Source organism: uncultured Kocuria sp. (assembly GCF_947500125.1).
In the GTDB taxonomy this organism is placed as follows: Bacteria; Actinomycetota; Actinomycetes; order Actinomycetales; family Micrococcaceae; genus Kocuria.
Genome location: NZ_CANMRA010000002.1, coordinates 1 through 55689 on the forward strand (window position 1 = coordinate 1; position 55689 = coordinate 55689).

The window sequence follows — 55689 nt, forward strand, 5'->3', positions numbered from 1 at the left end:
TTCGCTACGTTCGGAAGAGATAACCGCTGAAAGCATCTAAGCGGGAAGCTCGCTTCGAGATGAGATTTCCATGCACCTATTGGTGTGAGAGGCCCCCAGCTAGACCACTGGGTTGATAGGCCGGAGGTGGAAGCACGAACCAACGACGTGTGCAGCCGACCGGTACTAATACGCCGACAACTTACACCACACCCCACCCCCCCCCAACACGTGTTGGGACCACGGGTGGGAACACCACAGAACACCGCGTCCACTATACGGCTCCCAACCAACAACCCGTTGGCCGGAACCACAACTGAATCACCGCAGCATGAGACTGTGACCAGATTTCCCCCCACCACCACCGGTGCACGATCCGGGCGGGGTGCGGGGAGGCAGAGTTACGGCGGTCATAGCGTGGGGGAAACGCCCGGTCCCATCCCGAACCCGGAAGCTAAGACCCGCAGCGCCGATGGTACTGCACCCGGAAGGGTGTGGGAGAGTAGGACACCGCCGGACCACACCAGAAAGGGTCGAGCCCCCGCACACCGTGCGGGGGCTCCCCGCATTTAACACGCCCCTCGATGCCGGCCCGCTCCGGGCCCGACGACCACGCCGACGTCCCGGAGTGCTGTGCCCCGGGCTGCCCCGACGAGGGCACCCTCGGCACCGGCGACGCCGGGTCGCGACCGGCCTGCGGCGTCGGCAGATGATTTCGGCACGGCACCGCGGCGGATGAGGACACGTCTCCGCGAGGGCAGCGTTCGCTACCCTGGGAGCGTTCCTGCCGAACGCCCGAGAGAGGGGTCTCCCACCATGCCCGACGTCAGTCCCGCCACCGCCCGGATCAACGGGGTCACCATGACCTACACGGACCGGGGGGAGGGGCCCGTGCTGCTCCTGCTGCACGGTCATGCCTACGACCGGAGCATGTGGTCCCGCCAGATCGAGGTGTTCGCCGGCCGGGGATGGCGCGTGCTCGCCCCCGACCTGCGCGGCTTCGGCGAAACGGGGATCACCGAGGGGATCGTCTACACGGAGGAGTTCGCCGACGACGTCGCCGGTCTGCTCGACCACCTGGGGATCGACCGGGCGGTGGTGGTCGGGTTCTCCATGTCCGGCCAGATCGCCATGGAGCTCCTGCACCGGCACCCCGGCCGGGTCCGGGCGCTGGTCGTCAACGACACCGTTCCCGAGGCCGAGGACGCCGAGGGCCGGAGGCGCCGTCACGTCACCGCGGACGCCATCCTGACCGGGGGGATGGAGGCCTACGGTCGCAACGTCCTGGCCAAGATGGTCGCCGAGTCCACGGTGGAGTCGCGCCCCGAGGTGGCGGCGGAGGTCCTCGCGATGCTCCAGGGGGCCCCCGCGAAGGGTGCCGCCGCGGCGATGCGCGGGCGCGCCGAGCGCCGGGACTTCACCGAGCTGCTCCGCGGCGCCCGGATCCCCGTGCTGGTCGTGGTGGGCGCGGACGACGCCTTCGACGGCGGCGCCGGCCGGCGGATGGTCGAGCTGGCGCCCGGGGCGGAGCTCGTCGTCGTCGACGGGGCCGGCCACACCCCCAACATCGAGCAGCCGGCCGCGTTCGACGAGGCCCTGGACGCCTTCCTGCGTCGTCTCGACGCCTGAGGCCGGCTGCTCCGCGGCATCACCTTCCCGCACCCCGTGCTTCCTCGGCCGTTCCTCCGCCGCGGGAGCACGGGGTCCTCTGTTCTCCGAGAGAGAACCGGTGTCGTCCCACCGTAGTCATCAGTATGCTGTCAAGATCAGCGCACGACGAAAGGATGTGGACATGACCGAGACGAGCAACGGGAACCCGGAGGACGCCGACCGCGAGTCGGTGGACCAGCTCGCGTTCCAGAACCCCGTGACGCGCTACCCCGTCCTGGCGCCCCCGGAGCAGGACCAGCCCGAGCCGGGCCTGGATGTCGAGCTCGAGCCGAAGACCGACCGCGGGGAGTTCTCCTACCGGGGCACCGGCCGCCTGACGGGGCGCAAGGCCCTGATCACCGGGGCGGACTCGGGCATCGGCGCGGCCGTCGCCATCGCGTTCGCCAAGGAGGGCGCTGACGTCGCCCTGAACTACCTCCCGGACGAGGAGCCCGACGCGCAGGTGGTCAAGGGGATCATCGAGAAGGCCGGCCGCACGGCCGTCCTCCTGCCCGGGGACCTGACCGACAGGACGTTCTGCGAGACCCTCGTCGAGAACGCCGTGGAGGGACTGGGCGGCCTCGACATCCTCGTCAACAACGCCGGCAAGCAGGTGGCGGTCGAGCGCCTCGAGGACCTGAGCGACGAGCAGCTGACCGACACCTTCACGGTCAACATCGTGGCGATGTTCCGGATCACCAAGGCGGCGCTGCGGCACCTGCCGGAGGGATCGTCCATCATCAACACGACGTCGATCCAGGCCTACCAGCCGTCACCGGACCTCCTCGACTACGCGTCCACCAAGGCGGCGATCAACAACTTCACCAAGGGCCTCGGCCAGCAGCTGGCCCCGAAGGGCATCCGCGTCAACGCCGTGGCGCCGGGGCCGTTCTGGACTCCCCTCCAGGTCTCGGACGGGCAGCCGAAGGAGGCGCTGCCCGAGTTCGGGCAGTCGACGCCCCTCGGCAGGGCCGGCCAGCCCACCGAGCTGGCCCCTGCCTACGTGTTCCTGGCCTCGTCCGAGTCCAGCTACGTCATCGGCGAGACCCTCAACGTCAACGGCGGCAGCCCGTCGCCGTGAGACTCCGCCGCCGGACCAGCGCCCGGAACGGGCGCCGATCCGGCGGAGGGTCTTGGCCCCGCGCGGCCTTCCCCCTAGGCTGGGACCAGCCCGCACCATCAGTGGACTTATGAAATGTGCCAGAAAGGCGGAATCATGACCACCAACCCCTATGACCCCACCCCCTACGAGGCAGGCTCGAGCCACCCGGCCGAGACCGGCACCTCCTCCAAGAAGGACGTCGCCGCGGAGCACGGCAAGGCCGAGGCGAACCAGCTCAAGCGCGAGGCCGCGGACTCCGGCCAGCGCGTCAAGGAGACGGCCAAGGATCAGGCCGTGGCGGTCAAGGAGGAGGCCGCGCACCAGGCGCAGGACCTCTTCGGCCAGCTCCGGAGCGACCTCCGGCAGCAGGTCGGTCCGCAGCAGGAGCGCCTCGCCTCGACCGTCCGCTCCGTGAGCGACGAGATCAACGCCCTGTCCCGCGGCGAGAAGCCGGAGTCCGACTACGTGACCGGCATGCTGGGCAGCGTCTCGGGCCGCGTGGAGTCCGTTGCGTCGTCGCTGGAGAACAAGGACGCCAAGGACCTGCTGGAGGACGTCCGCCGGTTCGCGGCCCGCCGTCCCGGCACGTTCCTGGCCGTGGCCGCCGGCATCGGTCTTCTCGCCGGCCGCGCCACCCGCGGCGTCAAGGACAGCGACGAGATCGCGACCGACCGCCAGGGCGCCAAGGAGTACTTCGGGGCATCCGGCCGGCAGGACCAGGGCGCGTCGGCCGGCACGGGTGTTCCCACGGGCTCCGTCTACGACCAGGGCTACGACCGCAACCTCACGGCGACCGAGACCTCGGGCTACACCCCGGCCGACCCCTACGCCTACCGCTCCGACGAGCAGGGCGAGGCGGCCCGCACCTACACCGACCGCGTGCCCGGCACCGTCTACCCGGAACAGGAGGGCGACCGTCGATGAGCCACCCCATTCCTCCCTCGGACGCCGAGGACAGGGCGGAGCACGAGTCGCTCGGTGCGATGTTCAAGTCGCTGAGCACCAACCTCTCCACCCTCATCCAGCAGGAGATCGCGCTGGCCAAGGCCGAGGCGACGCAGACCGTGCAGGAGGCCAAGCAGTCCGCCACGGACGCGGGCAAGGGTGCCGGCATGCTCGCGGGGGCTGGCGTGGCCGGTCACTTCGTCCTGCTCTTCCTGTCCCTCGCCCTGATGTGGGCGCTGAGCAGCCTGGTGGGGCTCGTCTGGTCCTCGGTGATCGTGGCGGTCGTCTGGGCCGTCGTCGCCGGCGTTCTGGCCGCCCTCGGCAAGAAGAACCTCAACAAGGGCAAGCGGGAGATGACGGACGCGACCCAGGATCCGCTGCCCCTGACCCGTGAGACCGTCACGGAGATCCCGGACACCGTGAAGCCCTCCAAGAAGGAGAACCGATGAGCCAGCAGAACCCCGAACAGATCCGGGCCGACATCGAGGCCACCCGCGCTCGACTCGGCTCCGACGTCGACGCCGTCGCCGAGAAGGTGACGCCCGAGCGCGTCGTCGAGCGGCAGAAGGACAAGGTCCGCAGCTCGGTCCAGGGCACGGTGCAAGGAGTGAAGGAGCGCGTCATGGGTTCTTCCGACGACCAGTACACCGGGGGCGGCTACTCCACCGGTGACGTGAAGGACCAGGCGGCCCTCCGTGCCGAGCAGGCCCGCGGCGCCGTGCAGAACGCCCCGGCCAACGCCAGGGCGAAGACCCGCGGCAACCCCCTGGCCGCCGGTCTGATCGCCCTCGGCGCCGGATGGCTCGTCGGCTCGCTGCTGCCCTCCACGCAGAAGGAGCAGGAGCTCGTCTCCGACGCGGCGGACCGGGTCCAGCCCCACGCCCAGCACGCGGTCGAGTCCGCGAAGGGCATGGCGCAGGAGGTCGCCCAGGACCTGAAGGAGCCGGCGCAGGAGGCTGCGCAGTCCGTCAAGGACACCGCGCAGTCCGGCGCCCAGGAGGTCAAGGCGCAGGGCCAGGGGGAGGCCCAGCAGCTGAAGTCCTCCGCCCAGGGTTCGGCGCAGTCCGTGAAGGACGAGACGAAGAACGCCTGACGCCGGCCCGGCCGCACCCCGGCCGGGACCCGGTGACGCACCGGACAGGACGAAGGCCCCGGATCACCGATCCGGGGCCTTCGTCCTGTCCGGGAACCGGTCAGCGTGCCCGGGCGACCTCGCTCAGGAGCCCCGGGAAGTAGCCGGAGAGGTAGCCGCGCTCGGTCGGGTGCAGATTGTGCTCGCTCTCGAGATCGAAGAGGATCCACGGATCCGGCGAGCCGACGCCGTGGCCGCGGAAACGATCGGTGACGTCCACGAACACGGCACCCTCCTCCTCCACGGCCGCCGCGAGAGCGGCGTTGAGCTCGTCGGTCCAGTCGTTGAGCTGGGCGGCCCGCTCCGCGGAGAGCAGCGGGGTGTCCTGCCGCTCGTCGAAGAGGGGCGGATAGCCCAGGACCACGATGCGCGCGTCCGACGCCGCGTCGATGGCGGCGACGGTCCCGGCCGCGGAGCCGGCGGCGCCGGCGATGAGCGCGGGCGCCCCGGCGAGCATGGCGTCGCACGTCCCCGGCCCGCCGGCGGCCTCGAACGGGGCGCTGCACGCCTGGATGAACTGTGCCCACCCGATGTCGTTGCCCCCCATGGTCAGGGTCACCACATCGGCGTCCGAGAGGGCCTCGGCCACGGGCTGCTCGTCGACGAGACCCCGCACCTCGTGCGTCTCGTAGCCGGCGCAGGCCGCGTCCAGGGTCACCTCGACGCGGGGGTGCGCCGCCAGCTTGTCGACGTGGTCCCGTCCCGTGCCCTGGAGGCAGCCGGGAAGGCCGTCGACCTGTTGGAGACCACCCGTGCCGAAGGCCGCGGAGTAGGAGTCGCCGAGGTTGACGAGCTCGATGGTGCGCGGTGCCGCGGCGGCGGGGGACGCGGCCGCGCCGGCGAGGGCGAGCGCCGAGGCCAGGGCGGTGACGGTGCGTCGGACGGTGACGGAGCTCATGGGGGAGGACCTTTCGGCAGGGGGTGGCGCCTCCCGGAGGTCGGCGCCGTGGCGGCGGACGCCGGTGACTCCCTGAATTTACAGTCGGGACGCCCGGGACGGAAGATCCGCCGGGGTGCCCGCTCCCCAGGCCCCGGCCAGGATGTCGAGGGAGCGCAGCACCTGCTCCTGGGTGGGGGACGCGGGGGCGATCATGAGCTCGTCGGCGTCCGCCGTGGCCGCGAAGTGCTCGAGATAGGACCGGACCTCGGCGCCCGTGCCCGCCGTCGACCAGTGCAGCATGTGCAGGATCTGCTGCCCGGCGGGGCTGTGCATCACCATGTCCAGCTCGGCCTCGCTCAGGTCGCGGCCGCGGCCCACCATGGCGCGCACCCGTTCGCGCCGGGCGGTCCCCAGCTGCTCCGCGGCGTCCTCGGTGGTGTCCGCGGCGATGACGTTGACGGCCGCGACGACGTAGGGCTCCGCGAGCTGCTCGGAGGGCCGGAACCCGGCGCGGTAGGCGGCCACGGCGTCCACGAGGGCGTCGGGGGCGAAGTGCGAGGCGAAGGCGTAGGGCAGCCCGTAGGCCGCGGCGAGCTGGGCGCCGAACAGCGAGGAGCCCAGGACCGTGAGGGGCACGTCCGTTCCGGCGCCCGGCACGGCGCTGACCGCCGGGACGATCGAGCGGTCGCTGAGATAGCCCTGCAGCTCACGGACGTCCTGCGGGAACTGCTCGGCGGCCGAGGGGTCGCGGCGCAGGGCGCGCACCGTCCGCTGGTCCGTGCCGGGGGCGCGGCCCAGGCCCAGGTCGATGCGTCCGGGGTGCAGCTCGGCGAGCGTGCCGAACTGCTCCGCGATCACGAGGGGGGAGTGGTTGGGCAGCATGACCCCGCCCGCGCCCAGCCGGATGGTGGAGGTGTGCGCCGCGACGTGGGCGATCAGCACGGCGGGGGCCGAGGAGGCGATCGTGGGCATGTTGTGGTGCTCCGAGTACCAGACCCGCAGATAGCCCAGCCGCTCGGCGTGCTGGGCGAGCCGCACGGAGTCGGCGAAGCTCTCGCCCACGGACGCGCCCCGGCGGACGGTGGCGAAGTCGATGACGGACAGGGGCAGCGGCACGGCGGACCTTTCCTGGGGATCGGGAGACCCTCCACGCTACTCCTCTCGTCCGGGGTCCGCCGTGGCGGGCCCCACACCGGCGCCGGGCCGGGCGCGCGGCCCTCCGCGCCGGGCGCCCGGTGCGCGGTGTCGGCGCTCGCGGCTACGCTCGGCAGCATGATCGACCCCTCGACCCCGCCGCCCGAGCTGTTCGAGCTGCCGCGGGAGCGCGCCGAGATCGCTCCCGGTGCCGTCCACGTCCCCGGGTGGCTCGGGCCCGAGGAGCAGCGGGAGCTCGTGCTCCGCTGCCGGGAGTGGGCCGTGGGACCGGCGCCCATGCGTCACGCGGTGCTCCCGGGCGGCGGCCGGATGTCGGTGCGCTCCACGACGCTGGGCTGGGACTGGGCGCCCTACCGCTACCTGCGCACCGGGGAGCACAAACGCGCACCGGACATGCCCCCGTGGCTGACCGAGCTGGGCCGCCGGGCCGTGCTGGAGGCCTACGGACCCGGCAGCCCGGACACGCAGGACTACCGGCCGGACACCGCCCTGGTGAACTTCTACGACGCCGACGCCCGGATGGGCATGCACCAGGACAAGGACGAGGCCTCCGCCGCGCCGATCGTCTCCCTCTCCCTGGGGGACGCCTGCGTCTTCCGCTTCGGGAACACGCAGACCCGCTCGGCGCCGTACCGGGACGTGGAGCTGCGCAGCGGAGACCTGTTCGTCTTCGGCGGTCCCTCCCGCTACGCGTTCCACGGGGTGCCGCGCGTCCGTCCCGGCACCGGGGCCGCCGAGCTGGGCATGAAGGGCGGGCGGCTGAACCTCACCCTCCGCATGACGGGACGGTCCGGGGCGCTCCGCTGAGCCCCGTGCCAGACTGGCGGCATGGAGCTCCCCGATCCCGCACCGGCCCAGCTGATCGACCCGGCGGCGCCGGACGCCGAGGTCGTCGGCGCCTACCGTCTGCTCGCCGCCGACATCGCCTCCGGCGTGGCGGTCGTGGCCGCCCGGCACCGGCGGCGTGACGTCGCCGCGACCGTGACCGGATTCCTCGACGTCTCCTACGACCCGCCGACCATGCTCGTGAGCCTCTTCGAGGAGGGGCGGATCTGCGACGCCGTGGAGTCCTCCGGCGCGTGGACGCTCTCCGTGCTGCGCCGCGACCAGGAGGGGATCGCCAACTGGCTCGCGAGCCCCGGCAATCCGGTCGAGGGGCTGCTCGACGGCGTGGCCTTCCGGCGCGCGCCGCGCTCGGGGGCGCCGGTGTTGGACGGGGCGCTCGCGTGGTTCGAGCTCTCCACGGTGGCCGTGCACACTGCCGCGACGCACCGGATCGTCGTCGGCCAGGTGACCGCGATGGGCCGCGGGGTCGCCGAGGCGCGGGCGGACGACCCGCTGGTGCACTACGCGCGCGGCTACCGGGGCCTGGCCCGGTGATCCCGTGATCCCGTGATCCCGTGATCCCGTGATCCCGTGGCACAGCGGCACCGGACACGAGAACCGCGCCCGTGCAAGACTGTGACGTCGGGTGTCCCCTGCCCCGTCAGCGGCGGAATCGATTGTCTCCCGCGCCGGTTCCGGTCGTAGCGTGGGCGGGTGGGGCCGCCCCGGCGGCATCCACCCACGGCACTTCACGGAAGGACTCTCATGGCGGCCCAGCACCACGAACGCCGACCTCGCCGAGGGCACGACGACGGCGCGCCCACCGGCGGCGCGCCGGAGCGGTCACCGGAGCAGGCGGTGGAGGAGTCCCGGCTGAGCGCGGTCCCGCGGCCCGGCGGGCCGGCCGAGCGCGCGGCCGCGGAGGTCGCCGACCTCGAGATCCCGGCCGACCACCTCGAGGACCTCGAGCAGGTGGGGGAGGCGTTCAAGGCGGCGTTCGCCCACCACCCGGCGGGGGTCGCGATCATCACCGCACGCGGTCCCGAGGGGCCGGTCGGCCTGACGGCGTCCTCGGTGTCATCCGTGTCGGTCGTCCCGCCGATCCTCGGCTTCTCGTTGCAGGCCCGCCAGGGCTCGGCCGCGCTGCTGGCCGAGGCCGACTCCTTCCTGGTGCACCTGCTCGACGCCGAGAACCTGGACCTCGCCCGGTCCTTCGCCGTCTCCGGGGCCCCTCGCTTCGGGGCGGACATGCCGTGGGAGTACCTGGAGACGGGAGAGCCCCGGCTGCTGAGCGTCGCCCGGGTCCTGCGCGCCGTCCCGCTGGCCCGGATCAAGGCCGGCCCCGCGCTCGTGTTCAACGCCGCCGTGGTCGACGTCCTCGGCCACGAGGGCACGGGCGTCCCGCTCGTCTACCACCGCCGCCGCTTCCACGAGCTCAACGACCGCTCCGCCCTGGACCCCGAGGCCTGAGCGCCCGGGGCCGCGCGCCGCCGGACATTCCTCCGACATTCTTGTTGACACATCACCAAGGTGCTCGTAGAGTAGTTGACGAAGCAACCAATTGCTCGTCGCTCACCAAGGAGAACACCATGTCCCAGCTCAACGGTCTCGTTCCCGGTTCCTGGACCTTCGACCCCGCCCACTCCGAGGTCGGCTTCGCCGTCCGTCACGCCGGCATCTCCAAGGTGCGCGGCACCTTCGGCGAGGTCGACGCGCAGCTCGAGATCACCGACCCGGTCGAGAACTCGACCCTGAGCGCCACCGTCCGGATGGCCTCCATCGACACCAAGAACGCGGACCGCGACGCCCACGTGCGCAGCGCCGACTTCTTCGCGGTCGAGGAGCACCCCACGATGACCTTCACCTCGACCGCTGTGGCGTTCGACGGCGAGGAGGGCACCATCACGGGTGAGCTGACCATCAAGGGCGTGACCCGCACCGTCGAGCTCGCCACCGAGTTCAGCGGCGTGGTCGTCGACGCCTTCGGCGTGACCCGTGCCGGGTTCTCCGCCGAGACCGCCATCTCCCGCAAGGACTTCGGCATCACCTGGAACGCCGCGATGGAGGCCGGCGGGGTGCTCGTCTCCGACAAGGTCGTCATCAGCCTCGACGTCGCGTTCACCGCGCCCCAGAACGACCCCGAGGAGACCGTCGAGGGCCAGGAGGCCGTCTCGGCCGAGGCCTGATCCCGCAGGACCGCCCCGCGCGCACGGCTGTGGCCCGCTCCCCGGAAGGGGCGCGGGCCACAGCTGTGCAGGTCGTGACCGGTGCTAGCGGAGCTGCTGTACCAGGAACCAGACCACTGGTCCCGCGATCAGCAGCAGCAGCGCCCACCGGCGCAGCCGCACCTCGAACGTCGCGGGGTTCAGCCGCCGTCCGTCCTTCGGCCGGGACTCGGCGATCTCGTCCTTCAGGGGCTTGGGGGAGGGCTCGCGCGGGTCCTCCGGGCCGGGGCCGGCCGGGGGCACCGAGGTCACCGCCACTTCGTCGTCATGATCAGGCCCGCCATCATGAGGGCCAGGCCGACCGCGATGTTCCACGTGCCGATCCCGGGCACGGGGTAGGCGCCCTGGAAGAGGTAGTAGAGGATGAGCCACAGCAGCCCGACCACCAGCAGGCCCAGCATGATGGCCTTGTACCAGGTGGGCGTCGGTGCGTGGGTCTCCGGGGAGCCGTGCCGGGAGCGCTCGGTGAGCTCCTGCGCCACCGCGTTGGCCGCGGCCTCCGGATCGAAGGCGGTGGAGCCGCCGGGCAGCCCCTCCGCGGCCAGCCGCGCCAGCTCCGCGTCGACGGTCGGGGCGGTGGCCGGAGCGGTCCGTCCGGAGCCGCTCGGGCGGCGGGCGGGCTTCTTGCGGCGGTTCTTGGACTCGGGCACTGATCCTCCTGGTCACCAAGCGGGCCGTCTGCACGGCGGGGGGTCCGGTGCACCAGTCTAGCCGCCCGGTGCGTGCCTTTCCGCGGACGCGTAAGCTGGACGGGCGCACCCGCCGAGAGGCACCCCACTCCCAGGAGATCCTGTGACCGTCAAGATCCTCGTCGTGGACAACTACGACAGCTTCGTCTACACCCTCGTCGGCTACCTCGAGCAGCTCGGCGCCAAGACCACGGTCATCCGCAACGACGACCTCGACGAGGCCGCGGCGTGCGCGCTCGCCGACGAGCACCAGGGCGTCCTCCTCTCTCCCGGGCCGGGCGCTCCGGCCGACGCCGGCGTGTGCACCGCCCTGATCCGCCACGCCGAGCAGACGCAGCAGCCGCTGCTCGGCGTCTGCCTCGGCCACCAGGCCCTCGCGGAGGCGTACGGGGGGACCGTCACCCACGCCGAGGAGCTCATGCACGGGAAGACCTCCCGGGTGGAGCACAACGGCACGAGCGTCTTCGGCACGGTGCCCAGCCCGTTCACGGCGACCCGCTACCACTCGCTCGCCGTGGTGGACCAGTCCGTGCCCGACGTCCTCGAGGTCACCGCGCGCACCCCGAACGGGGTGATCATGGGGCTGCGGCACAAGAGCGCCCCGCTGCACGGACTGCAGTTCCACCCCGAGTCCGTCCTCACGGAGGGCGGCTACCTCATGCTCGGCAACTGGCTCGAGCTCGTGGGGCTCAAGGGCGCGGCCCGCGCCGCCGCGTCGCTGTCCCCGCTGATCACCGTCTGACCGCACCCCGCGCTCCCGAGACCCCGCACGCCTTCGCGCGCCGCCGTCCTGGCCGCTCCTGCGCGGGGCCGCTGCGCGGGCTGAGCCGCTGCGCGGGCCCGGCTGATGCGCGTCCGGGGCCGCTACTCGCGCCGGGTCCGGCGGTCCTCGGCCTGCTCGAGCGCCTCGCGGGCCCGGGCGGCCGCGCGTTCCGGGACGCCCTCCTGCTCGCCGAGGGCCTCGGCGTCCGGGGCGGCGTCCGGAGACGCGTCGGGGGAGGCCTCCGGGGAGGTCGTGGGCTCGGACCCGTCCTCGTCCTCCGGTGCGGGGCTCTCCTCGGGCTCCTCGTCCTCCTCGGTCGCCTCCGGGGACGGCGAGGTCGTGGGCGACGGGGTGGGCGCCGGAGCCCGGGTCGGCTCGGGGGCGACCGCCACGGTGAGCGTGATCGTCGAGCCCTGCGGCACGGACTGGCCGGCGTCGACGCTCTGGTCCAGGACCTGCCCGGCCGGCACCCCGGCCCGAGGGGTGGTGACGACCTCGGCCGACAGGCGGGCCGCGTCCGCGCCGAGGACGGCGACGGCCTCCTGCCGGCTCATGCCCACGACCTGCGGCACGGTCACGCGTCCCGTGGACAGCACGAGCTGCACCTCCGAGCCGCTCCGGACGGTGGTCCCGCCGGCCGGGTCGGTCGCGACCAGCATCCCCTGGGGCACCCAGGAGCTGTTCACCGAGCGGGTGGCCCCGGCGGCCTCGAGCCCGGCGGACTCCAGCGCCTCCCGTGCGTCCTCCTCGGACCGGCCCACGAGATCGTCGGGGACCTCCACCTCGGAGGGCCCCCTCGAGACGCCGAGGACCACGGTGGAGCCCTCCTCGACCTGGGTGTCGGCCGCGGGGTCGGTGCCGACGACGTCGCCCTCGGGCACCTCGGCGTCGAAGACCTCCTCGCGCTGCGGCACGAGGTCTGCGTTGCGCAGCACCGTCTCGGCCACCGACGCGTCCATCCCCGCCACGTAGGGGACGGCGACGAGCGCGGGCCCGCTGCGCTGGTCCTGGATCCACTGGAGCGCCACGATCCCGAGGACGGCGAGGACCACGAGGACGAGCAGCCCGAGCAGTGCCGCGCGGAGGGGACTGCGCCGGCGGCGCCGGCCGGGCGTCGACGCCCGGTCCGGGGGGTCCGCTGCCACCGGCGCCGCGGCCACGGCCGTCCCCTCCGCCGTGGGCGGGGCCGGCACCGCCGCCGCGGGCACCGGAACGGGCGGGAGGGTCTTCGTGTCCTCGTCCCGCCCCCGCACCGCCTGCATCGGCTGGGTGGCGTCCAGGTCCCCGGGCACCGCGGGGCGCAGCTCGCGCAGCGCCCGGCGCATCTGCCCGGCGTCCTGGAAGCGGGCGGAGCGGTCCTTGGCGAGGGCCTTGCCCAGGAACTCGTCGACGCGCCCGCCGAGCCGGGGATCCAGCTCGGAGGGCGCGGGAGGGCGGTCCCGGACGTGCTGGGCGGCGATGTCCACCGAGGACCCGCCCACGAACGGTGCCCGCCCCGTGAGCATCTCGAAGAGCACGCACGCGGCGGAGTAGAGGTCGGAGCGGGCGTCCACGGACTCGCCCCGGGCCTGCTCCGGGGAGAGGTACTGCGCGGTGCCGAGGACGGCCTGGGCCTGCGTCAGGGCCGGTGACGTGTCCTCCACGGCCCGGGCGATGCCGAAGTCCATGACCTTGATCTGCCGCTCCGGGGTCACGATCACGTTGGCCGGCTTGATGTCCCGGTGGACGATGCCCGCCCGGTGGCTGTACTCCAGGGCGTCGAGGATGCCGAGCGTGATGTCCACGGCCTCCCGGGGCGTGACGGCGTTCTCGTGGATCAGCTCGCGCAGGGTCCGGCCGGGCACGTACTCCATCACGATGAACGGCCGGTCCACGCCCTCGTCGGTCTCCGCGAGGATCTCGCCCGTGTCGTAGACCGAGACGATCGAGTGGTGGTTCAGGGCCGCCACGGACTGCGCCTCGCGCTTGAACCGCTCGTGGAAGGTGCCGTCCCGGGCCAGTTCGGGGCGCAGCACCTTGATGGCCACCCGCCGGCCCAGCCGCCGGTCCCGGCCGAGGTGGACGGTGGCCATCCCGCCGCGGCCGATGGTCTCGCCCACCTCGTAGCGGTCGTTGATCAGGGGAGGGACGGGGTTCCGGCCCGGCACGGCTCAGTCCTCCTGGCCGGGCCCGGTCGGTGTCGCGGTGGTCGCGGGCGATCCGGTGGTGGGGGCGGGAGCGGTCTCCGGCGCCGCGGCGACCCACATCTCGATGGTGTCGCCGGGGCGGACGGTGGACCCGCCCAGGGGCTGGGTGCGCAGCACGGTCCCGGGCTCGGCGTCCTCGGTCGTCTCGTCGTAGCGGATGATGTTCACGCCCAGGAGCCGGATCTCGTCGATGAGCGGATCGGCGGCCCGGCCGACCATCCCCGAGGGGAGCTCCACGGTGTCCGGGCCCGTCGAGTAGACCACCGTGATGGTGGTGCTCCGCGCCACCTGCCCCACGGGGTTCAGGGACAGGACGGTGTTCGCCTCCTCGTCCGCGGTCCGGCCCGAGCGCTCCACGGGGAAGCCCAGGTCCGAGAGCTCCTGCACCACCTCGTCCACCGGGCGGCCCTCGTACCGGGCGGCGAGGACCTCCACCGTGTCCGCCGCGTCGGGCGCCTCCGCCGCGGCGGAGGACGGCTCCCCGGGCACCGGCGAGGTGGAGACGGTGCCCGTGGGGGACGGCTCCTGGCCCACGGGCGCCGGATCGCGGAGCAGGAGGAACCACACCAGCCCCGCCACGACGAGCAGCACCAGGAGCACCGGCAGCAGCCAGGACCACACCGAGCGGCGGTCCGTGCGCTCCTCGGACCGTGCCGCGCCGGTGCCGTGGCCCCGGACGTCGTCCCCGGGTCCCTGGGGGTCCTCGACGACCTCCAGCTCGGCGGTGATGGGGCGCGCGGTCCCGGCGGCGGCGCCGGCGGCCGCGGCGGCCGCGGTGCCCTCGCGGTCCAGGACCTGGGTCGGCTCGTCGCGCACCGGTTCGAACGCCTGGGTGGCGTCGTCGTCGGGCAGGTCGAGGAACGGGCGCATCCCGGGGACGGCCGCGACCGCGGCGTCCTCGTCCCCGCGGCGGATCGCGTCCACGGCGGTGCCCAGCGCGCCGGCCGTGGCCGGGCGGTCCTTGGGGTCCTTCGCGAGCATCGACATCAGCAGCGCCCGCACGGTCTCGGGCACGCTCTCGGACAGCGGCGGCGGCGGGTCGTTGACCTGGGCGAGGGCGATCGCGATCTGCGACTCCCCGGTGAACGGGCGGCGCCCGGCCAGGCACTCGTAGCCGATGATGCCCAGCGAGTAGATGTCCGAGGACCCCGTGGCGGTCTGGCCCGTGGCCTGTTCCGGCGCGAGGTACTGGGCGGTGCCCATGACCTGTCCGGTGGCCGTGAGGGGCACCTGGTCCGCCAGGCGGGCGATCCCGAAGTCCGTGACCTTCACCCGGTTGTCCGGGGTGATGATGAGGTTGCCCGGCTTCACGTCGCGGTGCACCAGCCCCTGGGCGTGCGCGGCCGCCAGCGCCCGGGCCGTCTGCCCGATGTAGTTGAGCACCGTGTCCGGCTCGAGCGTCTTCTGCCGCTCGATGATGTTGGACAGCGGCTCGCCGGGGACCAGCTCCATCACGAGGAAGGCGGATCCCTCCTCCTCGCCGTAGTCGAAGACGTTGGCGACACCGGGGTGGTTCAGCAGGGCGGTGTGCCGGGCCTCCGCGCGGAAGCGCTGCAGGAAGTTCGGGTCCCCGTTGTACTCCTCCTTGAGGATCTTCACGGCCACGATGCGGCCCAGGACGCGGTCCTTGGCCTTCCACACCTCTCCCATGCCGCCGATCGCGATCCGGTCGGTCAGTGCGTAGCGCCCGCCCAGGACGGTGCTCGACGATGGTCTCACTTGTTCAACACCGCCTCGAAGAGTTGCTTGGCGCCCGTGGTGGTCTGGGTGGAGCCGGTCGCCACGTCCACGTCCTCGAGGACGACGGCGACGGCGATCTGCGGGTCGTCGGCGGGGGCGAAGCCGGTGAACCAGGAGTCGTTGAGGCCCTCCTCCGAGCCGATCTCGGCGGTGCCCGTCTTGCCGGCCACCTCCACCCCGGGCACGGCCGCGCCCTGGGCGATCCCGTCCTCGACGACCTCGACCATCAGGTCCGTGACGGTCTCGGCGACGTCCGCGCTGGTGGAGCGGCGCAGCTGCTCCGGGGTGAACGCGTCGATCACGGACAGGTCCGCGGAGCGCACGGTCTCCACGAGCTGGGGCTTCATCATCACGCCGTCGTTCGCGATGGCGGCGCTCGTCATGGCCACCTGCAGCGGCGTGGTGCGCACGTCGTACTGCCCGATGGAGGAGAGCGCGAGCTGGGCGTCGTTGAGCTCCTCGGGGAAGATCGACGGCGTCACCTTGAGCGGGACCGAGAGGGGCTCCCCGTAGCCGAACGCCTGGGCCGTCTGCCGGATCCTGTCCTCCCCGAGATCGAGGGCGATCTGGGCGAACGGCGTGTTGCAGGACTGCTCGAGCGCGAACTCCAGGTCCGCTTGGGCGCGCGCCGTGCACCCGCCGCCCACGAAGTTGGGCAGGGTCACGTCGGTGCCGGGCAACGGCAGCTCCTGGGGGTTCGGGATCAGGGTCTCCGTGGTGTAGTCCCCGGACTCGAGGGCGGCCACGGTGTCGATGATCTTGAACGTCGAGGCGGGGGCGTAGAGGTCCCCGGCGACGGCCCGGTTGACGAGGGGCTCCTCGGGGTCCGCGTTGAGCCGTTCCGCGGCGGCGATCACGGAGCCCGAGTCGTGCGAGGCCAGCTCGTTGGGGTCGTAGCCGGGGCTCGAGACCATGGCGAGGATCGCGCCCGTCTCCGGGTCGAGGGCCACGACCGAGCCCTTCCGGCCCTGCAGCACGTCGGCGGCGGTCTGCTGCAGCTCGGGGTCGATGGTGAGCTCGACCGACGCGCCCGTGGGCTGGTTCCCGGAGAACATCGAGACCACGCGGTCGTAGAACTGCTCGTCGGAGGCGCCGGAGAGCTCCTCGCCGAGGGCCGCCTCGAGTCCCGTGGCGCCGTAGACCAGGGAGAAGTAGCCCGTCAGGTGCCCGTAGGTCAGCGGGTCCGCGTAGACGCGCTGGTACTCGAAGTCGTCCTCCGAGGGCTCGGAGGAGGCCTTCGGGTCGCCGTCCACGAGGATCGCCCCGCGGTCCGCGCCGAACTGGTCGTAGAGGCTGCGGTTGTTCCACGGGTGCGCCTCGAGGGTGCGCGCCGCGAAGAACTGCACGTAGGTCAGCGCGAGGAGCAGCACGGTGAAGATCGCCACGCCGGCCACCCAGGTGTGTCGGATCGCCCGGTTCACGATGCTCCTCCGTTCTCGGTGCTCCGGGACCCTCCGGGGTCCCTGCGGTCCTGGTCGGTGAGGCGGGACATCGCCTCGGTGGGGGTGCCGCCGTGGTGGTCCGCGTCCTCGGCGTCGCGGCGCCCGCCCGGGCCCGCGGCGGTGATCGGCTCGGTCGCGGCGGTGTCGGCGGACACCGCCGGACGGCGGACGGTGTCGGACGCGTCGCTCCGCGGCGCGGTGGCCCCGTCCTCCCGGTCGGCCTGTGCGCCGTCGGCCTGCGCGCCGTCGGCCTGCGCCGTGTCCTCCCCGGACCCGTCCGTCTCCTTCCGGGGCCGGCGGTCCCGCCGGCGCTCGAGGCGCTCGGCTCGCTCCTGGTCGTCCCGTCGTGCCGCCTCCCGCAGCGCGGCCTCGTAGGCGGCGACCTCGGCGAGGTCGGCCTCGGTGGCCGGGCCGGTGACCACGGGCCGGCGGGCCGTGTGGGAGATCGCCAGGATGATCGCCGCGATGATCCAGTTGGACAGCAGCGAGGAGCCCCCGGCGGACATGAACGGGGTGGTGAGCCCGGTCAGGGGGATGAGCCGGGTGACCCCGCCCACCACCACGAACAGCTGCAGCACGAGGACCGCGGACAGCCCCGCCGCCAGCAGCTTGCCGAACGCGTCCCGGGTGCCCAGGGCGGCCCGGAAGCCCCGGGTGACGAACAGGAAGAACAGCACGAGCACCGCGCTCAGGCCGATCAGCCCCAGCTCCTCGCCGAACGCGGTCATGATCATGTCCGAGTTGGCGTAGGAGACGAGGTCCGGACGGCCCTGGCCCAGCCCCTGCCCGAAGAGCCCGCCCGAGGAGAGCCCGAACAGGCCCTGGACGATCTGCCCGGAGCCGCCCGGGGCACGGTTGTACACCTCGGGGTCGAACGCGTTGAGCCAGGAGTCCAGGCGCGCCGCGACGTGGCCGAAGGCCTGGCTGGCGAAGAACCCTCCGACGGCCACGAGCAGCAGCCCGATCACGATCCAGCTCAGCCGGCTCGTGGCGAGGTAGATCATGGCCACGAACAGACCGAAGAACAGGATCGCGGAGCCGAGGTCCCGCTGGAACACCAGCACGCCGATCGCGATGATCCAGGCCGCGAACATCGGGGCCATGTCCCGGAACCGCGGCAGGCGCACCGGGCCGACCTTCTTGCCGGCCAGGAGGATGAGGTCCCGGTTGGTCGAGAGGTAGCCCGCGAAGAAGACGGCCAGGGTGATCTTGGCGACCTCGCCGGGCTGGAAGGTGCGCCCGCCCACCGAGATCCAGATCCGGGCGCCGTTGAGCTCCAGGCCGAGACCGGGCAGGAGCGGCAGGAGCAGCAGGAGACCGCTGAGCAGCAGGCAGATGTAGGTGATCCGCCGCAGCACCCGGTGGTCCTTGAGGAACCAGAGCACCAGGCCGGCGGCCGTCATGGCGAAGGCCGTCCACACCACCTGCGAGCTCGCCGCCGTCTGGTCCGTGGTGAGGTCGATCCGGTGGATCATGGCGATCCCCAGGCCGTTCAGGGCCACCACGATCGGCAGGACGTAGGGGTCCGCGTACTTGGCCCGCAGCCGCAGCACCACGTGCAGGACCAGGGCGCCGATGCCCAGGACCAGACCGGAGACGAGCAGGTGCGGGTCCCCCGAGCCGAGCTGCTCGGGGTCCACGAGGACGTTCGCGCCCACGCCGATGCCCACGGCGAGCACGAGCAGGAGCAGCTCGGTGAGCCGCCGCGGCTTCTGGCGGGGCTCCACCTGCTCCTCCCGGGGGAGGGTGCCGGCGGGGGCGCTCATCCGGCACCACCGTCGGAGGCGGTGGGCGAGGCGGCCGGGGAGGCGGTGGGCGAGGCGGTGGCCCGCTGGACGGTCCCGGTCGGGCGCGGCTCGGGGCCGGTGGTCTCCTCGGGCACGGACTCGCGCAGCTCGCGCACGATCCGCTCCGCCTCCTCGAGGCTGCCCGCCGGGATGGCGTTGCGCACCCGCGCCTGGGCGAAGCCGGGGAGGTCCTCGACCCGCAGGTCCGTGGCGCGCTCGAGGTCGCTGAGGCTCACGGGCCCGAGCGACTGGGAGACGCCGTTGTAGATCGCCACGTTGCCCTGCTGCTCGCCGACGTAGTACTGGGAGCTGATCCAGCCGCTGGTGAGCCATCCCCCGGCCACCAGCATCAGTCCGGCCGTCGCCAGTGCGAGCACGGCGATGGCGCGCCGGTGGCGGCGCCGGCGCGGGGACGGGCCGGTGGCGTCCGCCCGGTGCAGCGCCGACTCGACGTCCTGCGGATCGGCCAGCGTGTCGGGCGCGGAGGTCTGGAGGAGGGTCGCGCGGCGCTCGAGGACGCTGTCGCTCACCGTGGGGATGCGCCCGGTCTGGGTGGCGTTGGCGGCGGCGCCCACCAGCAGGTGGGGGCGCGCGGCGAGATCGCGGCGCAGCGCGGCGGCCGAGGACTCGGACGGGCTCCGGTCGGCGCTCGGTGCGCCGGCGTCCGCGGTGATCTCGTCCGAGGTGCGGGCGAACTCCGGGTCCGGGACCGCGCCGCGCGCCTCGCCGGCCTGCGGCACAGGGGCGGTGTCGTCGGTCGCGAAGACCTGGACGACCACCACGGTCACGTTGTCGGGAGCCCCGCGGTCCAGCGTCAGCTCCACGAGCGTGTCCACGATCTGGTTGAGGTCGTCGGTGGAGCCCAGCACGGACTGGATGGTCTCCGGGCGGACCACGGCGTTGAGCCCGTCCGAGCACAGCAGCCAGCGCTCGCCGCTCTCGGGGCGCAGGGTCTCCACGTCGATCTCCGGGGAGGCGTCGACGTCGCCGAGCACGCGCATCAGGACGTTCTTGTGCGGGTGGGACTCCGCCTCGTCGGGGCGCAGCCGGCCCTCGTCGATGAGCCGTTGGACGAAGGTGTGGTCCTTGGTGACCTGGCGGAACTCGTCGCCCCGGAGCCGGTACGCGCGGGAGTCGCCGATGTGGGCCACGACGAGGTCGTCCTGGTCGGCCAGCAGGGCGGTGACGGTGGTGCCCATGCCGCCCAGGCGGGCGTTGCCCAGGACCAGCTTGGCGAGGTTCTGGTTGGCGTTCTGGATCTCGTCCGTGAGCACGGTGGCGCCGTCGCCGTGGTGGTCGGGCCGGTCGAGGCCCGTGAGGTCCATGACCGCGGAGGCCGAGGCGACGTCCCCGCCCACGTGCCCGCCCATGCCGTCGGCGACCACGGCGAGGTGCCGGCCCGCGTAGGCGGAGTCGTCGTTCTTCGAGCGGACCCGGCCCACGTCCGAGCGCGCGGCGTAGCGGAAGGCGATCGCCATGCGTCAGGACCTCAGTTCCAGGACGGTCTTGCCCACCCGGAACGGGGTCCCGGGGTCGAGCGGCACGGCCCGGGAGAGGCGCTGCTGGCCGACGAAGGTGCCGTTGGTGGAGCCGAGGTCCTCGAGGAACCAGCGGGAGCCCTGCGGGAACAGCCGGGCGTGGCGCCCCGACGCGTAGTCGTCGCCGAGCGGCACGGTGGCCTCGGGGGAGCGGCCCAGCAGCACGGGGGCGTTGCCCAGGGGGTAGCTGCGGCCGCGGAGGGGCCCGTCGAGGACGAACAGGGTCCGGGGCCGGGAGCGCTGCCCCGTGGTGGGACCCGCGGCGGGCGGCACCGGTTCCTCGGCGGCGCCCCGGCGGTCGCCGCGGGACCTCGTGAGCACCGCCGGGAGCTTCCCCCCGACCGCCAGGTCACGTCCCTGGCTGGCGACGATGCTGAAGATGAAGATCCAGAGGAGGGCCAGGAACCCGAAGCGGAGGAGGGTGACGGTGAGTTCGGACATTCAGCGGTTCCCCTTCGGGGTCAGCAGGCGGAACGTGATCCTGGTCCGACCCATGGTGATCACGGAGCCGTTGACCAGCTCGGAGCGGCCGATCACCCGCTCCCCGTCCACGTAGGAACCGTTGGTCGAGCCGAGGTCCACGGCCACGAAGTGCTCGCCCTGCCGGCGGATCTCGAGGTGCTTGCGGGACACCCCGGTGTCCTCCACGGTGATGTCCGCCTCCGCGGAACGGCCCAGCACGATCGAGTCCGCGTTGATGGAGAACCGCGCGCCCTCGACGTCGAGCACCGGGATCCAGTGCTGCGCGGGCACGGACCGCGTCGGCTCGTCCTCCTCCTGGCGGTGGCCGCGGGCGATCCGCTGCCCGCTCGGCGTGGAGGGGGTGTTGGGCGACTCCGCGGTGCGATGGGCCGAGGAGTGGACGCGGAACTCGCCCGCCTCCACCTCCGGGTTGCGGGTGAAGGACACCTTCACCGCCCCCTGGAGGGTGTAGGCCTGGCTGCGGGCGTGCTTGATGACGACGTCGCACAGCTCCTCCGCGAGCGGCGTGCCCCAGTCCTGGGCGCGGGGGAAGTCCTCGTCGGAGAACTCCACCACGAAGACGTTGGGGGCCATGGTGCGGCCGGCGGAGATCGTGAACGCCTCGTGGTCGAGCTCCCGGCGCAGGGCGCTGGCGATCTCGACCGCCTCCACCCGCTTCCGGGAGCCCGTGGAGAAGGCGGCGCGGACGGCCTTCTCGATGTTCTTCTCGAGGCTCTCGAGGAATCCCATGCCGCCTCCTTCCTGGCGTCGATCGCGGTGCGCATGCCCCCGGTCCCGGGTCAGGCGTTCTCCAGGATAGTAGACGCGACGCCTGTGAGCCCCGTGGGGGTGCGCGCCGGGCGGGTCCGCGCCCCGGTCACGTCCTTGCCAGGGGGTCCGCCGGGGAGCAGAATCCAGAACATGTTGCACATCCACAGAAGGCCCTTGTCCCTGGCCGCGCTCGCTGTCTCCGCCCTGCTCCTCGCGGGCTGCGGCGACGGGGGCGACGGCGGCGCGGGGGAGGACGGCGCCACCGCCCCGGCGGACACCAGCGCCCCGGCGCAGGACACCGCCACCCCCGACGACAGCGCGAGCCCGGGGGAGGACGCCACCGGTGACGGCACCGCCGCCCCGTCCGGCAGCGCCTCGCCCTCGGGCAGTCCCGGTGCGGACTCCACCGCCGGGGCCGGCGGCGAGGCGGCCGTCGTGTCCTCCGCGGTCGCCGCGGCGCAGGACGCGGTGGGCGACGACGCCCGGGCGTTCGAGATCGCCCGGGAGGACAGCCCGGCCAGCTGGCAGATCGCGGTCGCCTCCGGCGACCGCGAGCACGAGCTGTACGTCTCGCAGGACGGCGAGGACGTGATCAGCCAGGAGGAGGAGGGCGGCCTCGACAGCGACGACCGCGAGAAGCTCGCCCGGGTCCAGGTGTCCCTCGAGGACGGGCTGAGCACGGCCCTGGAGACGGTCAACGGCACCCTCGACGAGGCGCAGCTGGAGACGGAGGACGGCTCGACCGTGTGGGAGGTCGAGATCGACGAGCCGGACGGGAACTCGGTGGACGTGTTCGTCGACGTCGAGAACGGCTCCGTGCTGAAGATCGACCGCTGAGCCGGTGGCCGCTGACCCGGTGGCCACGGACCCCGGCCGGACGGAGCGCCGCCGGCTGCTGCTGACCTTCCTGGGCCTGCTGATGGCGGTGCTGCTGGCCGCCCTCGACCAGACGATCGTGGCCACGGCGCTGCCCTCGATCGTCGGGGACCTCAACGGGCTCGACCGGATCTCCTGGGTGGTCACGGCCTACGTGCTCGCCGCCACGGTGGGCCTGCCGGTCTACGGGAAGCTGGGCGACCTCTACGGGCGCAAGCGGATCTTCCTGGTGGCCGTCGTCGTGTTCCTGATCGGCTCGGTGCTCTCGGGGGCCGCCCAGGACATGACCCAGCTCATCGTCTTCCGCGCCCTCCAGGGCCTGGGCGGCGGCGGCCTGCTCATCGGGGCGCAGGCGATCATCGCCGACCTCGTCTCCCCGCGCGAGCGCGGCAGGTACATGGGCGTGATCGGGGCGGCCTTCGGTCTCGCCTCCGTGAGCGGACCGCTGATCGGCGGGTTCCTCACGGACCTGGTGAGCTGGCGGTGGGTGTTCTACATCAACCTGCCCCTGGGGCTGGTGACGCTCCTGTTCATCCCCCGCTTCCTGCACCTGCCGCACGTCCCCCGGGGGCGGGTGCGGCTCGACGTGCTCGGCACGGCGCTGCTGGCGCTGGGCAGCGTGGCCTTCGTGCTCCTCACCACGTGGGCCGGCACGGCGTACGCGTGGTCGAGCCCGCGGATCCTCGGCCTCGCCGCGGCGGCCCTGGTGCTCGGCGTCCTGTTCGTGCTGGTCGAGCGCCGAGCCGCCGAGCCGATCATCCCCCTGCACCTGTTCCGCGTGCGCAACTTCGTGGTGCCCACCGCGGCGGCCGTCGGCATGGGCGTGATCATGTTCGCGACCATCACGTACCTGCCCACCTACCTGCAGATGGTCGACGGCGTGTCGGCCACCGGGGCGGGCCTGATGATGATCCCCGTGACGGTCGGGATGCTCGCCGGCACGATCGGCACCGGCCGCCGCATCGCGCGGACGGGGCGCTACAAGCACTGGCCCGTGCTGGGCTCCGTCGTGATGGCCGCCGGGCTCGTCCTGCTCTCGCTGATCGACGAGACCACCCCTTACGCCCTGACGGCCGCGGGAATGGTCGTGACCGGCTTCGGCATCGGCTGCCTCATGCAGAACCTCGTCCTGATCGTGCAGAACGCGGTGCCGCCCGCGGAGGTGGGGGCCGCGACGGCGTCGTCGAACTTCTTCCGCCAGATCGGCGCGTCCTTCGGGATCGCCGTGTTCGGCTCGATCTTCGTCGCCCGGCTCGACGACGCGCTCGCGGGCCGTGACCTGCCCTCCCTGGACGTCAACGCCCTGAGTCCCCAGGTGCTCGCGGCCCTGCCCGCCCCGGTGCAGGAGGCGGTCGCGCAGGCCTTCGCCCAGTCGCTGCCCCCGATCTTCCTGTGGGGCCTGCCCGTCGCGGCGGGCTGCCTCGTGCTGTCCCTGTTCATCGAGGAGATCCCGCTGGGCACGACCGTCGGCGCCCCGCGGGAGGAGACCCCGGGGCCGCCCCCGGAGCACGCCGGGACCGATCGGAGCGGCGCGGGTCGCTAGGCTGGTCCCGGAACCGCCACCGGATGCCTCAGGAGCAGCTCATGACCGATCCGCGCCCGTTCACCACCGCCGACCTCTACGACGAGCGCGGGGAGCAGCTGATGTCCTGCCCGCGCCAGTTCCTGGACCTGGGCGGGACGGCCGCGTTCACCGGGCCGGTGCGCACGGTCCGCTGCTTCCAGGACAACGGCCTCGTGAAGGCCGTGCTCAACTCCCCGGGCGAGGGTGCGGTCCTCGTGGTGGACGGCCACGGCTCCATGGGCACCGCGCTCATGGGGGACATGATCGCGGAGTCCGCGGTGCGCAACGGGTGGGCCGGGGTGATCGTCAACGGCCCCGTCCGGGACCGGGTCGCCCTGGCCGGGCTGCCCCTCGGGGTCAAGGCCCTGGGCTCCAACCCGCGCAAGTCCGCCAAGGACGGCGTCGGCGAGCAGGACGTGCCGGTCGTCATCGAGGGCGTCACCTTCCGCCCGGGCCGGACGGTGTGGGCCGACGAGGACGGGATCCTCGTCGAGGGCTGAGCGCCGTCCGCCCGGCCGGGGACCGGCCCGCCGGCACCGCCCCGCCAGGAACCGTCCGGCACAGGAACCGTCCGGCCGGGAACCGCCCGGCCGGGACCGTTCAGGCCGCGCCGTGCGTGAGCCGGCCGCCGCGGTAGGTCGCGCGGACACCGATGTGCTCCACCGACCCGCCCCGCCGGTGCACCTCGAGGGGGTTCTCCTCCAGCACCACCAGGTCCGCGAGCTTGCCGGGGGCGAGCGAGCCGATCCGGTCGAACATCCCCAGGGCCTTCGCGGCCTCGGACGTGTAGGCGGCGAGGGCCTCCAGCACGTCGAGCCGCTCGCCGGCGGGACCGAACCGCCGCCCGTCCCCGTCGAGGCGGTCGGTCCAGGCCTGGACCGAGCGCAGCACGTCGCCGTCGGCGACCGGGCGGTCGGAGCTGCCCGCGATCCGCACCCCGGCGTCCAGGAAGCTGCGCCCCCGGTAGGTCCAGTCCGTGCGCTCGGCCCCCAGGAGCCGGCGGAACTGGGCCGCCATGGGCCGGAGGAAGCCGATCTGCGGGGTCACGACGATCCCCGCGGACGCGAGCCGCGGCAGCTGGTCGGGGCGGGTGATGCTCGCGTGCTCGATCCGGTTGGGCACCCGGCGGCGTCCGTGCTCGTCCTGGCACCGGGTGAGCACGTCGATCGCGAAGTCGATCGCCCGGTCCCCGATCGCGTGGGCGGCCACCGACCAGCCCGCCCGGTAGGCGGCGTGGATCGCCTCGGCCATCTGCTCCGGGTTCTCCTGGAAGTATCCGGTGGAGTGGCCGCCGCAGAAGGCCTCGGTCACCGCGGCGGTCTCCCCGAGCAGCGAGCCGTCCACGAACACCTTGACCGGTCCGAGCTGCAGCTCGTCGTCGCCGAAGCCGGTCCGCAGCCCGAGGTCGAGCCCGCGCTCGGAGCCGTCCCCGAGCCCGTCGATCCCGTGCAGGACGTCCAGCACGGGCATCACCTGGGCCCGCGCGTGCAGGGCGCCGGCGTCCCTGGCCTGCTGGTAGGCCTGCAGCTCGGAGGGGTTGTGCCCGATCCACCCGGCGCCGACCCCGGCCTCCGCGAACGTGGTGATTCCCTCGGCGGCGTAGCGGGCGGTGGCACGGTCGAGCGCCGCCACGATCTTGGCCACGGGGTAGGGGCGGAACAGCTCCTGCACCACCGCCTGGGCGGTCTCCTCGATCAGGCCCGTGGCGCGGCCGGTGTCGTCGCGCACCACCCGCCCGCCCACCGGGTCCGGGGTGCCCGGGGTGAGGATCCCCGCCCGGCGCAGCGCCTCGGAGTTCACGATCGCCGCGTGGCCGGACGCGAGCCGGGCGAACAGCGGCGTGCGGCCGGTGATGCGGTCGAGGACGTCGATGTCGGGCAGCGACCCGCCCACGGTGGCGGGGTAGAAGCCGGTGGCCATGAGCCACTCCTCGTCCGGCGGCTTCGCGGCCATGCCGCGCTCCAGGGCCGCGTAGAGCGCGTCCAGGGACGTGCAGCCGGCGAGGTCCACCTCCGCCAGGCCGAGCCCGAACCACGTGGTGTGGCAGTGGGCGTCCACGAACCCGGGGAGCACGGTGGCCCCGCCGAGGTCCACGGTCTCGGCCGCCGGCACGTCCGGGTCGTCGAGGACCACGATCCGCCCGCCGTGCACGCCGAGACTCGACGCCCTCGGGCGGTCCGGCTCCATGGTCAGGACCGTGGCGTTGACGAGCTGGAGGTCGAGCTGCATGGGGATCCTTTCTCCGGGGCTGCCCCCATCGTGGCACCCGGCGCCCGGACCCGCACGGACGCGCCCGGCTCAGCGCCGAACTCACCGGTCCCGCCCGAGCCGCCGCGAGAAGTGCACCCGTCTCGGGCAGGTCCGGTGAGTTCGCGGATCTGCCGGTCGTGGGCCCTCACAGTCAGCCCAGGGCGGCGACGAGCTCCGTGGCCTGCCGGATCGCCCGCTTGGCGTCCAGCTCCGCCGCGACGTCGGCCCCGCCGATGAGGTGCACCGGGACGGCGCCGGTGTCGTGCCCGGCGTCGAGCAGCGCGTCGTGCAGCTCCCGCAGCGGCTCCTGGCCCGTGCACAGCACCACGGTGTCCACCGGCAGCACCTGCTCGACCGGCTCCGTGCCGTCGGGCCCCGGCACGGTGAGGTGCAGTCCGTCGTCGTCGATCCGCCGGTACGTCACCCCGCTCAGGGTGCGGACGCCCCCGGCCCGGAGCGAGGCCCGGTGGATCCACCCGGTCGTGCGGCCCAGCCCGGCCCCGGGCTTGCCGGGGGAGCGCTGCAGCAGCGTCACCTCGCGCGCGGGGGGCTCGGGGCAGGGCGCGGCCAGACCGCCGCGGGCGGACAGCGTCGTGTCGACGCCCCACGCACGGTAGAAGTCCGCGCCCGGGGAGTGCAGGAGGAACTCGGCGAGGTCGAAGCCGATGCCCCCGGCGCCGAGGACCGCGACCCGGCGGCCCACGGGGGCCCCGTGGTGCAGGACGTCCCGGTAGCCCACGACCGACGGGTGCTCCACGCCCTCGATCGCGGGCACGCGCGGCTCCACGCCCGTGGCGAGCACGAGCCGGTCGAAGCCGCCCAGGTGCCCGGGCCCGGCCGGCGTCCCGAGCCGCACGTCCACCCCCAGCTCGGCGAGCCGCACGCCGTAGTAGCGCAGCGTCTCCGCGTACTCCTCCTTGCCCGGGATGCGCAGGGCCATCAGGAACTGCCCGCCGATCCGGTCCTCCGCCTCGAAGAGGGTGACGGCGTGCCCGGCCTCCGCCGCGTTGACGGCGAAGGCCAGCCCGGCGGGGCCCGCGCCGACCACGCCGATCCGCTCGGCCCGGCGGGTGGGACCCAGGCGCAGCAGGGTCTCGTGCCCGGCCCGCGGATTGACCAGGCAGGACGCGGTCCGGCCCGCGAACGTGTGGTCCAGGCACGCCTGGTTGCACGCGATGCACGTGTTGATCGTGTCCGCCCGGCCGCGCCCGGCCTTGGCCACGAAGTCCGGGTCGGCGAGCAGGGGGCGGGCCAGGGACACCATGTCGGCGTCCCCGTCCGCCAGGATCCGCTCCGCGGTCTCCGGGGTGCTGATCCGGTTGACGGCGATCAGGGGGATCCCGACCTCGCCCTTGAGCCGGCGCGTCACCCACGAGAAGCCGCCGCGGGGGACGACCGTGGCGATCGTGGGGATGCGCGCCTCGTGCCAGCCGATGCCGGTGTTGAGCAGGGTGGCACCGGCGGCCTCGACCGCCCGGGCCAGCGCCACGACCTCCTCGAGCGTGGAGCCGCCCGGGACCAGGTCCAGCATGGAGAGCCGGTAGACGAGGATGAAGTCCGGGCCGGTGCGCTCGCGGACGCGGCGGACGATCTCCACGGGCAGGCGCATCCGGTTCTCGAAGGACCCGCCCCACCGGTCGGTGCGGTGGTTGGTCTCGGCGGCGACGAACTCGTTGATGAGGTAGCCCTCGGAGCCCATCACCTCCACGCCGTCGTAGCCGGCCTCCCGGGCGAGCGCGGCGGTGCGGGCGAAGTCCTCGACGGTCCGCTCGATCTCCTCGGCGGTGAGCTCGTGCGGGACCACCGGGCTGATGGGAGCACGCAGGGGGCTCGGGGCCACGGCGTCGGGCGTCCTCGCGTAGCGGCCGGCGTGCAGGATCTGCAGGGCGATCCTCCCGCCCTCGGCGTGCACGGCGTCCGTGACCGTGCGGTGCCGGGCCACCTCCTCCGGGGTGCTGAGCACGGCGCCGCCGGCGTGCGTGGCGCCCTCCGGGTTCGGTCCGATGCCGCCGGTGACGATGAGCCCCACACCGCCGCGCACCCGCTCCGCGTAGAACTCCGCGAGGCGCTCGAACCCCCCGGGGAGCTCCTCGAGACCGGTGTGCATCGACCCCATGAGCACCCGGTTGGGCAGGGTGGTGAAACCCAGGTCCAGGGGCGCGAGCAGGCGCGGGTAGGGCACGGTCATGTGATACTCCTCGTCTCAGGTACTTGGGTCACCGTAGGCGAGGAGTGAGCCGCCTCACAAGCGCGGCGCGGTCTCTACAATGCGGCCAGCAGGTCCTTCCACACCATGCGCCAGCGCGCGACGTCGTCGGCGGAGGCCAGCCCGGTGTGCGCGACGGCCACCGTGGCGCGGCCGCCGCCCTTGGCGCCGATGGTCGCGGCGACCCGGGTCCCGTCGGCGAGCCGCGCGCGCCAGTAGCGCCACTTCTCGGTGACGGCGGTGGTGGGCGGCTGCCGGAGCGCGACGCCGCCGACCTCCGTGCGCCCCGCCATGAGCTCGCTCCACCGGGCGAGCGCCTCGTCCGGGGTGCCGGACACCGTGCGGCTCGCGCCCGCCCCGAAGGTGCCGTCCCCGGACTGCCCGGGCCGGCGGGCCCCCGTGTGCTGCTCCCAGGCCACCGTGACGGACTGCGCCCACCACTCGTGGTTCTCGACCACGCCGTCCAGCTGCTCCGCGACGCGGCGGGCGAGCTCGGCGTGGCTCATCGTCCGGGCGCCGAGCTCCTCGAGCCGTGCCGTCCAGGTCTCCCACGGGATGCCGGTGGCCCGGGCGATCCCGGCCGTGCTGGCGCCGCGGGTGCCCACGGGCTCAGTCCGAGGTCGGCGGCCGGTACCCGCCCTCGGCCGGGTCCTGGTCGTCCCCGCTGATCTCGTGGGCGGGTGTGCCGGCCTCGCGCACGCCGGAGACCTGCTGGCCCGCGTTCGTCTGTCCGGTGGGCATCGGCTCGTGGGCCATGTCCTCTGCGGGTGTGTCCGCGGCCGCGCCGATGTCCTCGGCCAGGTGCGGGTCGTCGGGGAGCTGGGCCCCGGAGCCGGAAGTGGTGTCCATGGGTCCAGACAACCAGTGGCGCACGGACCTGGCAAGGACGGGCGTGACGGGTCCGGACGCGTCCTCGCGATATCGCGGACAGCGAATGGACAGGGTGCTGACAGTGGGTGGGGGGCGTGCCATAGTGGACGGCAGAGGCCCGTTCCTGCGGGCCGCCCGAAGTTGTCGAGCTAGGCCGCCGCCCGGCGGCGGCCGGAAACGTGGAGACGAACCCATGGCCACCCCGAACCAGCGCACCGCCCCCTACACCGTGCCCGGTCTGTCCACCGAGAACGGTCACGAGGTCGCCCAGACGCTCCAGCAGCGCCTGCACGCCCTCAACGACCTCCAGCTCACGCTCAAGCACGCCCACTGGAACGTGGTGGGCCCCAACTTCATCTCCGTCCACGAGATGCTGGACCCGCAGATCGAGCTCGTGCGCGGCTTCGTCGACGAGCTCGCCGAGCGCATGGCGACCATGGGCGTGGGCCCGTCCGGCCTGCCCGGCGACCTCGTCCAGGCCCGCACCTGGGACGACTACTCGGTCCACCGCGCCACCGGCGTGGAGCACCTCGCCGCCCTCGACCTCGTCTACAACGGCGTGATCGAGGACCACCGCGACGCGATCCAGAAGGTCGGCGAGCTCGACCCCATCACCGAGGACATGCTCATCGGCCAGGTCAAGGAGCTCGAGCTCTTCCAGTGGTTCATGCGCGCGCACCTCGAGAACAGCGGCGGCGACCTCCAGCACGGCGGCGCCCGCACGGAGAAGGGCGCGGCGGAGTCCGCCGCGCAGTAGTCCGACCGGCGATCGTGGCACCCCACGCCCGCCCCGGCCCCGCCGACCCCCGTGGTCCGCGGGGCCGGGGCGCGTTCACGGCCATGACCTTCAACATCCGGCGTCCCATGGAGCGGTACCGCCGGGCGTCGCCGGACGCGTGGCTGACCCGGGCCCCGGCGGTGCAGGCGGTGCTCCGGGCCCACCGGCCGGAGCTGGCCGCGCTGCAGGAGGTGCTCCCGGGGCAGCTGCACCTGCTGCAGACGGCCCTGGGGCCGGACCACGTCCTGCTGGGCGGGGGCCGGGACGCCGCGGGCCGCGGGGAGCGCTGCCTGCTGGCCGTGGACACCGCGCGCTTCGGGATCGAGCGGTGGGAGCAGCGGTGGCTGTCCCCGCAGCCGGAGGTCCCGGGGTCGAAGTGGCCGGGGGACCTCTTCCCCCGCACCCTGGTGCTGGCCGAGCTCACGGACCGGCGCACGGGGGTGGCCTGGCGGGCGGCGGCCACCCATCTCGACCCGTGGCCGGAGCACGGCCGGCTGCGCCAGCTCGCCGCGCTGCAGGGCCTGCTCCTCGGCTGGGACGGGCCCCTGCTGCTCCTCGGGGACATGAACGCGGCCGCCGGGCGCTCCCGCACCTGGGACGCGGCGCTCGCCGGTGGGCTGCGGGACACCCTGCCCGCCGACGCCGCGGGAACCTTCCACCGCTACCGGGAGCCCCGTGCCGGGACGCCGCGGCTGGACTGGATCCTGTACGGCGGACCGGTCCGCGTCCTCGACTCCCGCGTCCTGGTCGATCGCCCGCGCGGCGTCTGGGCCTCGGACCACTTTCCGGTGCTGGCCGAGCTCGAGCACGACGGCGGCCCCGCCTCCTGAGGGCGGGGCCGCCGGGAGGGCGCGGGCGGGTCAGTACACGATGCCGAACACCCACACCCCGAGGGTCATCGTCACGAGGGTGATCAGCCCGACGCCGACGATGTTCAGCCACACGCCGCCCTTGATCATCTGGCCGATCGTCACGTACCCGGAGCCGAACGCGATGGCGTTGGGCGGGGTGGCCACCGGCAGCATGAACGCGCAGGTCGCCGCCAGGGCCACGGGGATGGCCAGCAGCATCGGGTCCAGGTCCAGGCCGAGGGCCACGCCCCCGGCGACCGGCAGGAACGTGGCCGCCGTGGCCGTGTTGCTGGTGAGCTCGGTCAGGAAGATGACACCGGCGGCCACGACGAGGACCAGGACCAGGACGGGCACGGCGCCCAGCCCCTCGACCTGGGCGCCGATCCACTCGGTGAGCCCGGAGTCCGAGAACTGGGAGGACAGGGCCAGGCCGCCGCCGAACAGGAGCAGCACGCCCCAGGGCAGCTTGACCGCGGACTCCCAGTCCAGCAGCCGGACCCCGCGCTGGGCGCCGGCGGGGAGCAGGAACAGCAGCAGCCCCACGACCATGGCGATGCCGGCGTCGCTGATCGGCGGGGAGTCGAAGATCACGGGCACGAACACCCAGCTGAACGCCGCCAGCGCGAAGATGGCCAGCACGAGCTTCTCACCGGTCGACATGGGCCCGAGCTTGTGCAGCTCGTTGTTGATCAGCTTCCGGCCGCCGGGGATCTCGTCGATCTCCGGCTTGAACAGCACCTTGGTGAGCAGGAACCAGGCGATCGCGAGCATGACCACGGACAGCGGCACCCCCACGAGCATCCACTGCCCGAAGCCCACGGTGATGTCGTGCGACTCCTGGAGATAGCCGACCATCAGGGTGTTCGGCGGGGTGCCGATGATCGTGCCGAGGGAGCCGATCGACGCGGCGTAGGCGATGCCGAGCATCAGCGCGGTGCCGAAGTTCGAGGCGATGACGGCCTCCTTCACCTTCGCGCTCTGGGGGTCGGCGCCTTCCAGGTCGGTGTCGGCGACGCCGGCCTCGGCGGCGGCGTCGTTCATCAGGTTGGGCAGCAGCAGCAGGACGGACACGCCGATGGGGATCATCATGACGGCCGTGGCGGTGTTGGACACCCACATGCTGAGGAAGCCGGTCGCGACCATGAAGCCGGCCACCATCTGGGCCGGCTTGGTGCCCATGACCCGCACGGTGCGCAGGGCGATCCTGCGGTGCAGGTTCCAGCGCTGCATGGCCAGGGCCAGGAGGAACCCGCCCATGAAGAGGAAGATGATGTTGCTCCCGTAGGAGGCGCCGACGTCGTCGACGGCGACGTCCGGCGCGAGCACCGGGAAGATGATCAGCGGCAGCAGGGCGGTGGCCGGGATCGGGATGGCCTCCGTCATCCACCACACGCCCATGAGCCCGGCGGTCGCGGCCGTGAGCCTGGCGTGCTGGGCCAGGTCCGGGGGCATGAGGACGTAGATGAGCAGGGCCAGGACCAGGCCCGCGAGGAGCCCGCCCCACTTGATCCGGTGCGTCTTGGCGTGCTCCGCAGGGGCCTGCTCGCCCGGCGACCGGTGGTCGACCTCCTGCGTGTGGTGGGGTTCCGGGTGGTCGCCCTCCAGGCGGGACCCCGGGACGGATGGCGTGCTGCCCATGTCTCCTCCAGATGTGTTCGTGGTGGCTGCGCTGTGACTCACGTTCCGGCGGAGCGGCCGGCCCACGGCGCGGTGCGCCCGGGACCCGCGCGGGTCTCCGCCGCGGGAGAGGCTCCGCGGGTGGCGGCCTGCACCACCGGCAACCGGATGCAGGCGGCGAGGTGCTCCCGGGAGGCTCCACGGCGTGCCGGGGCGGCGCTGCCCGGCCCCGGACCGGGTGGGGGAACGGGCGGCGGGACGGTCTCCGCGCACTCGTCGGCCGCCCACGGGCACCTGGTGCGGAAGACGCACCCGGAGGGCGGGTCGAGGGGGGAGGGCACCTCGCCCTCGAGCGGGGCGGTCCGGCGCCGCCGCTCCGCCACGGGGTCGGCGGACGGGGCGGAGGCCATCAACGCCTTGGTGTAGGGGTGGGCGGGGGCGTCGAAGAGGTCCCGGACGTCCCCGTCCTCCATGAGCCGGCCGAGGTACATCACGAGGACGTGGTCGCTCATGTGCTCCACGACGGCGAGGTCGTGGGCGATGAACAGGTACGTGAGCCCCAGCTCGCCCTGCAGCCGGTTGAGCAGGTTCATGATCTGCGCCTGGACGGAGACGTCCAGGGAGGCGGTCGCCTCGTCGAGGATGATCAGGTCCGGCTCGCCCGCGAGCGCCCGGGCGATGGACACGCGCTGGCGCTGCCCGCCCGAGAGCTCGTGCGGGTACCGGTCCAGGAAGCGCCGGGAGAGGCCCACGAGCTCGAACAGCTCCGCCACCCGGCGGCGGCGCCCCTCCTTGTCCCCGCCGAGGCCGTGCACCTCGAGGGGCTCCGCCACGGCGCGGGAGACGTGCTGGCGGGGGTCCAGGGACGCGAACGGGTCCTGGAACACCATGGCGATCCGCCGGCGCAGGGCCTTGAGCTCCCGGCCCCGCACCGAGGTGATGTCCTCGCCGTCGAGCAGCACGGTCCCTGCGCTGGGCTCCACCAGGTGCATCAGCGCGTTGGCCACCGTGGACTTGCCGGAGCCGGACTCGCCGACCAGGGACACCGTCTGTCCCCGGTGGACGTCGAAGTCGATCCCCGCCACCGCCTGCACCGCGCCCTTGCCGCGGTCGGTGGTGACGGGGAAGCGGACCTGCAGGTCCCGCACGCTGAGCAGCGGCCGGTGGTCGTCGGTCATCGGGTGCCTCCTCGCCGGTCGGTGCCGTCCGCGTCGCCGCCGTTGAAGGTGCGGACCACGTGCTCCGGTCCCACCGGGGTCTCCGGCGGGCGCTCGGTCTCGCAGCGGGGGTCCCCGCGGACGGGGCAGCGGTCCCAGAACAGGCAGCCTTGGGGCAGGTGCTTGGGGTCCGGCGGGCTGCCGGGGATCACGGCGAGCTCGCCCTTGCCGTGGGCCGTCTGCGGCCGGGCGGCCATGAGGCCCCGGGTGTAGGGGTGGCGGGGATCGGTGAAGAGCTCCTCGAGGGGGGCGGACTCCACGATCTGCCCGCCGTAGAGCACGGCCACCCGGTCCGCGATGCCCGAGACCACGCCGAGGTCGTGGCTGATCCAGATCACGCTCATGCCGCGGGACTCCTGCAGCTCCTTGACCCGCTCGAGGATCTGGGCCTGCGTGGTGACGTCGAGCGCGGTGGTGGGCTCGTCCGCCACGAGCAGCTCCGGGTCGCAGGCCAGGGCCACGGCGATCATCACGCGCTGCTTCATCCCGCCCGAGAGCTGGTGGGGGTAGGAGGAGAGGCGGGACGGCGGGTCGGGGATGCCGACCGCCTCGAGCAGCTCGAGCGCCCGGCGCCGGGCGTCGCGGCGGGTGAGGCCGAGGTGGAAGCGCGGTGCCTCCGTGAGCTGCTGCTCCACGGTCAGCACCGGGTTCAGGGACGTGGAGGGGTCCTGGAAGATGAAGCCCACCCGCCTGCCGTGCACGCCGCGCAGCTGCCGGGGATCCATCGTCACGATGTCCTGACCGTCCAGCAGGGACTGCCCGCTCACCCGGGCGGGCGGGGAGTCGATCAGGCCGGTGGCCGCGAGCACCGTCATGGACTTGCCGGACCCGGACTCGCCCACGATGCCCAGGGTTCCGCCCCGGGGGACGGAGAAGGACACGCCGTTGACGATCTCCGCGGGGCCGATCCGGACGGCGAGGTCCCGCACGTCGAGCAGCACGTCCCCGTCGGAGGACGCCGGGGCGGTGGGGCGGCGGGGCTCGGTCGTGCGCATCAGGCGCTCCTGCGGATCTCGTCGGCGGTCCGCTGGCGCGGGTCGAGGACGTCGCGCATGCCGTCGCCCACCAGGTTGAACGCCAGCACGGTGAGGAAGATGGCCAGGCCCGGGAACACGCTCATCCACCAGGCGTCGTAGATGAAGGCCTGGGCGTCGTAGAGCATCCGTCCCCACGAGGGCTCGGGCGGCTGCACGCCCAGCCCCAGGAAGGACAGCGCGGCCTCGGAGAGGATCGCGAAGGCCAGCGAGAGGGAGGTCTGGACGGTGATGGGTCCCATGATGTTGGGCAGCACGTGGCGGCGCAGGATGAGCCCGTCGGACGCCCCGACGGCCTGGGAGGCCTTGACGTAGAGCTCCTCGCGCACGGCGAGCGTGGAGGCCCGCGTGATGCGGGCGAAGATGGGCGTGTAGACCACCCCGATCGCGATCATCGCCGTGGTCAGCCCGGGGCCCAGGACGGCGACGATGGCCATGGCCAGCAGCAGGATGGGGAACGCGAAGAGCACGTCCGCGCTGCGCATGATGACCGTGTCCGGCCAGCCGCCGAAGAAGCCGGCCACGAGACCCAGGGCCACCCCGACCACCAGGGCGATGCCCACGGCCACGAGGCCCACGGTCAGGGAGATCCGGGCGGAGAGCACCACGCGGGAGAACACGTCCCGGCCCAGCTCGTCGGTGCCGAACAGGTGCGCGCCCGAGGGCGGCTGCAGGGCGTTGACCACGTCGATGTCGTTCGCCCCGTACGGGGCGATCCAGCGTCCGAGCACGGCGAGCAGGACCACGAGGACGAGGATGACCAGGCCGGCGGCCGTGACCTTGTTCGAGACCAGCATCCGCAGGGTGCCGGTGCGGCTGACCTCCTCCGGGGTCTCCGCCGGCTCGGCGGGCCCCGGGACGGGCCCGGTGCGGCCGTCCCCGGCGCCCGGGGCGAGGCGGTCGGAGGAGGGCGTCTCGGGGCTGCTCATGACACACGGATCCTCGGGTCGACGACGGCGTACAGGATGTCCACCAGCAGGTTGATCAGCAGGAAGATGAGGGCGATCAGCAGCACGGTGCCCTGCACCACCGGGTAGTCGCGGGCCGCGACGGCGTCGAAGACCAGCCGACCCAGACCGGGCCACGCGAAGACCACCTCGATGACGATGAGGCCCCCGAGCATCGTGGCGGCCTGGACGCCGGCCACCGTGAGGATCGGGACGAGCGCGTTGCGCATCACGTGCCGGCCGATCACTGTGCGGCGGGGCAGGCCCTTGGACCGGGCCGTGCGCACGTAGTGGGAGCCGACGACGTCGAGCACCGCGGAGCGGACGTAGCGGGTCATGATGGACCCGGAGACCACGCCGACGGCGAGCCCCGGCAGGATCACCCGCTGGAGCCAGCCCCACGGGTCCTCGGTGAAGGGCACGTACCCGGACGGCGGCAGCAGCCCCAGCATCGTCGAGAAGACGATGATCAGGAGCAGGCCGAGCCAGAAGTCGGGGACCGAGACGCCGAACTGGCTCACGGCCCGGATCCCGCCGTCCGCCGCGGAGCCGCGGCGCAGGGCGGCCCAGGTGCCGAGGGGGAACGCGATGAGCAGCGCGATCGTGATGCCGGCGAGGCCGAGGGACACCGTGGCCGGCAGCCGGTCCAGCAGGATGAGGGTCACGGGCTCGCCGCTGCGGAAGCTCACCCCGAGGTTCCCGGTGAGGGCGTTGCCGATGTAGGCGAAGAACTGCACGAGCAGGGGCCGGTCCAGCCCGGAGGCCTCCCGCAGGGCGTCGTAGGACTCCTGGGTGAAGCGGGTGCCGAGGGCCACCCGCACGGGGTCGCCGGGGACGAGCTGGAGGAGGGCGAAGACCACGACCAGCACGCCGAACAGCACCACCACGGTGTGCAGCAGGCGCTTGACGAGAAATCTCAGGAGCGGGCTGCTCATTCGCTGTCCTCCTCGAGCCGGACGTCCTTGAACCGGATGGCGCGGTCCGGGCGGGCCTCGTAGCCCTGCAGGTCCGGGGTCCACGCCTGGACCACGTCGGGGTTGTACAGGTAGACGTAGCTGGCGTCGTCCACGATCTGCTCCGCCGCCCGGTCGTAGAGCTCCTTCCGGGCGTCCGGGTCGGTCTCGGTGCGCCCCGCGTCCAGGAGCCGGTCGACCTCGGGGCTGCTGTAGCCCTGGGCGTTGTTCGAGCCCTCGGAGTGGTGCTGGTTGTAGTAGTAATCGTTGACGTCCACGTTGCCGAGCCAGCCCAGGAGCAGCATGTCGAAGTTCCCCTGGGCCTGCTCGTCGAGCCAGGTCGCGAAGTCGAGGGTGCGGATGTCCGTGGCGACCCCGATCTCCGAGAGGTTGGCGGCGATCACCTGGGCCGCCGTGACCGTCTCCGGGAACTCGTTGGTGACCATGAGGTCGACGGTCTCCCCGGCCAGCCCCGAGCTCTCGGCGAGCTCGCGGGCGCGGTCGAGGTCCTGCTCGAAGGGCGCGTACTCGTGGTGCCAGACGGACGTCTCGGGCACGGCGGTCTGGTTCACGGTGGCGTTGCCGTACCAGGTGACCTGGGCGATGGCCTCCCGGTCGATGGCCTGCGCCACGGCGAGGCGCGCCTCGAGGGTGTCGAAGGGCGGCCGCGCCTGGTTCATGGTCACGTACCAGTAGTCGGTGGACGGGACGCCGGCGACCTCGACGTCGGGGTTCTGCCGCAGCGACGTGACCCGCTGCGGCGGGATCGAGTCGGTCCAGTGCACCTCGCCGGCGGTGAGGTCCGCGAGCGCCGTGGTGCCCTCGGAGATGAACCGGTAGACGACCCCCGGGACGTGGGGGCCCTCGCCCCAGTAGTCCTCGTTGGCCCGCAGGGTCACGGCCGTGCTCGCCGAGTTGCCCACCACCTCGAACGGGCCGGTGCCCACCGGGTCCAGCTGGACGTCCCCGCTCTCGACGTTCTGCCGCTCGACGATGGCCATGCCCTTGTACCCGCCGATCGCGGCGAGCAGGGCGGGCGTCGGCTGGGACACGTCGATGCGCACCGTGTGCTCGTCCACCGCCACGACGTCCTCGACGGCGGACAGCCGGTAGGCGTTGGCCAGCTGCTCGTCGATGATCCGGTCGTAGGAGTACACGACGTCCTCGGCCGTGAACTCGGAGCCGTCGTGGAACGTGACGCCCTCCCGCAGGCGGAACGTCCAGGAGAGCTGGTCCTCGCTGACCTCCCAGGACTCGGCGAGGGCGGGCTGCATCTCGAGGTTCTCGTCGGGCTCCACCAGGGTGTCGTAGACGTTCTCGAGGATCTGGAAGGAGAAGTAGGCGCTCGTGTTGTGGGGGTCGAGCTGGTCCGGCTCCCCGGCGATGGCCACCTTGAGATAGTCGTCGGTGTCGATCTCTCCCGCCCCCGCCAGGTCCACGCCCTCGCCCGCCGAGCAGGCGCCCAGGGCGAGGCACACGGCGCTCCCCAGCGCGACGATCCGTGCTCCGCGTGCCATCCGCCGCCTCCCGGTGGTAGGAATGAGCCGTCCGCCCGGGAGGACCCGGCGGGCGCCCCGTTCGGCCGCCCTGCCGGTGCGCACCCGGTCGTGGGTGTCGTCCCACCCTATGCATCCGGGACGGCGCACCACCACACCCTCGGGCCCGGCGTGCCGGGACGGGGGACGTCCCGGTCGGCGCGGGGCAAGCAACGACAACGAACCGGTCGTCACGCAGTTGACGGCCAGGAGGTGCCTGTGACCTACACCGTGATCGCCCGGAGCGCGGACTCCCGTCTGCTCGGGGCCGCCACGGCGAGCTGCTCGCTCGCCGTGGGCAACGCCGTGCCGGCCCTCGTGCCCACCGCCGGGGTCGTGGCCTCCCAGGCGTGGACCAACCGGCGGCTGCGCTTCGAGATGCTCCGCACCCTGCACCACGGGGGCTCGGCGGAAGAGGCGATCGCAGGGCTCACCGACGCCGACGCCGACCTGGCGCTGCGCCAGGTGGCGGTCCTGCCCGTGGCGGGGCCCGGAGCGCACCTCACCGGCAGCCTGTGCACACCGTGGGCCGGGGGCGTGGCCGGGGCCGACTTCGTGGTGATCGGCAACTACCTGACCGGCCCGGAGGTCGTCGAGTCGATGCGCGCCGCGATGGACGAGGCGCTCGCGGCACCGGGGCCGACGAGCACCGGGATGGCGCGTGCGCTGCTGGCCTGCCTGCGCGCGGGCCAGGACGCGGGCGGGGACAGCCGGGGGCAGCAGAGCGCCGCGGTGCTCGTGGCCGACACGCTCGCCGGCTTCCAGTACCCCGTGCTGCTCGACGTCGACCTGCGCGCCGACAACTCGCCCACCCCGCTGGACGACCTCGAGGAGATGCTCGCGCTGAAGGGCAGGGCCCACCCGGCGCCCGCCGAGGTGGTGCCCAGCACCGAGGTCCCGCACCGGCCCGAGGACGAGGGGCTCTGGTCGACGGTCCTGTCCTGACCGGCCCGGGGTGGGCGGCCCCTCCCGGGTGGCCTACCCTCGGTCCATGACCACTCGTCTCCTCCTCCCTGCCCGCGGTGGCCCCGCGGCGGGCCTGGCCGCCCTCCTCCTGGCGGGAGCGACGGTCCTCGCCGGCTGCACCCCGCAGCCGCCGGAGGCCGCCCCGGACGACGACGGGGCGGCGTCGTCCTCGGCGCCGTCCTCGGCGCCGGATCCGGAGCCGGCCCCGGACCGGCTGGAGGTCGTGGTCACCGGCGACGTCCTGCTCCACCCGGGGCTGTGGGCGCAGGCCGAGGCCGACGGGGACGGGGAGCTGGACTTCGGCCCGCTGGTGGAGGGGCTGCGCCCGTTCACGGAGGGCGCCGACCTCGCGATCTGCGGCATGGAGACTCCGCTCGCCGCACCCGAGGGCCCCTTCTCGGGGTACCCCTCGTTCGAGGTGCCGCCGCAGATCGTCCCGGCGCTGGCGGACATCGGCTACGACGCGTGCACCACGGCCACGAACCACGCCGTGGACGCCGGCCCGGAGGGCCTCGAGCGGACCCTCGACGTCCTGGCCGGTGCCGGGATCGCCACCACCGGCACGTACCGCACGGCGCAGGACGCGCAGGAGCCGCTGGTCCTCGACGTGGAGGGGGTGGGCGTGGGGCTGGTGACCGGGACCTACGGGCTCAACGGCAACGTCCCGGACGCCGCGTGGCGCGTGGACCTGCTGGACGTGCCCGAGATGGTCGGCAAGGCGCGCCGGGCGCGGGAGGCGGGGGCGGAGATCGTGCTGGCCGCGGTGCACGCCGGGGAGGAGTACTCCTCGGCGCCCGACCGGCAGCAGCTCGAGGTGACGCGCGCGCTCGCCGACAGCGGGGAGTTCGACTTCGTCTACGGCCACCACACGCACTCGGTGCTGCCGATCGAGAAGCACGGGGACACCTGGATCGTCCACGGGCTGGGCAACAGCCTCTCGGAGCACGCCACCCGGGTGCCGGTGAACAACGAGGGCCTGACGGTCAGCATGTCCTTCGCCCGCGAGGACGGGGAGTGGGTCGCGGGCGACCCGGTGTGGACCCCGCACATCTTCACCCTCGACCCGGTCCGGTGGTGCGCGCTGCCGGCCGAGGACGTCTGCCGCTCCCGCGAGGAGGACGCGGCGTCCCTGGCCCGCACCGCCCGGACCGTGGGGTCGATGGGCGCGGAGGCCGACGGCGCCCGCCCGTGGCGCCCGCTCACCCTCGGCCCCGCAGGACCGTAGCGCTCAGTCCTCGCCGAGGGTGACGAGCGCCTGCACGGGGGTGTGGTCGCTGGGGTGGCCCCCGGCGAAGCGGGCCGGGTTGATGGCGCTGCGGCTCACCCGGACGTCGGGGCTGGCCAGCACCCAGTCGATGCGCTCCTCGCCCTCGACGGCCTCGCCGTAGTCCGGGAACGTGCCCCACTCGGGGGTCAGCCGCTCCTCGGCGGTCGACCAGGTGTCGCCGAGCACCCCGGAGCCCACGAGCGTCGTGTAGGCCCCGGACCCGCCCGCCTCCGCGTTGAAGTCCCCGGTGACCACGGTGGGGGTGTGCGGGCGGAAGCTGTGCACGAGCTCGACCAGGGCCTCCGCGCTGCGGTCCCGGGCGTTCTCGGAGTCGTGGTCGAAGTGGGTGTTGACGAGCACGAGCTCGGCGCCGGTGCCGCGGTCCAGGAAACGGCCCCAGGTGACGATCCGGGGGATGTCGTTGCCCCACGTGGTGGAGCCGATGAGCTCCGGGGTGTCGGAGAGCCAGAACTGGTCCCACTCCAGCAGGTCCAGGCGCCGGGCGTCGTAGAAGATCGCGGAGTACTCGCCCTTGCTGCCCCCGGCGCGGCCGTAGCCGACCATCCGGTAGCCGGCGGGCAGCGCCTGCTCCACCGCCGGCAGCTGGTGGTGGAGGGCCTCCTGCACCCCGAGGAGCGTGGGCTGCTCGAGCTGCAGCAGCCGCGCCAGCCGGGGCGCGCGGTCGGGCCAGTGGTCCGGGTTCCCGGCGTGCGTGCCGCTGTGGTGGAAGCGGATGTTGTAGCTCATCACGTGCAGGGCGCGGCCCGTGGCGGGCCCGATGAGCGGCACCGCGGGATCGGCGACGCCGGGAGTCGTGCAACGGTCGAGAAGGACGGTGTCTGGTGACATCACTGCTCCAGGGTGGGGGAGTGCGGGGGTGTCGTCGTCCCATGGTGGACCGGGCGGTCCGGCCACGGTGCCACCGAGGGGGAACCCCCGGTGGCCATCGGGTGAATTCGCGGGGTCCTCGACGGGGTCCTCCACGGGGACCGCGGCCCCGTGGCCGCCGGTGCACGGCTCAGGCATCCTGCACCTCCACGGGGAACTGCCGGATCTCTCCGGCGGTGAGCAGGTGGGCCCGCCCGTCGACGTTCACGCGCACGGGCTCCGCGGGGCCGGGGCCGAGGTAGAGCCGCAGCGCGGAGCGGGTGACCTCGATCTGGATGGGCTGGTCCCGGTAGCTGATCGAGAAGGACACCTTGGGCAGCTCGGGCGGGATCGCCGGGTGCAGCCACAGCATGTCGTCCCGGACCTCCAGGCCCGTGTAGCAGCGGGTGAGGATGTCCACTGAGCCGGCCATGGCCCCCAGGTGCACGCCCTCCCGGACCGTGTCCCCCTGGGCGTCGACGAGGTCGCTGTTGAGGGCCCGCGTCAGGTAGGACCAGGAGCTGCGGCGGTCCCGGCGGGCCTCGACCCAGGAGTGCACCACGTTGGAGAGCGTGGACCCGTGCGAGGAGCGGTCGCAGTAGAAGGCCACGGTGGCCCGGACCGCCTCCGCCGGGAAGTCGTAGCCCATCTGTCCCAGCAGCTCCCGCAGCTCCTCCGCGGAGAACAGGTACAGGAGCATCAGGACGTCGGCCTGCTTGGCCAGCCGGTAGTCGTTCGTGGACAGCCCCTCGGCGTCGAGGATGAGGTCGAGGCGGCCGATGTAGCCGTAGCGGGCCCGGTAGTCCTCCCAGGCGAACTCCGGCAGCTCCTCGTAGCCCTCGAACTGGGCGAGGACGCCGCCGGCCAGGAACGGGACGCGCAGGCGGGTGCGGATCCGCTCCCAGCGGGCCACCTCGTCCTCCCGCAGGTCCAGGCGCCGCCACAGGGGACCGCCGTAGTCCTGGCCGAGGCGCTCGACCATCTCGACCGCCCGCGCGAGCAGCCAGGCCGTCATGACGTTGGTGTAGGCGTTGTTGCGCAGCCCCGAGCCCGGCCTGCCGGGGCCGCCGTCGTGGAACTCGTCCGGGCCCATCACCCCGGTGATCACGTACCGGCCGTCCTCGGGGTCGTGCACCGCCAGGCTCGAGAAGAACCGGGCGATCTCCACCACGAGCTCGGCGCCCTGCTCGATCAGGAAGCGGGTGTCGCCCGTGGCCTGGTAGTACTGCCACACGCTGTGCGCGACCGCCAGCCCCACGTGGCGCTGCAGCCGCGAGTGGTCGGGCATCCACCGGCCCGTGCGGGGGTTGAACAGCGCCCGCGGGGTCTCCTCCCGGCCGTCGCTGCCGCTCTGCCACGGGAACATGGCGCCCTCGTGGCCGGCCGCGCGGGCCGCGGCCCGCGCCTCGGGCAGGCGCCGGTACCGGTAGGCGAGCAGCGCCCGGGTCCACTCGGGCCGGCGGAGGGTGAGCATGGGGTAGACGAACATCTCGTCCCAGAACACGTGGCCGCGGTAGCCCTCGCCGTGCAGCCCGCGGGGCGGGACGCCGGCGTCCAGGTCCGGGTGCGCGGCCGCCACCGACTGCAGGACGTGGAAGGTGTTGAGGTTCACGGCGAGGCCCTGCTGCCCGCCGGCGTCGGTGGCCACGGCGAACGCGGACCACAGGGACTGCCACGCGACCACGTGCGCGGAGAGCAGCTCGTCGAAGCCGCCCGCCCGGTCCAGCATCGTGGTCGCGGCGAGCGCCGGCGTGGAGATCGCCCGGTCCTGCGAGGTGACGAGGGCGACGACCTTCTCGACCCGCACGGCCCGGCCCGGGTCCATCCGCAGCCGCAGCTCGTGGCCCAGCACACCGGGGGCGGGCCGGGCCGGGAACTGGGAGAGCAGGCGGTCCTCGGCGCCGCTGCGGAGCACCCGGGTGCGGGCGGCCACGGCGATCCGGACCCCGGACTGGGACGTGGTGGCCTCGACCAGGGCGGTGCCGTGGCCCAGGTCCTCGAGGAGGGCGTCGTCGAGGTGCCGACCGGAGAGGAGGGTGTCGTCCGCGACGTTGCGGTTGCGGACGTCGGCGTCCACGAGGCTGCGCACGGTCAGGGTCCCGCTCCAGTCCTCGGCCTCGAAGACCGTCTCCTGGCCGGCCAGGTGGCGCTGGTCCTGGGAGACGAACCGGCGGGTGGTCACGCGCGTGGTGCGCCCGGCCCCGTCCCGGAAGCGCAGGGCGCGGGTCAGCACCCCGGTGCGCAGGTCGAGGTCCTGGTGGAGCTCCAGCACGTTCTGCGGGGTGGGCTCGAACCAGTAGCCGTCCAGGACGCGGTACTGCACCAGCAGCCAGTTGGGGGCGTTGACGAGGTCCTCGTGCTCGAGGACGAGACCGGCTGCCTCGGAGCGCGCCCGGTTGTAGACGCCCGCGAGGTAGGTGCCGGGGTAGTGCGTGCCGTCGGCCCGGGACTCGCACGCGGCGCCGCGCACGGCCATGTACCCGTTGCCGAGGGTGCACAGCGACTCCCGCATCCCCTCCTGCGGCGGGTCCAGGCACGTGTAGGTCAGGTTCCACGGGCTGTCCCCGCCGGAGCCGCCGCCCCAGTCGGAGTCCTCGGGGGCCGTGGCGACCGGGATGTCGAGGTCCGTGAGGCCGTCCACGACGAGGTGGGCGCCGGCGGCGAGCAGCCGCCCCCGCCGGCCCGCGCCGTCGACCCCCACGACGAGCCCGAAGCCGTGGGCCACGGCGGCCCGGACCAGGCGGTCGCTGTCGCTGACCACCACGATGTGCTCGGGCTCCACCGCCAGCCGGCGGGAGGCGAGCAGCAGGGAGGCGGCCGGCGGGTGCCGGTCCGGCCCGTCCGGCCGCGGGGCGTCCTCCCGCGGAGGGTCGGCCGCGACCACGATGTCCGCCGGCGGTCCCTCGGACAGCTCCGGGTGCGTGGTGACCAGCGCGGTGAGCACGCCCTCGGCGTGCAGACGGGCGAAGAGCTCGGCGGCGTCCGCCCGGTGGCGCGGGTGCAGGGCGCCGCTGCTGGGGGGTATCGGGACCGGGGCGGCGTCGTCGCCCGCGCGGGCGCCGTCGTCGGGGCCGGGTGCCGCCCCCGCCGGTGCGAGGGCGAGCACCACCGCTCCGTAGGTGCTCCTGCCGTGGACGGCAGGCTGCTCCAGGACGCCGCTCATGCGGTCATTGTGCCACCTGCCTCCGTCAGGCGCCGGAGACGGGCGGGACGGGGCGTCAGTTGATCGTGCTGAGGCGGATGGTCTCGGGCAGTCCCAGGATCTCCTCGATGACCTCCCGGGTCACCCCGTTGCCGGCGTCCGTGACGAGGTAGCCGGTGTCCCCGCGGGTGGACAGCTGCTGGCGGTCGATGTTGATGCCGTGGCCGCCGAGGACGCTGTTGACGGTCGCGAGGACGCCGGGGACGTTGCGGTGCAGGTGCAGGATGCGGGTGCCGCTGACGGCGGTGTCCAGCTGGACCTGCGGCATGTTCACCGACAGGGTCGTGGATCCCGAGGTCACGAAGGACGAGAGCTTCCCGGCCACGAACCGTCCGATGTCCACCTGCGCCTCCTGCGTGGAGCCGCCGATGTGCGGGGTGAGGATCACGTTGGGCAGGCCCTGGAGCACCGAGGTGAACGGGTCCCCGGCCACCTTGGGCTCGTTGGGGAAGACGTCCACGGAGGCGCCGGCGATGTGCCCGCTGACCAGGGCGTCCCGCAGCGCGTTGTAGTCGACGACCATGCCCCGGCACAGGTTGAGGAACAGGGACCGGGGGCGCATCCGCTCGAACTGCTCGCGCCCGAACAGGCTGTCGTTGCCGACGCGGCCGTCCACGTGCAGCGAGACGGTCTCGACCCGCTCCAGCAGCTCCTCCAGCGTGTCGCAGCGCTGGGCGTTGCCCAGCGGCAGGCGGTCCACGATGTCGTAGTAGTAGACCCGCATGCCGAGGGTCTCGGCGAGCACGGACAGCTGGGAGCCGATGTTGCCGTAGCCCACGATGCCGAGGGTGCGGCCGCGGACCTCGTGGGCGCCCTTGGCGGACTTGTCCCACACGCCCTCGTGCATGGCCTTGTTCTTGTCGGTGAGGTGCCGGGCCATCGAGATGATCTCGGCGACGGCGAGCTCCACCACGGAGCGGGTGTTGGAGTAGGGGGCGTTGAAGCACGTCACGGCGTGCTCGGTGGCGGCCGTGAGGTCGATCTGGTTCGTGCCGATGCAGAAGGCGCCCACGGACAGCAGCTGCGGGTGGGCTTCGAAGACCTCCCGGGTCACGTGGGTCTTCGAGCGGATCCCGAGCAGCTCGACGCCCTCGAGGGCCTCGACGAGCTCTCCGGTGTCGAGGGCGCCCTTGCGGGTCTCGACCTCGATGCCCTTCTCGGTCAGGATGCGTTCGGCCTCGGGGTGGACGTTCTCCAGGAGCAGTGCTTTCACAGTGACCCAGTCTATGGCTCCGGCGCGGGGGACGACGACGCCGGACGTCACCCCGCCGCCGATGTGGCCCGAGTCACCGTCCTCCGGCGGGCGCCGGTGTCTCCCCGGGGTCCGTCGCCGGTCCGGGGCCGGGCGCCGGGCGGCGTCGGCGCAGCCCGGCCCGCCCGGCGCGGGCCCCGTGGACGATCCGTGCCGGGGTGCGGCACGACCGAGCAGTACTTCCACTGTTGCCCGCCGGTCGGTGACGGACGTGTGCGATCGTGATTAGCATCACGAGCACCCCCGCTCCGGCGCGGCCCACCGCAGGGCCGGGCCGGCCGCACCGCTCACCCCCCGGAGGACCAGCACGTGATCCCTCAGCACCGCGATCCCGCGACCCCCAGCCCCGCGACCCCCCGTCCCCCGCACCGCCCGCGCCGCCGGATCGCGGCGGCGCTCGCCCTCGCCGCCGCCCTTCCGCTCGGCGCCGCGGCGCCCGCCGCGGCGGAGGCCAACTTCCCCTCGACCGAGGGGCGGACCAGCACCTCGAGCATCCTGACCCCCGATGACGTGGTGCAGGAGCTGCAGAAGCTCGAGCGGACCAGCCGCTACGGCGTGGACGCCTTCACCCTGGCGGAGGCCGGGATGGAGACGAGCACCTCCGAGCAGGGCCGGGACCTGTGGGTCGCGACCGTCGGCTCCGGACCGGAGCACGTGTGGCTCCAGGGCCGCATCCACGTCAACGAGCCCTACGGCACCGACGCCCTGCTGACCCTGCTCAAGGATCTCGGCACCAACGGCTCGGCCGAGTACGAGCTGCTGCGCTCGACGTTCACCTTCCACGTCATCCCCATGTACAACCCGGACGGCGCCGAGGCCAACATCCGGCACACCGTCCTGTGGGACCGGGTCTCCGGCGGGCCGGAGGGGGGCGCGCCGCAGCGCATCGACCTCAACCGCGACTGGACGGCCGAGGGCTTCGCCGCCGACGAGTCCCGCGCGTTCTACGAATACTGGACGACCGTCGACCCGGCCTGGGGCGTGGACATCCACCACCAGGGCCTCAAGCAGGAGTACGGGACCGGCGACGACGTCACCCTCTCGCTCGGCATCTCCCTCGCCCCCGGCGGCCCGACCCTGCCGGGGCTCGAGGGCGGAGCCTACGACCGGCTCACCCGGCAGATGAACGTGCACGTCTACGACGAGCTCGCGAAGTACGGCTCCATCAACATCGACCGCTACCAGGTCGGCGGCAGCTACGAGATCGACATCAAGGGCGGCGTCGTCTCGGCGATGATGCTCGGCCTGGACCACGACGGGCTCAACCCCGAGGGCCACTCCCACCCGGTCGTGTTCTTCGAGACCTCGGGCAACTCCTCGGAGGGCAGCCTCGGCCAGAAGGCCCGCGGCAAGAGCGTGCGGCAGAACGTGCTCGCCCTGGAGGAGCTGCTGCTGGGCCTGGCCACCGGCGAGGTCCAGCAGGAGGACCCGGAGCGCTGGGCGGAGATCCCGCACGCGCCGGTCACCGGCTACCAGACCGACTACGCGGGCATCCTCCCGGTCGGCGGCTGAGTCCGGTCGCCGAGGACCTCCCGGGGGCGGCGGCGACCCGGGGGCACGAAAAAGGCGAAGCGGGACATCCACCGGATGTCCCGCTTCGCCTGTGCGGTGCGCGAGGGGGGAGTTGAACCCCCACGCCCTTTCGGGCACACGGACCTGAACCGTGCGCGTCTGCCTATTCCGCCACTCGCGCTCGTCGACCACAGCGGCGGACCGCTGTGGGCAACGACGACAATCCTACCCACACTCGTCCCCGTTGGCCAATCGTGGTCCCGGGCGCGCGCCAGTAGGCTTGCCGCATCCCGGCCAGGGACGGACGACAGCACACAGGGGGCAGGGATGGAACCGGACGACGCGAACCTCGAGGAGAAGCGCAAGGAGCTCGGCCGGACGGACGAACCGCTCGAGGACGAACTCGTCGAAGAGTTCGACAACACCGTCACCGAGGGTGCGGAACGCCTGACCCGCACGTGGCGGGCGCTGGTCATCACCGGGCTGTTCGGCGGCATCGACGTGGGCGTGGGCATCCTCGCCTACCTGGCGGTCAAGGAGGCCACGGGCTCCGACCTGCTGGCCGGGGCCGCGTTCGGCTTCGGGCTGCTCGCCCTCCAGCTCGCCCACTCGGAGCTGTTCACGGAGAACTTCCTGGTGCCCATCTACGCCGTCGTCTCCCGGCACAGCACCTGGCTGCAGCTGGGACGCTTCTGGACGGTGACCCTGCTGACCAACCTCCTGGGCGGATGGCTGTTCACCTGGTTCGTGGTGGCGGGGTTCCCGCAGTTCCACGACACCCTGGAGAAGTCGGCGAGGCAGTACCTGGAGGGCGGGCTGACACTGGAGTCGGCCGCCCTGGCGCTGCTGGCCGGCAGCACCATCACGCTCGGCACGCGGATGGCCCAAGGCTCGGGCAGCGAGGTGGTGCACACCTTCATCGCGCTCATCGACGGCCTGCTGGTCGTCGGCCTGGGCATGCTGCACGGAGCGCTGAACTCGGCCATCATCTTCGGGGCGATGCACGCGGGCGCGGACATCTCCTACACGGAGTGGCTGCTGTGGATGCTGTGGGTCATCCCGCTGAACATGGTCGGCGGGCTCGTCGTCATCACCCTGCCGCGGCTCGTCCGCACGCTCGAGCTGATCAAGAAGGAGCGCGCGAAGCAGAACCGCCGGCACGCCGAGGACGGACGGGTGGTCTGAGGGCTCAGCCGACCACGAGCCCCGTGGTCAGGGCGAACGACCCCCACAGGCCCGTCAGGGCGAAGAGGGTGATCGGGGCGAGCAGCGCGATCTCCGCGGCCGATCCGGCGTTGCCGATCAGCGGCACCGTGAGGAAGGAGCGGTTCTTGTACACCGACCGGGGCAGGGGCAGGGGCATGTGCAGCGGGTAGAGCAGGTGGATCCCGCGCGTGGTCACCAGGTCCCCGGCGAGGTGGGCGACCACCCCGGTGGCCACGGCCGCCGGGAACCACCACTCGTGCGCGGGCGGGTGCAGCCCCACGACGACGCCCAGCCCGATCCCCACGACCCAGTTGAGCTTCGCGACCCGGTCCGGCACGAAGGCGAGCACCTGCACCGCGAAGGCGATGAGCAGCACGGACATCACCGCGGCGAGCGGCCACACCCAGCCGAGGCCCTCCACCGGGATCCCGATCTTCTGCGCCGCGGCCGCCAGCGCGGTGAACACCGCCACCCCCAGCACGGAGTGGGTGCCCCGCCGGTGGCCGCCGGCGAGCCGGCAGATCCCGCGCGCCAACCAGCTGGACAGCGGGCGCAGGGACCGGGCCACGGTCCCGTCCGGGTGGTCGAGGTCCGGGAGCAGCGCCGCCCCGGCGGTGACGAGCGCGCCGGTGAGCACACCGGTGTCGCCGACGTCCAGGACCCCCCAGCCGATCGGGACGGTGAGGTCCTGCAGGTGCAGCTGGTAGTCGGCGGTCAGCGCCACCCACGCGGCCGCCCCGCAGGCCGCATGGCTCGGTCCCATCATGAGAGTGACGTCCTCCTCGGATTCCCGGTTCCGGCGGGCCGGCCGGCCCCACCAGCGGAAACCCTAGGGTCCGGCCCGGACAGCACAACGGGGCCGCCCGTGCGGCGGGCCGTCCACGGGCCGCCGCGGCCCCCGGCGGCCGCCGCCGGCCGGGTGCTCCTCCCGCCCGGACCGCGTCAGGGGGCGGGCACGGCCCGCCACCCCTCGGAGTCCACCTCGACGACGACGGGCGCCCGCCCGCCCACGCCCCGCCGCCGCAGCGCCTCCTCGATGTCACCGGCCGGGGCGGCGACCACGAAGGTCTCCCCGCGGAACAGGTCGGCGGAGTCCTCGACGAGCGACATCAGCTCCTCGGCGCCACGGGCCGCGAACCGCTCGGCCACGCGCAGGCGGGCGGTCCACGGCGGGGGAGGGGCGGCGTCGTCGAGGAGGACGGCGGTGGCCGGGCACTGCAGGTCGGTCATGGCCGGTCAGTCCACGGTCTTCGGCCGCCACGGCAGCTGCTGGTCGCAGCCGGGGGTGAGCCAGGCCTTCACGAAGCCGCCGGACTGGTAGACGAACTCCCGCAGCAGGCCGCGCGGGACGTCCGGGTAGTCGAAGGAGAGCACGTCCAGCTCCCCGGTGTAGCAGCGTCCCAGCAGCAGGCGGGACCGGGCGACGTGCTGGCGGTACGTGAGCACGCTGACGTGGTCCCACCCCCGCTGCTCGCTGAGCGCGCGCAGCTCCATCGCCTCGCCCTGGGTGGTCGAGGGGTCGGGCCGGAAGCAGATCACCTCGTAGTCCTGCTCGCCGTCCCCAGAGCAGGTCTGCGCGGCCCGCGCGTAGTACACCCTCCCCGAGGCGTCGCCGAGGTCCCGGCTCCCGGGGTTCGCCACGACCAGCACCGGCGCCAGCCCGGCGTCCATGAGCCGCAGCGCCTCGGCCATGCGGGTCCGGTCCGGAGGACCCAGGACGAGGAGGGCGTCCGAGCGCGCCGGGGCGTCGGCCCGGGGGTGCTGGAGCACGGCCCAGCCGGCGATCAGCCAGACCAGCCCCAGCGCGAGCACCGGGACGAGGATCCAGGCCGTCCACGCGGTGCGGCGGGTGGTGCGGGCACTTCGGGGCATCGCGCCGCTCCTCGCCGGTCGTCGGTCGTCGGTCGCCGGGACAGGGGCCGGACCAGCCGACATTGTCGCACCCGTGGCTGGGCGCGGGCGCCGTGTGACGGGACGGCGCCGCCGGGACGGGGTGGCACGGGCCTACGATGTAGGACGCCGGTGCCGTGCGCGCGGGCGTGCCGCGCGCACCCGAGCTCGACGACCGAGGAGGACGGACCGCATGACGGTGGAGGACCAGTCCGGCGTGCTGTGCCGGGTGCCCATGCGCTGGGGCGACATGGACCCGTACGGGCACGTGAACAACGTGGAGGTCGTGCGGCTGCTCGAGGAGGCGCGGATCGCGGCCCTGGGCGTGCCCGTGGGCACCGGCGACCAGGTGGAGCCCCCGCTGATCGACTTCTTCTCCGCGCTGCCGGAGGGCACCCAGGCGCTGATCACCGAGAACCGGATCAAGTACCTCCGCCCCCTCGAGTACCGCAACACCCCGGTGGAGGTGCGGGTGTGGGTCGTCTCGGCCCGCGGCGGGGCGCTGACGCTGGGCTTCGAGATCACCGACGTGGTCTCGCGCCGGGCGTGCGTGCGGGCCGAGACCCAGCTGGCGTTCTTCGTGCCCGCCACGGGGACGGTGCTGCGCATCTCGGCGGAGCAGCAGCAGCTCCTCGCCCCCCACGCCGGCCCGCGCGTCTTCCGCTGACCCGCCCCGCTCAGGCCTCCGTGCGCGCCCGGTGGGCCGCCTGCGAGCGCCGGTACTGCGCCGCGAGGCGGACCGGGGCGTTGGGCGCGCCGAAGCCGGAGTACCCGTTGCGGCGCTCGACCACCTCGAAGAACACCGTGCCCAGGGTCTCCGTGTAGAAGTGCAGGAACTCGCCCTCCGCGTCCCGGTCGTAGAGCAGGTGCAGCTCCTGCAGGGCGGCCACGAACCCGGCGTCGAGGTCGAAGCGGGCGTCGAGGTCCTCGTAGTAGTTCTGCGGCACGGGCAGGAACCGCAGCCCGCGCCGGCGTGCCCGCCGGGCCACGGCGAAGACGTCCGTGCAGGACAGCGCCACGTGCTCGGGGTAGGCCGCACCCACGAAGGAGCCCTGCTCGGCGGCCGTCGGGGCCACGTTGAGCGGCATCCGCACCGCGCCGTTGGCCGAGCGCATCACCTGGCTGCGCACCAGCCCCGAGGGGCCGGGGACGTCCTGCGAGGCCTGCGCCTCGAGGGCGAGCACGGAGGTGTAGAACAGGACGGCCTCGTCGTAGTGCTGCCAGGGCTGGGCCATGTTGAGGTGGTCCACCCCGGTCACCAGGGCGCCGGTCTCGAGCTCGTCGTCCGCGCCGAACTCGCCCAGCCAGACCGGGACCCCGTCCGCCGTGCGCTCGCAGAAGAAGATCTCCGTGCCGTCCGGGGCGAACACGCCGCGCAGCACCTGCTCGCCGGGGCCCTGGGAGCGCGGCACGGGCAGGGCCTTGAGCCGGGCGGCCCGCTCGACGGCGGCGGCCGGGTCCGCGACGTCGAAGCCGAGCGCGGCGACCTCGGTGGGGGAGCCCTCCGGGACGGCGTCGTTGACGACGACGCGCACCGGTCCCTGCACCCAGACCTGCACGTTCTCCTTGGACTGGTGGTGCCCGCCCAGGGCGAAGCCGAGCTGGTGCAGGAGGCGGGTGGTCTCGCCGAGCCGTCCGGTGCGGATCTCCACGAAGTCGTAGCCGCTGGGCTCCTCCACCGCGGGCAGCGCCTGGAGCTCGAGCGTGTCCCGGGTCCGCCCGCCGGCCAGGGCCCGCCGGGTCTGGTCCTCGAGCCAGCGCAGGGAGCGCAGCCCGTCCACGGCCGTGCGGTTGACGTCGGCCTGACGGAAGGCGTCGTTGAAGATCTCCAGGGACACCGGCCCGTCATAGCCCGCGCGGACCAGGTGGGACATGAACCCGACCATGTCGAAGTCGCCCTCCCCGGGGAACACCCGGTGGTGGCGGGACCAGGACAGCACGTCCAGGCTGAGCAGCGGGGCGTCGGCCAGCTGGACGAAGAAGATCTTCTCCGCCGCGATGCCCTCGATCGGCGCCGGGTCCCAGACGCGGGAGAGGATGTGGAAGCTGTCGAGACAGGTCCCCACGCTCGGGTGGTCGGCGAGGTCCACGATCCGCTGGGCGTGCTCGAAGTCGTCGACGAACTTCCCCCAGGCCAGCGCCTCGTAGGCGAGCCGCACCCCGTGGCGGGCGGCGAGCTCGCCGAGCTGCCGCAGCTGCCCGGCCACGACCTCGTCGTCGTCGATCTCCGCCGTGGCCACGTTGGAGCACACGAGCACGGTCCGCACGCCGAGCCGGTCCATCAGCCGGAACTTGGCCTCGGCGCGCCGCAGGTTCGCGGCGAGCCGCTCCGGGCCCACGGCCTCGAAGTCCCGGAAGGGCTGATAGAGGTCCAGGCTCAGGCCCAGCTGCCCGGCGAGCTCCCGGATCTGCTCGGGGGAGGAGGGGGAGACGACCAGGTCCTGCTCGAACACCTCGATCCCGTCGAAGCCCGCGGCCGCGGCGGCGTGCATCTTCTCCTCGAGGGTGCCCGAGAGGCAGACCGTGGCGATCGAGGTGCGCATCAGCGTCCCGCTCCGGAGACGGCCGGCTCCGCGGCGGTGCGCTCCGAGCCGTCCTGCTCCGCGGCGGTCCGCTCCCCGGTGCCGAGGGCGCGCAGCTCGGCGGCCTCGGTGCGCGTGGTGTGCAGCGCGTCGATCTCGTCGAGGGACTTCTTCGCCGTCTCCTTCGCGGTGAGCGCGGCGCCGCCGGAGATCAGGCACGCGACCGTGACGAAGACGGCCACGCCCAGCCGGTTGTCGCCGGCGGGACCGGCCACGGCGGAGGCGAGGACGGGCGCGAAGCCGCCCGAGACCGCGAAGCCGATCTGGGTGCCCAGGGCCAGCCCGGTGACGCGCACCCGCAGCGGCAGCATCTCGGCGTAGAACGAGGGCCAGATGCTGTTGGCCATCGAGTAGAAGCCCCCGGACATGACCGCGCCGAGCACGAAGATGAGCGGCCAGTTCCCGGCGTGGACCGCCGAGAGGTAGGGGTACATCAGCACGGCGGGGCCGAGCACCCCGGCGAGGAAGACGGGCTTGCGGCCGATGCGGTCGGCGAGCACGGCCACGACCGGGATCACGACCAGGGCGACGGCGTTGGCCAGCACGGAGACCCACAGCATGGTGGAGCGGTCGAGGCCGACCACGGAGGTGGCGAAGGACAGCGACCACACCGTGAACACCACGTTGACGGTGTTGATCATGGCGGCCGCGGCGATCCGGACCACGGCGGCCCGGTGGTGCCTCAGGAGCACCCGCAGCGGGGACTCCGGCTGCTCGGCGGGCACCTCGGCGCGGGCCTCCTGGAAGGCCGGGGGCTCCTCCAGGTGGCGGCGGATCAGGTAGGCGACCACCACGACGACGGCGGAGAGCCAGAACGGCACGCGCCAGCCCCAGCTGAACAGCGCCTCCTCCGGCAGGAGGGTGAAGGGGATGAACACGGCGGTGGCGAGCAGGGTCCCGAACTGGGTGCCCTGCAGGGTCCAGCTGGTGGTGTACGCCCGGCGGTCCTCGTCGGCGTGCTCGAGCGACATGGAGATGGCGCTCGCCTGCTCGCCCGCGGCGGACAGGCCCTGGACCACGCGGCACAGCACGAGGAGGGCCGGGGCCAGCATCCCCACCTGGTCGTAGGTCGGGAGGCACCCGACGGCGAAGGTCGCCCCGCCGATCATGAACAGGGTCAGCATGAGCACGAACTTGCGGCCGAACCGGTCCGCCAGCGGACCCATGACCAGCGCGCCCAGCGGCCGGACGATGTACGCCACGCCCACGGTGCCCATGGCGAAGAGGATGGCCACGCCGGGGGACGTCTCGGCGGGGAAGAAGAGGTGGTTGAGCACCAGGGCGGCGGCGGTGCCGTAGACCGCGAAGTCGTAGTACTCGAGGGCGCTGCCGATCCAGCTGGCCAGGGCGGCCTTGCGGGGCGTCCTGACGGACGGCGGCGGGGCCGGGGTCTCGGCGGTCGTCGCAGCTGAGCTCATGGGGTCCTCCGGTCCGGGCCACAACACGAGCTGACTCTCATATTGTGGAAACGACTTCTATTCTGTGACACATGGTCGCTGTGAGCTGGTCCACATGTCAACCGCGGAGCGAACGGAGCGCCGCCGTGAGAACGCCCCACCGGGCCGTCGTCCCGCACCCCGGGTGTCCCCGATGACGGCCCCGGGGGCGGCGGGAGCCGCCCGGCCGGACATGTGGGCAAGGCACTCCGGCTGCTGGAGCTGCTGGGGGAGCACCCGGGCGGGCTGACCGCGGCCGGGGCGGCCAGGATCTGCGGCCATCGCTTCTGCACCGCGTACCGGCTGCTCAGCGCGCTCGTCCGGGACGGCTTCGCCGAGCTGCCGGAGGACCGGCGCTGCGTCCTGGGGCTGACGATCCTCCACGCCGCCCAAGCGTGGCCCAGCGCGGCGGGATCACCGGGACGGTCGTGCGCGGGCACCTCGTCGACACGATCGAGCTCGGTGCGCAGCCCACCGGCTGAGCGGCCGCCGCGAGCTCAGGGGACGGGCGGCCGCCGCGCGCTCAGGGGACGGAGTCGCCGCGGGCCGCCGTGAGCAGGGCGTACCAGTCCTCGTGCCCCAGCCGGGACGCGAGCTCCTCCGCCCCGGCGCACGCGGCGATCCGCTCCGGGTCGGTGGTGCCCAGCACGGGACGGATCCCGCCGGGGTGCCGCATGAGCCACGCGAGCACCACCGCCTCGCCGGAGGCGCCGTGCGCGGCGGCGATCCGGTGGACCGTCGCCGCGGTGGCCGCGGCGTGCTGGTCCTCCGGGGGGATCGGCGCGCCGGTGTACAGGCCGCGGGCCAGGGCCCCCCACGCCTGCACCTCGATGCCGTCGGCCGCGCAGTACTCCAGGAGCCCCTCCGGGAACGAGTGCTCGGCGCCCTCGGGGTGGTTGGCCAGGATCTGCTGCTCCACGAAGCTCCGGTGCCGCAGGCTCAGCTCGAGCTGCACCGCCGTGACGGGCGTGGTCAGCAGCTGCTGGTAGCGGGACACCTGGCGGGTCGACATGTTGGACAGGCCCACGGAGCGGATCAGCCCCTCCTTGCGCAGCTCGTCCAGGGCCTCCGCGACCTCCCGGGGGTCGGCCAGGGGGTCGGGCCGGTGCAGCATGAGCCGTTCCACCGAGTCCACGCGGAGCCGGCGCAGGGATCCCTCGAGGCTGCTCCGGATCGTGTCCCGGTCCAGCCGGTAGTGGGTCGGGGCGCCGGGCGCGGCGGTGTTGCCCGGCAGGCGCACCCCGCACTTGGTCTGGAGGGTCATCGTCCGCCCCAGCTCCGGGTCCTCGGCGAGGAGCTCGCCGAAGACCGCCTCGGACTTCCCGTTGGCGTAGATGTCGGCGTGGTCGAAGTCGGTGATGCCCGCCGCCAGCGCGGCGTGCACCGCGGCGCGGGCGCGGTCCACGGTCCCGGCGCTCGCCGGGGTGTCGTCCCACGACCCGCCGATGGTCATGCAGCCGTAGATCAGTCTCGAGCTCACGGGCGGTCCTCCCCCTCGGGTACTCCGGCGTCCCGGGTGGGACTCTGCTGGTCCGGGCGC

General features: G+C 73.3%; 51 protein-coding genes, 1 tRNA gene, 2 rRNA genes and 1 pseudogene (1 of these 55 only partly in view). 23 read left to right on the plus strand and 32 right to left on the minus strand.

Translation table 11 applies throughout. The features are described 5' to 3' along the window. The 7 genes from Q0817_RS01275 to Q0817_RS01305 form a co-directional block, all read left to right on the plus strand. Window positions 1–190: ribosomal RNA gene (locus Q0817_RS01275) — 23S ribosomal RNA — on the plus strand; the annotation flags it as partial. Between the two features lie 191 nt (window positions 191–381). Further along, window positions 382–498, plus strand: a 5S ribosomal RNA gene (gene rrf, locus Q0817_RS01280). A 297-nt stretch (window positions 499–795) separates the two neighbouring features. Continuing rightward, entirely contained in the window at window positions 796–1608 is an 813-nt protein-coding gene (locus tag Q0817_RS01285; protein ID WP_298583068.1) for an alpha/beta fold hydrolase, read from the plus strand. A gap of 163 nt (window positions 1609–1771) precedes the next feature. Then, window positions 1772–2710, plus strand: coding sequence for an SDR family oxidoreductase (locus Q0817_RS01290; protein ID WP_298583071.1), 939 nt, complete (start codon window positions 1772–1774; stop codon window positions 2708–2710). A gap of 135 nt (window positions 2711–2845) precedes the next feature. After that, a complete protein-coding gene (locus tag Q0817_RS01295) occupies window positions 2846–3655 on the plus strand; it encodes a hypothetical protein (protein WP_298583073.1) in 810 nt (269 codons plus the stop codon). Then, the gene (locus Q0817_RS01300; protein ID WP_298583076.1) at window positions 3652–4125 is read left to right on the plus strand and encodes a phage holin family protein; all 474 of its coding nucleotides are present in this window, start codon (window positions 3652–3654) and stop codon (window positions 4123–4125) included. Before Q0817_RS01295 ends, Q0817_RS01300 begins: the two co-directional genes overlap by 4 nt. Continuing rightward, a complete protein-coding gene (locus tag Q0817_RS01305; RefSeq protein WP_298583079.1) occupies window positions 4122–4769 on the plus strand; it encodes a DUF3618 domain-containing protein in 648 nt (215 codons plus the stop codon). Before Q0817_RS01300 ends, Q0817_RS01305 begins: the two co-directional genes overlap by 4 nt. 100 nt (window positions 4770–4869) lie before the next feature. Here Q0817_RS01305 and Q0817_RS01310 read toward each other — a convergent pair whose 3' ends face one another. Both Q0817_RS01310 and Q0817_RS01315 read right to left on the minus strand, forming a co-directional pair. Further along, complete coding sequence (locus Q0817_RS01310) at window positions 4870–5706, minus strand: GDSL-type esterase/lipase family protein (RefSeq protein ID WP_298583082.1); 837 nt, start codon at window positions 5704–5706, stop codon at window positions 4870–4872. Between the two features lie 78 nt (window positions 5707–5784). Then, entirely contained in the window at window positions 5785–6804 is a 1020-nt protein-coding gene (locus tag Q0817_RS01315; protein WP_298583085.1) for an LLM class flavin-dependent oxidoreductase, read from the minus strand. A 156-nt stretch (window positions 6805–6960) separates the two neighbouring features. Between Q0817_RS01315 and Q0817_RS01320 the strand changes: the two genes are divergently transcribed. From Q0817_RS01320 to Q0817_RS01335, 4 genes are all read left to right on the plus strand, one after another. After that, window positions 6961–7650, plus strand: coding sequence for an alpha-ketoglutarate-dependent dioxygenase AlkB (locus tag Q0817_RS01320; protein WP_298583088.1), 690 nt, complete (start codon window positions 6961–6963; stop codon window positions 7648–7650). Window positions 7651–7671: 21 nt separating this feature from the next. Further along, a complete protein-coding gene (locus tag Q0817_RS01325; RefSeq protein ID WP_298583091.1) occupies window positions 7672–8223 on the plus strand; it encodes a flavin reductase family protein in 552 nt (183 codons plus the stop codon). A gap of 210 nt (window positions 8224–8433) precedes the next feature. Continuing rightward, the gene (locus Q0817_RS01330) at window positions 8434–9138 is read left to right on the plus strand and encodes a flavin reductase family protein (RefSeq protein ID WP_366139846.1); all 705 of its coding nucleotides are present in this window, start codon (window positions 8434–8436) and stop codon (window positions 9136–9138) included. Between the two features lie 119 nt (window positions 9139–9257). Beyond that, the gene (locus tag Q0817_RS01335; RefSeq protein WP_298583094.1) at window positions 9258–9854 is read left to right on the plus strand and encodes a YceI family protein; all 597 of its coding nucleotides are present in this window, start codon (window positions 9258–9260) and stop codon (window positions 9852–9854) included. 84 nt (window positions 9855–9938) lie between these two features. Here the strand turns inward: Q0817_RS01335 and Q0817_RS01340 are convergent, their stop codons facing one another. Next, window positions 9939–10145, minus strand: a complete 207-nt coding sequence (locus tag Q0817_RS01340) for a hypothetical protein (protein ID WP_298583097.1) — start codon at window positions 10143–10145, stop codon at window positions 9939–9941. After that, window positions 10142–10543, minus strand: a complete 402-nt coding sequence (locus tag Q0817_RS01345) for a cell division protein CrgA (RefSeq protein ID WP_298583100.1) — start codon at window positions 10541–10543, stop codon at window positions 10142–10144. The genes Q0817_RS01340 and Q0817_RS01345 overlap by 4 nt, the downstream gene beginning before the upstream one ends. 142 nt (window positions 10544–10685) lie before the next feature. On the opposite strand from Q0817_RS01345, the gene Q0817_RS01350 reads away from it, so the two are divergent. Next, complete coding sequence (locus Q0817_RS01350; protein WP_298583102.1) at window positions 10686–11324, plus strand: aminodeoxychorismate/anthranilate synthase component II; 639 nt, start codon at window positions 10686–10688, stop codon at window positions 11322–11324. 122 nt (window positions 11325–11446) lie between these two features. Here Q0817_RS01350 and pknB read toward each other — a convergent pair whose 3' ends face one another. The 7 genes and pseudogenes from pknB to Q0817_RS01385 all read right to left on the minus strand — a co-directional run bounded on the left by pknB (window position 11447) and on the right by Q0817_RS01385 (window position 21250). After that, window positions 11447–13492 (minus strand): Stk1 family PASTA domain-containing Ser/Thr kinase, encoded by a 2046-nt coding sequence (gene pknB / locus Q0817_RS01355; RefSeq protein ID WP_298583105.1) that lies wholly within the window; start codon window positions 13490–13492, stop codon window positions 11447–11449. Between the two features lie 3 nt (window positions 13493–13495). Further along, window positions 13496–15250 (minus strand): protein kinase domain-containing protein, encoded by a 1755-nt coding sequence (locus Q0817_RS01360; protein WP_298583108.1) that lies wholly within the window; start codon window positions 15248–15250, stop codon window positions 13496–13498. Then, a complete protein-coding gene (locus Q0817_RS01365) occupies window positions 15247–16692 on the minus strand; it encodes a penicillin-binding protein 2 (protein ID WP_298583111.1) in 1446 nt (481 codons plus the stop codon). The genes Q0817_RS01360 and Q0817_RS01365 overlap by 4 nt, the downstream gene beginning before the upstream one ends. Window positions 16693–17132: 440 nt before the next feature. Beyond that, window positions 17133–18479 (minus strand): annotated as a pseudogene (locus tag Q0817_RS01370) (FtsW/RodA/SpoVE family cell cycle protein); the annotation flags it as partial. After that, entirely contained in the window at window positions 18476–19978 is a 1503-nt protein-coding gene (locus Q0817_RS01375) for a PP2C family serine/threonine-protein phosphatase (RefSeq protein WP_298583113.1), read from the minus strand. The pseudogene Q0817_RS01370 and the gene Q0817_RS01375, both read right to left, overlap by 4 nt. Before the next feature lie 3 nt (window positions 19979–19981). After that, a complete protein-coding gene (locus Q0817_RS01380; RefSeq protein WP_298583116.1) occupies window positions 19982–20479 on the minus strand; it encodes an FHA domain-containing protein in 498 nt (165 codons plus the stop codon). Next, on the minus strand, window positions 20480–21250 hold the full coding sequence (locus tag Q0817_RS01385) for a DUF3662 and FHA domain-containing protein (protein WP_298583119.1): 771 nt from the start codon (window positions 21248–21250) through the stop codon (window positions 20480–20482). It abuts the gene before it with no gap. A 171-nt stretch (window positions 21251–21421) separates the two neighbouring features. Here Q0817_RS01385 and Q0817_RS01390 point away from each other — a divergent pair, with 171 nt between their 5' ends. Genes Q0817_RS01390 through rraA form a run of 3 tightly spaced genes read left to right on the plus strand, consistent with a single transcriptional unit; the run spans window position 21422 to window position 24211 of the window. Continuing rightward, window positions 21422–22108 (plus strand): PepSY domain-containing protein, encoded by a 687-nt coding sequence (locus Q0817_RS01390; protein ID WP_298583124.1) that lies wholly within the window; start codon window positions 21422–21424, stop codon window positions 22106–22108. Between the two features lie 4 nt (window positions 22109–22112). Further along, window positions 22113–23690, plus strand: coding sequence for an MDR family MFS transporter (locus Q0817_RS01395; RefSeq protein WP_298583127.1), 1578 nt, complete (start codon window positions 22113–22115; stop codon window positions 23688–23690). A gap of 41 nt (window positions 23691–23731) precedes the next feature. Beyond that, window positions 23732–24211: a ribonuclease E activity regulator RraA gene (gene rraA, locus Q0817_RS01400; protein WP_298583130.1), complete on the plus strand. Its 480-nt coding sequence runs from the start codon at window positions 23732–23734 to the stop codon at window positions 24209–24211. A gap of 100 nt (window positions 24212–24311) precedes the next feature. Here rraA and Q0817_RS01405 read toward each other — a convergent pair whose 3' ends face one another. The 4 genes from Q0817_RS01405 to Q0817_RS01420 form a co-directional block, all read right to left on the minus strand. Further along, entirely contained in the window at window positions 24312–25940 is a 1629-nt protein-coding gene (locus Q0817_RS01405; protein ID WP_298583133.1) for an amidohydrolase, read from the minus strand. A gap of 172 nt (window positions 25941–26112) precedes the next feature. Next, a complete protein-coding gene (locus Q0817_RS01410; RefSeq protein WP_298583136.1) occupies window positions 26113–28149 on the minus strand; it encodes an FAD-dependent oxidoreductase in 2037 nt (678 codons plus the stop codon). Between the two features lie 74 nt (window positions 28150–28223). Beyond that, window positions 28224–28772 (minus strand): hypothetical protein, encoded by a 549-nt coding sequence (locus Q0817_RS01415; protein WP_298583138.1) that lies wholly within the window; start codon window positions 28770–28772, stop codon window positions 28224–28226. A 4-nt stretch (window positions 28773–28776) separates the two neighbouring features. Continuing rightward, entirely contained in the window at window positions 28777–29016 is a 240-nt protein-coding gene (locus Q0817_RS01420; protein ID WP_298583139.1) for a hypothetical protein, read from the minus strand. A gap of 214 nt (window positions 29017–29230) precedes the next feature. On the opposite strand from Q0817_RS01420, the gene Q0817_RS01425 reads away from it, so the two are divergent. Both Q0817_RS01425 and Q0817_RS01430 read left to right on the plus strand, forming a co-directional pair. After that, window positions 29231–29794 carry a Dps family protein gene (locus Q0817_RS01425; protein WP_298583142.1) on the plus strand — a complete coding sequence of 188 codons (564 nt, stop codon included), beginning with the start codon at window positions 29231–29233 and terminating at the stop codon, window positions 29792–29794. A 14-nt stretch (window positions 29795–29808) separates the two neighbouring features. Then, window positions 29809–30645: an endonuclease/exonuclease/phosphatase family protein gene (locus Q0817_RS01430; protein ID WP_298583143.1), complete on the plus strand. Its 837-nt coding sequence runs from the start codon at window positions 29809–29811 to the stop codon at window positions 30643–30645. A 30-nt stretch (window positions 30646–30675) separates the two neighbouring features. On the opposite strand, the gene Q0817_RS01435 is transcribed toward Q0817_RS01430, so the two are convergent. From Q0817_RS01435 to Q0817_RS01460, 6 genes are read right to left on the minus strand one after another with little or no spacing between them, the layout of a single operon-like run. After that, window positions 30676–32304: a DASS family sodium-coupled anion symporter gene (locus tag Q0817_RS01435; protein ID WP_298583145.1), complete on the minus strand. Its 1629-nt coding sequence runs from the start codon at window positions 32302–32304 to the stop codon at window positions 30676–30678. Window positions 32305–32342: 38 nt separating this feature from the next. Beyond that, window positions 32343–33461 carry an ABC transporter ATP-binding protein gene (locus tag Q0817_RS01440; protein ID WP_298583147.1) on the minus strand — a complete coding sequence of 373 codons (1119 nt, stop codon included), beginning with the start codon at window positions 33459–33461 and terminating at the stop codon, window positions 32343–32345. Then, complete coding sequence (locus Q0817_RS01445) at window positions 33458–34495, minus strand: ABC transporter ATP-binding protein (protein ID WP_298583149.1); 1038 nt, start codon at window positions 34493–34495, stop codon at window positions 33458–33460. Before Q0817_RS01445 ends, Q0817_RS01440 begins: the two co-directional genes overlap by 4 nt. Continuing rightward, on the minus strand, window positions 34495–35463 hold the full coding sequence (locus Q0817_RS01450; RefSeq protein ID WP_298583151.1) for an ABC transporter permease: 969 nt from the start codon (window positions 35461–35463) through the stop codon (window positions 34495–34497). Before Q0817_RS01450 ends, Q0817_RS01445 begins: the two co-directional genes overlap by 1 nt. Further along, complete coding sequence (locus Q0817_RS01455; RefSeq protein ID WP_298583152.1) at window positions 35460–36416, minus strand: ABC transporter permease; 957 nt, start codon at window positions 36414–36416, stop codon at window positions 35460–35462. The genes Q0817_RS01450 and Q0817_RS01455 overlap by 4 nt, the downstream gene beginning before the upstream one ends. Continuing rightward, entirely contained in the window at window positions 36413–37951 is a 1539-nt protein-coding gene (locus Q0817_RS01460; RefSeq protein ID WP_298583154.1) for an ABC transporter substrate-binding protein, read from the minus strand. The genes Q0817_RS01455 and Q0817_RS01460 overlap by 4 nt, the downstream gene beginning before the upstream one ends. Before the next feature lie 237 nt (window positions 37952–38188). On the opposite strand from Q0817_RS01460, the gene Q0817_RS01465 reads away from it, so the two are divergent. Next, window positions 38189–38914 (plus strand): DUF1028 domain-containing protein, encoded by a 726-nt coding sequence (locus Q0817_RS01465; RefSeq protein ID WP_298583156.1) that lies wholly within the window; start codon window positions 38189–38191, stop codon window positions 38912–38914. A gap of 46 nt (window positions 38915–38960) precedes the next feature. Next, window positions 38961–40160: a CapA family protein gene (locus tag Q0817_RS01470; protein WP_298583158.1), complete on the plus strand. Its 1200-nt coding sequence runs from the start codon at window positions 38961–38963 to the stop codon at window positions 40158–40160. A 3-nt stretch (window positions 40161–40163) separates the two neighbouring features. Here Q0817_RS01470 and Q0817_RS01475 read toward each other — a convergent pair whose 3' ends face one another. The 3 genes from Q0817_RS01475 to serA form a co-directional block, all read right to left on the minus strand. Next, window positions 40164–41051: an endonuclease/exonuclease/phosphatase family protein gene (locus tag Q0817_RS01475; RefSeq protein ID WP_298583160.1), complete on the minus strand. Its 888-nt coding sequence runs from the start codon at window positions 41049–41051 to the stop codon at window positions 40164–40166. Window positions 41052–41220: 169 nt separating this feature from the next. Then, window positions 41221–44232, minus strand: a complete 3012-nt coding sequence (locus Q0817_RS01480; RefSeq protein ID WP_298583162.1) for a glycosyl hydrolase family 65 protein — start codon at window positions 44230–44232, stop codon at window positions 41221–41223. A gap of 55 nt (window positions 44233–44287) precedes the next feature. Further along, window positions 44288–45484 carry a phosphoglycerate dehydrogenase gene (gene serA, locus Q0817_RS01485; RefSeq protein WP_298583165.1) on the minus strand — a complete coding sequence of 399 codons (1197 nt, stop codon included), beginning with the start codon at window positions 45482–45484 and terminating at the stop codon, window positions 44288–44290. Window positions 45485–45832: 348 nt separating this feature from the next. Here serA and Q0817_RS01490 point away from each other — a divergent pair, with 348 nt between their 5' ends. After that, window positions 45833–47035, plus strand: a complete 1203-nt coding sequence (locus Q0817_RS01490) for a M14 family zinc carboxypeptidase (RefSeq protein WP_298583167.1) — start codon at window positions 45833–45835, stop codon at window positions 47033–47035. 97 nt (window positions 47036–47132) lie between these two features. On the opposite strand, the gene Q0817_RS01495 is transcribed toward Q0817_RS01490, so the two are convergent. Then, window positions 47133–47216: transfer RNA gene (locus Q0817_RS01495), tRNA-Leu, on the minus strand. Window positions 47217–47362: 146 nt separating this feature from the next. Between Q0817_RS01495 and Q0817_RS01500 the strand changes: the two genes are divergently transcribed. Next, entirely contained in the window at window positions 47363–48220 is an 858-nt protein-coding gene (locus tag Q0817_RS01500) for a formate/nitrite transporter family protein (RefSeq protein ID WP_298583169.1), read from the plus strand. 4 nt (window positions 48221–48224) lie between these two features. Here the strand turns inward: Q0817_RS01500 and Q0817_RS01505 are convergent, their stop codons facing one another. The 3 genes from Q0817_RS01505 to Q0817_RS01515 form a co-directional block, all read right to left on the minus strand. After that, a complete protein-coding gene (locus Q0817_RS01505; protein ID WP_298583171.1) occupies window positions 48225–49007 on the minus strand; it encodes a metal-dependent hydrolase in 783 nt (260 codons plus the stop codon). A gap of 176 nt (window positions 49008–49183) precedes the next feature. Beyond that, window positions 49184–49471: a hypothetical protein gene (locus Q0817_RS01510; protein WP_298583173.1), complete on the minus strand. Its 288-nt coding sequence runs from the start codon at window positions 49469–49471 to the stop codon at window positions 49184–49186. A 6-nt stretch (window positions 49472–49477) separates the two neighbouring features. Beyond that, window positions 49478–50113 (minus strand): YdcF family protein, encoded by a 636-nt coding sequence (locus Q0817_RS01515; RefSeq protein ID WP_298583175.1) that lies wholly within the window; start codon window positions 50111–50113, stop codon window positions 49478–49480. A 211-nt stretch (window positions 50114–50324) separates the two neighbouring features. Between Q0817_RS01515 and Q0817_RS01520 the strand changes: the two genes are divergently transcribed. Continuing rightward, complete coding sequence (locus Q0817_RS01520) at window positions 50325–50798, plus strand: thioesterase family protein (protein WP_298583177.1); 474 nt, start codon at window positions 50325–50327, stop codon at window positions 50796–50798. Between the two features lie 10 nt (window positions 50799–50808). Here the strand turns inward: Q0817_RS01520 and Q0817_RS01525 are convergent, their stop codons facing one another. Beyond that, window positions 50809–52674, minus strand: coding sequence for a bifunctional sugar phosphate isomerase/epimerase/4-hydroxyphenylpyruvate dioxygenase family protein (locus tag Q0817_RS01525; protein WP_298583179.1), 1866 nt, complete (start codon window positions 52672–52674; stop codon window positions 50809–50811). Then, a complete protein-coding gene (locus Q0817_RS01530; protein ID WP_298583180.1) occupies window positions 52674–54131 on the minus strand; it encodes an MFS transporter in 1458 nt (485 codons plus the stop codon). Before Q0817_RS01530 ends, Q0817_RS01525 begins: the two co-directional genes overlap by 1 nt. Before the next feature lie 213 nt (window positions 54132–54344). Here Q0817_RS01530 and Q0817_RS01535 point away from each other — a divergent pair, with 213 nt between their 5' ends. Then, complete coding sequence (locus tag Q0817_RS01535; protein ID WP_298583182.1) at window positions 54345–54704, plus strand: helix-turn-helix domain-containing protein; 360 nt, start codon at window positions 54345–54347, stop codon at window positions 54702–54704. On the opposite strand, the gene Q0817_RS01540 is transcribed toward Q0817_RS01535, so the two are convergent. Continuing rightward, window positions 54673–55629, minus strand: a complete 957-nt coding sequence (locus tag Q0817_RS01540; RefSeq protein WP_298583183.1) for an aldo/keto reductase family oxidoreductase — start codon at window positions 55627–55629, stop codon at window positions 54673–54675. The genes Q0817_RS01535 and Q0817_RS01540 overlap by 32 nt on opposite strands. Continuing rightward, window positions 55626–55689: the end of a tetratricopeptide repeat protein gene (locus Q0817_RS01545; RefSeq protein ID WP_298583185.1), read on the minus strand. The gene runs 635 nt beyond the window's last position; 64 of the gene's 699 nt are visible here — the last part of the coding sequence; its start codon lies off the right edge, out of view; it ends in the stop codon at window positions 55626–55628. The genes Q0817_RS01540 and Q0817_RS01545 overlap by 4 nt, the downstream gene beginning before the upstream one ends.

Excerpts from the sequence above, each read along its gene's own strand:
- Q0817_RS01450 (WP_298583151.1), bottom strand. The coding sequence starts at position 35,463 with ATGAGCAGCCCCGAGACGCCCTCCTCCGACCGCCTCGCCCCGGGCGCC.
- Q0817_RS01300 (WP_298583076.1), top strand. The coding sequence starts at position 3,652 with ATGAGCCACCCCATTCCTCCCTCGGACGCCGAGGACAGGGCGGAGCAC.
- Q0817_RS01325 (WP_298583091.1), top strand. The coding sequence starts at position 7,672 with ATGGAGCTCCCCGATCCCGCACCGGCCCAGCTGATCGACCCGGCGGCG.
- Q0817_RS01525 (WP_298583179.1), bottom strand. The coding sequence starts at position 52,674 with ATGCGCACCTCGATCGCCACGGTCTGCCTCTCGGGCACCCTCGAGGAG.
- Q0817_RS01480 (WP_298583162.1), bottom strand. The coding sequence starts at position 44,232 with ATGAGCGGCGTCCTGGAGCAGCCTGCCGTCCACGGCAGGAGCACCTAC.
- Q0817_RS01470 (WP_298583158.1), top strand. The coding sequence starts at position 38,961 with ATGACCACTCGTCTCCTCCTCCCTGCCCGCGGTGGCCCCGCGGCGGGC.
- Q0817_RS01375 (WP_298583113.1), bottom strand. The coding sequence starts at position 19,978 with ATGGCGATCGCCTTCCGCTACGCCGCGCGCTCGGACGTGGGCCGGGTC.
- Q0817_RS01530 (WP_298583180.1), bottom strand. The coding sequence starts at position 54,131 with ATGAGCTCAGCTGCGACGACCGCCGAGACCCCGGCCCCGCCGCCGTCC.
- Q0817_RS01330 (WP_366139846.1), top strand. The coding sequence starts at position 8,434 with ATGGCGGCCCAGCACCACGAACGCCGACCTCGCCGAGGGCACGACGAC.
- Q0817_RS01385 (WP_298583119.1), bottom strand. The coding sequence starts at position 21,250 with ATGGGATTCCTCGAGAGCCTCGAGAAGAACATCGAGAAGGCCGTCCGC.
- Q0817_RS01290 (WP_298583071.1), top strand. The coding sequence starts at position 1,772 with ATGACCGAGACGAGCAACGGGAACCCGGAGGACGCCGACCGCGAGTCG.
- Q0817_RS01295 (WP_298583073.1), top strand. The coding sequence starts at position 2,846 with ATGACCACCAACCCCTATGACCCCACCCCCTACGAGGCAGGCTCGAGC.
- Q0817_RS01405 (WP_298583133.1), bottom strand. The coding sequence starts at position 25,940 with ATGCAGCTCGACCTCCAGCTCGTCAACGCCACGGTCCTGACCATGGAG.
- Q0817_RS01435 (WP_298583145.1), bottom strand. The coding sequence starts at position 32,304 with ATGGGCAGCACGCCATCCGTCCCGGGGTCCCGCCTGGAGGGCGACCAC.
- Q0817_RS01520 (WP_298583177.1), top strand. The coding sequence starts at position 50,325 with ATGACGGTGGAGGACCAGTCCGGCGTGCTGTGCCGGGTGCCCATGCGC.
- Q0817_RS01335 (WP_298583094.1), top strand. The coding sequence starts at position 9,258 with ATGTCCCAGCTCAACGGTCTCGTTCCCGGTTCCTGGACCTTCGACCCC.
- Q0817_RS01285 (WP_298583068.1), top strand. The coding sequence starts at position 796 with ATGCCCGACGTCAGTCCCGCCACCGCCCGGATCAACGGGGTCACCATG.
- Q0817_RS01460 (WP_298583154.1), bottom strand. The coding sequence starts at position 37,951 with ATGGCACGCGGAGCACGGATCGTCGCGCTGGGGAGCGCCGTGTGCCTC.
- Q0817_RS01515 (WP_298583175.1), bottom strand. The coding sequence starts at position 50,113 with ATGCCCCGAAGTGCCCGCACCACCCGCCGCACCGCGTGGACGGCCTGG.
- Q0817_RS01310 (WP_298583082.1), bottom strand. The coding sequence starts at position 5,706 with ATGAGCTCCGTCACCGTCCGACGCACCGTCACCGCCCTGGCCTCGGCG.
- Q0817_RS01380 (WP_298583116.1), bottom strand. The coding sequence starts at position 20,479 with ATGTCCGAACTCACCGTCACCCTCCTCCGCTTCGGGTTCCTGGCCCTC.
- Q0817_RS01440 (WP_298583147.1), bottom strand. The coding sequence starts at position 33,461 with ATGACCGACGACCACCGGCCGCTGCTCAGCGTGCGGGACCTGCAGGTC.
- Q0817_RS01420 (WP_298583139.1), bottom strand. The coding sequence starts at position 29,016 with ATGGACACCACTTCCGGCTCCGGGGCCCAGCTCCCCGACGACCCGCAC.
- Q0817_RS01510 (WP_298583173.1), bottom strand. The coding sequence starts at position 49,471 with ATGACCGACCTGCAGTGCCCGGCCACCGCCGTCCTCCTCGACGACGCC.
- Q0817_RS01305 (WP_298583079.1), top strand. The coding sequence starts at position 4,122 with ATGAGCCAGCAGAACCCCGAACAGATCCGGGCCGACATCGAGGCCACC.
- Q0817_RS01505 (WP_298583171.1), bottom strand. The coding sequence starts at position 49,007 with ATGATGGGACCGAGCCATGCGGCCTGCGGGGCGGCCGCGTGGGTGGCG.
- Q0817_RS01455 (WP_298583152.1), bottom strand. The coding sequence starts at position 36,416 with ATGAGCAGCCCGCTCCTGAGATTTCTCGTCAAGCGCCTGCTGCACACC.
- Q0817_RS01425 (WP_298583142.1), top strand. The coding sequence starts at position 29,231 with ATGGCCACCCCGAACCAGCGCACCGCCCCCTACACCGTGCCCGGTCTG.
- Q0817_RS01390 (WP_298583124.1), top strand. The coding sequence starts at position 21,422 with ATGTTGCACATCCACAGAAGGCCCTTGTCCCTGGCCGCGCTCGCTGTC.
- Q0817_RS01500 (WP_298583169.1), top strand. The coding sequence starts at position 47,363 with ATGGAACCGGACGACGCGAACCTCGAGGAGAAGCGCAAGGAGCTCGGC.
- rraA (WP_298583130.1), top strand. The coding sequence starts at position 23,732 with ATGACCGATCCGCGCCCGTTCACCACCGCCGACCTCTACGACGAGCGC.
- Q0817_RS01410 (WP_298583136.1), bottom strand. The coding sequence starts at position 28,149 with ATGACCGTGCCCTACCCGCGCCTGCTCGCGCCCCTGGACCTGGGTTTC.
- Q0817_RS01475 (WP_298583160.1), bottom strand. The coding sequence starts at position 41,051 with ATGTCACCAGACACCGTCCTTCTCGACCGTTGCACGACTCCCGGCGTC.
- Q0817_RS01445 (WP_298583149.1), bottom strand. The coding sequence starts at position 34,495 with ATGCGCACGACCGAGCCCCGCCGCCCCACCGCCCCGGCGTCCTCCGAC.
- Q0817_RS01320 (WP_298583088.1), top strand. The coding sequence starts at position 6,961 with ATGATCGACCCCTCGACCCCGCCGCCCGAGCTGTTCGAGCTGCCGCGG.